Genomic DNA, 45,513 nt, shown 5'->3' on the forward strand with positions numbered 1-45,513 from the left:
TTCAGGTCTGGGTTCATCCTTCATGCCACAGTCAGATGATGTATTTGATGCAGGAGGAGGGTGGCTTCAGAAACCAAACTTCGCTAATTTGTCGATTATGGTAAAGGAAGGTACAAATGTCAATGCCTTAATTACAAGTTTGCAGGAGCAACTAAATTCATTGTCTAGCAAAGCTGTCTTTACGGTTTCGAATCAAAATATTGCAGGGGATGATTCCCAGTTAAAAATAAATCTTTCCGGAGCTGATAGCCAGACGCTGGAAACCATGGCGCAAACCATACGCAGCCAGCTAAAACTTGTTCCTGGATTATCCATACAGGGGGCTGCCGATGTTGATGATCATTCAACTCAATATGAGATTACGCTTAATCGAAAAGCCAACGAACATTATGGCATAAAACTTGATGATGTTTTAGAACGGATCCAGCAATATACTGCTGAAGGAACAAAAGGGTTTATCTCCATTAATCAAAATACCTACCCGGTTGTCATTCATACTGATAAACAGAATGGGAACTCACAGGATATTTTTTCATTGCTTGGAAGTGAGGTCTTCATAGGTAAGGATGAGCAGAAAGTGAGTTTGGATCAGCTTGCTCTATTAATGCCTGCAGGAACTTCCGTGATTCAAGAAAAGGACGGACATCCATTTGCAGTAATTACAGCCAATATCATTTCAAGTGATATTGGCCATGTGACGAAACTAGTTAAAGATCAACTTAAGAAAATTCCGTTGCCGGATGGTGTTGATTATTCCTTTGCAGGTGCCCCGGAGCAGGTATACCAAATGATATTTGAAATGGCGATTGCGTTATTCTTCTCCATTTTGCTTGTTCTTGTCATTATAAGCTCTGTTTTTCAGGGATGGAAAGCACCCTTGTCAGTTCTAATCTGTATTCCATTAGCCTTTATTGGATCTGTTATTGGAATGTTTATTTTTAGGCTTGAATGGAACCTTGCAGCATTAGTTGGATTATTGATGTTAACAGGTATTGTGGTTACAAACGGAATTGTATTAGTGGATAAAATTGAGAGAAATCTAAGAGAAGGATTTGAGCCAAGTAAGGCCATTATTTTGGGAACCGCTGCAAGAGTTAGACCAGTATTAATGACAGCTGGAACCACTATATTAACTCTATTGCCTTTAGCTATATCAGGTAACGGGGATGCGATCATTTCCCAAACACTGGGTGTAGTGGTGGTAGGTGGAATGATCAGTTCAACACTTATTTGCCTGTTAGTTATTCCGATTATGTATCAGTGGATTAGTGGGAATCAGAATCATTCAAAGTCAAAACACGACCAAGAACTTTCAGCATAAAATGAATTTATTTAAGTTGGTATAGTAGAGCGGAACTGAATCGTTCCGCTTTTTCCTATTCTATTTCCAACTTACAGAGATATCTTTTAATAATTAAACTATTAAAATAATAAAAATTAGACTTTTACAAAACCTTTACATTCACTTCAAACTCAATTAATAATCATGGTCTATATTTATAACTGTAAGGAAAACAAATAGATTCATATAATAATATGAATCAAAATAGGGGGAAATAAAGCAAATGAAACGTTTAAAAAATTTAAGCCTTCTTACATTATTAGCTGCAGTAATGGTTTTCATGGCAGCTTGTGGAGGCGGTACATCAACTGATAAAACAGAAGGCACTAGTAAAGAAACTCCTAAAACGGAGGAAAAGAAAGAACTTTCAGGTTCATTATCTATTTCTGGTTCATCTGCAATGCAGCCTTTAGTAGCAGCAGCTGCTGAGGAATTCATGGCTCAAAATCCAAACGTTGATGTTCAAGTACAAGCCGGTGGATCTGGTACAGGTTTATCACAAGTTGCAGAAGGTTCTGTACAAATTGGTAACTCAGACGTATTTGCCGAAGAAAAAGAAGGCATTCCAGCTGATCAGCTTGTTGATCATAAAGTAGCTGTTGTAGGTATGACTGCTGCTGTTAACCCTAAAGTAGGTATAAAAGATATTAAAAAAGAAGATTTAATTAAAGTATTCACTGGAAAAATCACTAACTGGAAAGAACTTGGCGGAAAAGACCAAAAAATCGTTCTTGTAAACCGTCCTGACTCTTCAGGTACACGTGCAGTATTCAATAAGTTTGCTCTTGATGGTGCAACTCCTGCTGAAGGAATCACAGAAGACTCTTCAAACACTGTTAAAAAGATTATTAACGAAACAGATGGCGCCATTGGTTACCTTGCATTCTCATACTTTACTGATAAATCTGTAACACCTCTTTCCATTGATGGTGTAGAACCAACTGCTGAAAATGTACAAACTGGTAAATTCCCAGTATGGGCGTATGAGCATTCATATACAAAAGGTGAAGCTACAGATCTTGCTAAAGCATTCCTTGATTTTATGATGTCAGAGGATATTCAAAACAATCTTTTAAAAGAACAAGGATATCTACCTGTAACAAAAATGGAAGTAGAACGTGATGCAAAAGGAAATCAATCAAATAAATAAGATTGATACCTCTAAGAAGGTAAATGCTGAATTCAGCATTTACCTTTTTTTGCGTCTTAAGTAGTTTGTTCATTTATCGGAAACTGAAGGACTATTTTTGTACTTTTTTTAGATAAAATATGAAAATGCACATAATCGAATTTGAATTCTATTTTTTACTGCCCAGCTTCACCGAAATACGTAAGCCATATTGTATTATTTTTTCGATGAGAAAACGCTGCCTTTCCACTGATAAATTGAAGTTAACATAACCGATGCTGAGCGCTCCTATTAGTTCGTTCGAGTGATTGAAGATAGGAGCTGCAACCGAGGAGGTGCCTTTTGTTTTTTCCCCGTGGCTTTCCCCATAACCTTGTTTACGAATAGTTTCTAACAGCTGTAAGAATGATTCCGAATCTTCTTCTGTAACTAATTCATTTACAATTTTTAGGGCTTCGTCCTTAGGCATATTTGCTAGCATAACCTTATTGGCAGCACCGATATTCATCGGGATTCTGATTCCCAGCTGATCATAAATCCGGATGGGGTTCTGAGGGCAGTCAATTCTCTCCATCAATAAAGACTCTAAGCCTATAGGTTTGCTAAAGTAAACACTCTCTTCCACTTCATGCATTAACTTCTCCATTTCGGGACGAATCAGCCCTACAAAATCAAAGGTATCATACATCTTTAAGCCATATTCTAACCATGTATTACCCATTGAATAAAGTTTTAAATCCGGATCCTGTTGGACTAGTCCGTGTTTGATCATTGATTGTAATAGACGATGCATGGTACTGACTGGCAGGTCACATACCTTAGATAAATCTGTTATAGAATACCACCTTTTTATATCGCTTTCATTAAGTACTTTAATTACCTGCATTGCTCGGTCAATTGTTTGCATGAATCCCACTCCTATCATGTCTCTTTAGATATCCTATATAAAATAATCTGTAAATTCGAAATATATTGACATGCAATTTTCTTTACTATAATATCATATTATAAATTTCCATTATAAGAAAGTGTTTTCCACTATACGGAAAAGAAAGGAGAGGTTGACTTGGTTTCGTCAATGTATAAGAAACTTTATAAAGTCATTATGAAACATCCCAAAGATGCTTTCATCAATCAAGAACATTTGAGTAATGAATGGAAAAAATTCAATTACATCCATGAACCAGATTACATAAAGGCACATCAAGAATTTGAACAGTTTCTTGCTATTATGAAAGAACATGTAGCTGAAATTGAGTTTTTACCTGCAACAGAAACAGTAGGATTAGATTCTCTTTATGCCCATGACCCTGTAAAATTCACCACAAAAGGGGCAATCATTTTAAAATCAGGGAAAAAGCTGCGTCAGCCGGAGGCAGAAGCATATAAAAGTTTTTTACGTGAAAAGAACATTCCAATTTTAGGAGAACTCAGCGGTGATGCAGCGGCTGACGGAGGAGACCTAGTTTGGCTAGACGATCGCACCTTGTTAATTGGCCGAGGGTATCGTACTAATGATGAAGCTATCCGCCAAATTCAAGAAATCACAAAAGATTTAGTGGATGAATGTATAATTGTTCACTTGCCGCATGCTCATGGAGAAGAGGAATGCCTTCATCTTATGTCTTTCATTAGTATCGTAGATGAAAATCTAGCGGTGGTTTATTCCAGATTAATGCCTGTCTTCCTAAGACAGCTACTTATCAAGCGCGGCTTTAAATTAATAGAAGTGCCGGATGAAGAATATGATCGGCTTGGCTGTAATGTACTTGCCTTGGCACCAAGAGTTTGCATAATCGTGAGTGGGAACCCAAAAACAAAGCAACAATTATTTGATGCAGGAGCTGTTGTTTATGAATATGACGGAAATGAAATCTCTTATTTAGGGACAGGAGGACCAACGTGTCTCACATGTCCAGTAGTTCGGGAGTAAAAATAGAGGGGGACGAATCATGTATAAAAATACGATTGTAAAAATACCAGGTGAAACTTATGTAAATGGGCTAACCACTTCCAATCTGGGAAAACCAGAATTAGCAATAGCATTAGAACAGCATAAAGCTTATATTAATGCACTAGAAAAATGTGGAACAAAGGTAACGGTTCTCCCATGTAATATTGAATTTCCAGATTCCACTTTTGTGGAGGATACAGCGGTACTGACCCCTAAATTTGCTGTTATTTCAAACCCAGGGGCTCTTTCACGGAACGGAGAAATCCATGATATGGAACCTGTTATCAAGTCTTTCTACGAAACTATTTATTATATTAAAGCTCCTGGAACTCTTGATGGGGGAGATATTTTACAGATTGAGGAACATTTTTACATTGGTGTTTCTGCGAGAACAAACTTAGAGGGTGCCGGACAATTAAAACAAATTTTTGAGTCCGAGGGATATAAAGCAACGATTATTCATTTAGAGAAATTTTTTCATCTAAAGACAGGAATCGCCTATTTAGGGGACCAAACCATTGTTGTTGCTGGAGAATTTATTGACCATCCCGATTTCAACTCCTATAAAAAAATTATTGTTTCTCCCGAAGAGGAATATGCGGCCAATTGTGTCCGAGTAAATGACTATGTCATAATTCCCGCAGGCAACCCTGTGACGAAACAAAAAATCAATGAAGCCGGCTATCAAACAATTGAACTTGAAATGTCTGAGTTTCGAAAGTTGGATGGCGGATTAAGCTGTTTGTCACTGCGCTTTTAGTAGACTGCAAATTAAGAGGGGTGGGAGAGAGGATGGGAAATCAAGGGATTCAACAAGAACAATTAAGTCGGTCTATGAAACGGCGCCATTTGTTCATGCTTTCTTTAGGGGGAGTCATTGGAACTGGTTTATTTTTAAATGCTGGTTATACGATTAATCAGGCAGGAGCAGGTGGTGCCTTAATAGGGTATATATTTGGCGGCATCATTTTGTACCTTGTAATGGTGTGCTTAGGGGAGCTTGCTGTCTATATGCCTGTTACTGGATCATTTCAAACGTATGCAAGTAAATTTATTAGTCCATCGGCCGGCTTTTCTCTGGGGTGGATGTATTTCATAGGTTCTGCGACTACTGCAGGAGTAGAATTCACGGCAGCAGGAATCCTTATGAAGCGATGGTTTCCAGATATATCTGTTTGGGTTTGGTGTGCGATATTTATTCTCCTGTTATTTTTATTAAATGCCTTAACGACAAGAGGATTCGCTGAAGCCGAATATTGGTTTTCTGGAATTAAAGTTATAGCCGTGATCTTTTTTATCATCATAGGTGTTGGGGCAATAGTTGGAATTATTCCATTGGAGGATAGGCCTGCTCCTTTAATGCACAACTTAGCACCCACTAGTTTATTCCCTGCTGGGATTGCCATTCTCTTTGTCACAATGATGAATGTTATCTTTTCGTATCAAGGTTCAGAGTTGATTGGCATTGCAGCGGGTGAGAGCGAAGAACCTCAAAAGAACATACCTCGTGCCATTCGCAACGTGTTAGTAAGAATTATTGTCTTTTATCTTGCCTCTATTATCATCTTATCAGCCATTTTTCCAACGAAAGAGCTTGGATTACTAGAAAGCCCATTCGTGACTTTAATGGACCTGGCTGGAATTCCATTTGCACCAGATATTATGAACTTTGTCATTCTGACAGCCATTTTATCAGTAGGGAACTCATGTATCTATGCATCAACCCGGCTATTGTGGGCAATGTCTCATGAAGGAATGGCACCGAAAGTGTTTGGGAAATTATCCAAACGGAAGGTCCCTTTTTCAGCCCTCGTCTTTACTATGATTTTTTCATTATTATCTTTGTTAACAAGTGTAATTGCTGCTGATACAGTTTTTGTATTATTGATGTCTATTGCCGGAATATCGGTAACCATCTCATGGATAGGAATTGCCCTTTCCCAATTTATGTTTCGCCGTAAATACCTGCGGCAGGGTGGGAAATTAGAGGATTTACAGTATAGAGTTCCCTTCTACCCACTAATTCCTCTCATTTGCATTGTATTTTGTGTTTCAATATTAATATTCTTAGCATTCGATCCAACCCAATTAATAGGACTCCTCATTGGACTAGGATTCCTGGTTATTTGCTACTTTTCCTTCTATTTCAAAAATAGGGTGTCAGGCACCACAAATGTACACGGTCCATCACAGGTGGACAGTGATCTTTCACAAAAAAATTAAGCACAATTTTTAATATATTAAAATACTACTTTATTAAGAATTGATTTCAAAGGAGTATAAGGATTATGGAGCAGCTTAGGTGGGGAACACCGGACAAATTAAGAGGATTGTTGTGTGAACTAGTCAGTTGGCATAGTATGACATTAACGGAAGGTGAGCGTGAATTTCCCGGCAAAGTTCAGGCGAAGCTAAAAGAACTCCAATACTTTCGTGACAATCCTAACAACTTGGGACTGAATAAAGCGGATTTGGGTCGTCGCTTTTTAACGGCGTTATATAAGCATAAGGAAGTTAAGGACACGATCGTATTAATCAGTCATTTTGATACTGTGAATACTGAAGAATATGGGGACCTTCAGCCATTTGCCTATCAACCTGAAGAGTTGACAAAATTACTTTTTGATAGAATTGATGAATTACACGGCGATGCACAAGTGGATCTTCTATCGGGTCAATATTTATTTGGACGCGGGACAATGGACATGAAAATGGGACTTGCGATGCACATGGGGTTACTGGAAAAAGCATCAGTTGAAAAATGGCCGATTAATCTCCTGTTGCTCACCGTCCCTGATGAGGAGGTTAACTCCTCAGGTATGCGAGCAGCCATACCAAAACTATTAGAACTAAAAGAAGAGTACTGTCTCCACTATAAACTTTTCTTAAATGGGGAGCCAGTCTTTACACAAGAGCCCGGTGACAGAAGTTATTATATTTATTCTGGATCAATCGGAAAAATTATGCCGTCCGCACTCTTTTATGGGAAAGAAACACATGTAGGTGAGCCGCTTAGCGGTATTACTGCACCATATATTGCTTCATTTTTGACTCAGCGCATGGAATGGAATTTGAGCCTGCAGGAAAATGTAATGGGAGAATCCACACCGCTTCCCGTGACACTTCAGCAAAAGGATTTACGATTGGAATACTCCGTTCAAACCCCATACCGCTCAGCAGCATTGTATAACGTTTTTTTAATGAAACAGAAGGCAGAAGAAATTATGGTGAAATTTGAAATAATCGCTCAAGAAGCTGCGATGGCATGCAATCAATCCTATCAAGGTGTTTGTCTTAAGCAATCCGTCAAGCCCGTCGGAGAAGTCCGAGTTTTGCGTTTTGAGGATCTACAGTCGCATGCAATTCGAAAATTCGGCCGTGAATTAGTTGAGAAAGTGAAAGCAGAGGTTCAAGCTAACTCCAACTGGGATGATCGTGAAAAATCCTTACGAATTACCGACAGCCTGATGATTGAGTGCCAAGAACTCGCACCGGCGATTGTGTTAATGTTTGCACCTCCCTATTATCCAGCAGTTAATTCATCTGACGATCATCTTGTTAACAAATGTGTTAAATATGTGAGAGAAAAAGGACTGGAGAAATTTGCTTTACCAGTCAAACAAGTTCATTATTTCAATGGAATCAGCGACTTAAGCTATGTAAACTATCAAGATGATGGAAAAGGCTGGACTGCCTTTAAAGCAAATACACCGGTATGGGGGAGCAGCTATACCATCCCTTTTGATGAAATGGCACAACTACAGGCTCCTGTCTTAAATGTCGGGCCGTTTGGCAAAGATGCCCATAAACGGACGGAGCGACTACACATGAAAAATGCCTTTGAAGAGGTTCCATTCCTTGTTGAAGGAATGATTAAAATGATTTCTTCAAGTATGTATAAGATACCGTAATGAAATAACTAAATTGAACTGCACCGATTTCTGGGAGCAGTGTTTAATCAATGAATAATTGAAATAAGGTCATTGAGATTCAATCTCAATGACCCTTACTAGTATGTTTGAATACATTATTTGTATGTACTCAAGCCATATTGAATGGCTCCCACAAACCCATGCTTTGCTGATTCGATAATTAATTCATAGGCTTCTTCAAACCTAAGTTGATTTTCTAGCAATAATGCAAGATTTAACATAGAAGGGGGATTGCCTAAATTAATTGCATTCTTATAGTAGCTTTCTGCTTTTTTATAATCAGGTAGAATGTCAGAGTAACCAAATTGATAAATTTTACCTAATGCGTCTAATGCTTCAATTTCACCTTGAGTTGCAGCCATATTTAGGTTATGCAATGCTTGATTAACATCCAAAACAACCCCTAAACCTTTAAGATACATAATCCCTTGGTAATAAAGAGCACCTGCATGTCCAAGAAAGGCAGCTTTCGAAAAATAATCAAATGCCCTTAGGTAGTCTTTTGCAATACCTAATTGTTCACTTCCAAAATAGTGATGTTTACCCATTTCGAACTCCGCAGCTGGAAATCCTTTATTAATTATTTGAGTTAGCATCTCTATTGCTTCCAGAAAGCTTTCAGTTTCGTAAAATCTTTTATATTCTTTAAAGAGCTTCTGTGGAGTTTCTTCTTCTTTCTGAATTTGATCGGTATTAAGCATTTTATTAAAGTCATTATTAATCTTAGATTCATTAGATTTCAAATTAATCCCTCCTAATACTTCTTTTTATAATTGAGTGAGATGGAAGATGTAAGTAAAGAAAATTAAACCACTAGTGCTGGTCTTATTATAGGGGAACCCATTTGTTTTCAAGAGATCGTATTTTTAATAAGTATAATTAGGATGGATAAATGAACATCCCTTGTATTCTCTAAAAGAGAATGATCAAGGGATGCCTAATTAACATGAATAAAATGCTGACTTTCCAATTACCCACTATTACAAGTAATAGTTAGATGGGACTTTTTCTTCCTTTTTTTTTGAGTCTGTCATTTTATTTCATTTGCCAGTTTAAATGTTTTCGATAATCGTTGCTACACCTTGTCCTCCGCCTACACATAATGTAGCTAAACCAAAACGATCCTCACGTTTTTTCATTTCATGAATTAATGACACCAAAATTCTTGCTCCGCTGGCACCAATTGGGTGACCTAATGCAATCGCACCGCCATTAACATTTAACTTTTCTTTATTAAAATGCAATTCGCGGTCTACAGCGATTGATTGGGCAGCAAACGCTTCATTTGCCTCAATTAAATCAATATCTTCTAATGATAATGATGCAGTATTTAAAGCCTTTTTAACAGCTGGTACAGGTCCAATACCCATAATACTTGGATCAACACCAGCTACAGCATTTGCTTTAATAACTACTAATGGTTTAAGCTGCAATTCCTCAGCCTTTTTACGGCTCATCACTACTAAAGCAGCAGCACCATCATTAATTCCTGAAGCATTACCAGCTGTTACACTTCCGTCCTTTTTAAAGGCTGGACGAAGTTTTTCTAGACTTGCTGCAGTTGTTCCAAACTTAGGGAACTCATCCTGACTGAACACACTTACTTGACCTTTACGACCAGGGACTTCAACAGGAACAATTTCATCTGCGAATCTATTAGACTCAATCGCAGCTTGTGCCTTTTGTTGGCTCCATGCAGAAAATTCATCTTGCTCAACACGGGAAATTTCATATTTTTCGGCAAGGTTTTCAGCTGTAACACCCATGTGATAGTCATTTTCAGCACACCATAACCCATCTTGGATCATGCTGTCTAGAATTTTCTGATCACCCATTTTAAATCCGTTACGGCCGCCTTTTAATATATATGGAGACTGACTCATATTTTCCATACCGCCTGCCACTACCACTTCAGCTTCGCCTGAAAGAATGGCTTGTGTGGCCAAGTGCACGGCTCTTAAGCCTGAACCACAAACCATATTAATAGACAATGCTGGTGCTTCTTGTGGAACTCCAGCTGCAAGGGAAGCTTGTCTAGCTGGATTTTGGCCTGCACCAGCTTGTAACACATTACCCATAATAACTTGATCAACACTAGCTGGAGTAATACCTGCTCTTTCAATTGCCGCTTTTATTACTGTGGCACCAAGCACTTTAGCTGAAACATTTTGTAAACTCCCTAGGAAACTTCCAATTGGTGTTCTAACAGCACTTACAATTACAACCTCATTTACTGTCATCTGAATCACTCCCATAATAAATTTATTATACTCCTATGTATAATTCCTCTCATATGATACTACATATGGTAGCTAGTTTTATCAGTAACTCTTCGACAAATTTAGAGGTTAATTTAATAAAGTAAATAAATGGATTCCGCTAAAATCACTCTATCGGGGGGAGGAACTTATGCGGGGAAAATCCAATTGAGAGTGGATAAAAGTATAATTTTAAATTTACAACCAAACCAAAAGAAGACGTAAGAAGTTTGTCCAAATAGATAGAGAGAATTTTGTAGAAATCTAGCAGAAATTGTAGAAATGTATTCCAAGTTAGATTAACTACTTTCAGTTTTTAGGAAAGCTTTTTGTAAATTAGTAAAACAATTTGTCAAATATAGTTAAAGTGTTTTGGCTTTCTTTGATGATAAATAAAGAGAGAAGGGAGTAACATCCATATGAAATTATTCCCTTCAGATTGTCGAAAAATCCGAAAAATTACGGGTTTGCCGGCAGTCTTTTTTGTATAATTGGAATATAGATATTTATTTGAGGTGGATGGAATGCTAAGTAAGAATACACAGATAAATCGTGACTAATTAGAAATTATAGCTTTAGAACAACTTGTGCCTGCAAACCATTTGGTGCGCAAGATAGAAGCGTCTATTGATTTTTCATTTATCTATCCTCTTGTCCAAGATATGTATTCTTCAGAAAGAAGACGCCCAAGCATAGACCCTGTGATATTAATAAAAAATGCCTTTCATCAATATACCTTCGGTATTCGCTCTATGCGTAAAACTATTGAAGAAATTGAAACAAATATGGCTTATCGTTGGTTCCTAGGATTTGGATTTTATGATAAAATACCTCACTTCTCAACCTTCGGTAAAAATTATGAACGACGTGTTAAAGATACAGATTTATTTGAACAGATCTTCTATCGTATTTTGAAGGAAGCCTCAGATAAAAAATTGATTAGTAATGAGCATGTATTTATTGATTCGACACATGTTAAAGCAAGTGCGAATAAACATAAATTCGAGAAGAAAATAGTTCGAAAAGAATCGAAAGCATACGAGGCAAGACTTCAAGAGATCAGCGGCCGCATGAAATGATTATGCGAACTGTTTTGTACGCTCGTCTTTTATGTAATAACCACTCTCAGGGGCAGTAGTACTTTCTTTTATTTCCTTAAATTCCTCTTTCTCAAATTTATCTGGTGGAAAGGGGCTTTATATTATGTTCTTCACGGTCTCTATTAATCTCCACCTGGGAATCTCCCTGATAGTGTCATTTTCGAACCATTATTGATAAAGGTTATCGAGAAACAAGGGAAACCTTTTGCTGTTGCTGCTGATGCTGGATATAAAACACCTGCTATTGCCCAATACATATTTGAAAACGATATGATGCCTGCTTTACCTTATACTCTCCCTCGTACGAAAGAGGGTTACATGAAAAAATATGAATATGTTTATGATGAATACTACGATTGTTATATTTGTCTGCAAGGACAAGTATTGAAATATGCAACTGCGACGAAGGAAGGCTATCGTCAATACTTCTCTAAACCAATTGAATGTGAAAAATGTCCATTGCTTTCAAAATGCAGCCAGAGTAAAGAACATAAAAAACTCATTCAGCGCCATGTCTGGGAACACTATATAGAAGAGGTCGAATACCTTCGTTCTACACAAGAGAATAAAAGCATTTACGCAAGACGAAAGAAACCATTGAACGTGTTTTTGCAGATGCTAAGGAAAAGCATGGTATGCGTTGGATAACCTTAAGAGGCCTAAAAAAATTGTCCATGCAAGCGATGCTTACTTTTGCTGCCATGAATTTAAAAAAGATGGCCACCTGGACATGGAAAAGTCCAAAAAAGGCGTAATAATAGGCATAGGATAGGCCTAACTATTGCTCATACGAGCAAAAATACAACAAAAAGGCACCCGAATTGGCTCATCCGGATGCCTTTTGTCTACAATCTGAAGGGAGTAACATCCAAATGATGTTATTCCCTTGTTTTGTGTTTACTCGAAATAAAATTTTACTTTTCTAATTGAATCTTCAAGAGCTATACCAGTCGGATTCTAAATCACCAAACCTCCATCAACACTCAAAACTGTTCCGTTAATATACTTTGCATCATCTGAGGCCAAGAAAAGGTAGGCAGCTGCAATATCTTCAGGTTTCCCAAGTTTTTTAAGTGGGGTTTTATCCTTCATATAATTGAGAACCTTATCTGGAACAGCCGCAGTCATGCCTGTTTCTATGAAGCCAGGGGCAACCGCATTGACTCGAATTCCTTTTGGCCCAAATTCCTTACCCCAGCTTTTAGTTAATCCAATTACCCCAGCCTTTGTCGCTGCATAATTGGTTTGCCCAATATTCCCATAAAGTCCGACAACGGACGAAGCATTCAGGATCACACCCGAACCTTGTTTTAACATAATAGGAGCGACCGCTTTTGTGCATTTAAAGACACCCGACAAGTTAACTGAAATAACTTTCTCCCAATCTGATTCCTCCATTTTTGTAAGAAATCCATCAAGGGTGATACCAGCATTGTTTATCAAGACATCGATTTTACCGTGTTTTTGGATAATAGATTGAACCATTTCTTCGATTTGGGAGCTATCGGTTACGTTTACTTGAAAGAATTCTGCTTTTTCAGTATTCATTTCTTCCAATGCTTTTCTTCCAGCTGTTTCGTCATAATCACATATAACCACATTCGCTCCTTCGTTTAGAAACTTTATTGCTGTTTCTTTTCCTATTCCTTGTGCTCCGCCGGTAATTAAAACAACGCTTTCATTAAACTTCAAACTTACCACCTCTTTTTTAAAATTCATTCAACCACCAGAATTCATGAAGAGAAACCATTCAGTCTGAAATTTTGTCTAAATTGTGAACAAAAAAGCAGCGAATAATAGAAATTTGTCGATACTTGTTGAAAAAACGACTAATCTTTAGCCGCTAAACAACCGACTATCGTTTAAAAAACAATAGCGATTTGCTAAAAATACTATTCAATTTATAACAAAAATAGAACAAAGGAAAAATTATCCACCGGTTTTGGAAGCGCTTAAACCACTGATACTATTGGGTTTAAGAGGTTTATAAAAAATTTCTCTATATGTAATTCACATTGAGGTTAGAAATTTGTCGTAATATGCAATAATATATTTAGATTATTTTTAATGTTTGTTCTTTAATTGTTTGAAGGATGTTAGTATGATTAAAATGTCGATAAAAAGTTCAAGGAGGAATAAAAATTGACAACAAATTTTAATGTTTTTGAAGCTTGGAAGGATCTTTATAACCAGACTAGTAATTTATACGATGAAAAAATCATGGAGACTTTTCCTTCCCAGGGGATCGGGCAACTTTTAGACATGAATCTACAATTTAAAAAATTTCTTGACGAAACAACAGAAAAATATTTAGAACTTGGCAATCTGCCATCACGCAAGGATCTTGCTAACTTATCTTCTCAAATTGTTAATGTCGATACAAAGGTCGATAGCTTAGAAGAACTGCTAGAGGATAAATTGGAGAGCACTGACAATCAGGTGTCTTTTAAAAGCGAATTATCGGAATTGAAATCCGAAATGAAGAATCTGGATAAAAAACTGAATCAAATTCTATCCATTTTAAAGACTAAAGAATAACCTACATACTAACACCAATGGGGGATGAAAAACATGACAAATTTAAATGGTAAAGTAGCAATTGTAACAGGCGGCAGCAGAGGTATTGGTGCAGCTATTTCGATGGAACTTGCAAGACAGGGTGTAAAAGTGGTTCTTAACTTTGTTTCCCGTGAAGAACTAGCTGAAAAGATGGTAGCAGATATAAATGAAATCGGTGGGGAAGCTTATGCAGTTCGTGCGGACGTTTCCAATATCGAGGATGCAGCACATCTTGTACAGGAAGCCATTGATCATTTCGGAAGAGTAGATATTTTGGTTAATAATGCCGGTATTACGAGAGATAGCACATTTAAAAAGCTAAGCTCAGAGGATTGGAGAAGAGTAATTGATGTTAATTTAAACAGTGTTTACAACACAACATCTGCTGCACTTCCTTACCTTCTCGAATCAGATGCAGGCCGCATTATCAACATTTCATCCATTATCGGACAAGCTGGCGGGTTTGGTCAAACCAACTATGCAGCAGCAAAAGCCGGTCTAATTGGATACACAAAATCTTTAGCGCTTGAGTTAGCTAAAACAAATGTAACCGTTAATGCAATTTGCCCTGGATTTATCGGAACTGAAATGGTTCAAGCAATCCCTGAAAAAGTTCTAGCTGGAATTGTAGAAAAAGTTCCGCAAAAACGTCTAGGAAAACCGGAAGAAGTAGCTCGCGGGGTTGCTTTCCTATGTAGTGATGGAGCCTATATTACTGGACAGCAGCTTAATATTAATGGCGGACTTTACATGTAATTGTCATGAAGGCAGAAATCTATGTATATAGTAAATAATAATTAAGCTAAGGAAGGAGTGAACAACATGAGCGTACTTGCGGAAAAAGATTGGGACATGTTTTTTGACGCACTCCCTGAAGAGTACGGAACGCAAATCAAACGTGTCATGAAGGCAACCCAAGTGTTAACTGTTGATCCTAAGCCAGAAGTAGGTCCTACTCCCAAAGAGGTGATTTGGACTAAGAATAAAACGAAACTCTATCGTTATGTTTCTGAACAGCCGAAGAAACATAAAATCCCATTACTATTGATTTATGCATTAATCAATAAGCCATACGTTTTGGATTTAACTAAGGGCGGAAGTTTGATAGAATATCTAGTTAATAATGGATTTGACGTCTATCTTCTTGATTGGGGTACACCTGGATATGAAGATCGTAATATGAAACTAGATGATTTTATTATCGACTATATCCCTCGGGCCGTTAAAAAAGTCTTAAAGACATCAAAAGTTGATGAATTGTCCATTCTTGGTTATTGCATGGGCGGTACGATGACGTCTATTTTTGCAGCTCTTTACCCTGAATTACCGATTCGTAATCTGATCTATATGACAAGTCCGTTTGATTTTGAAGATTCTGGTTCATATGGTGCTATGTTAAATGAAAAATACTTTAATATTGATAAAGTAGTAGATACCCTTGGGGTGATTCCACCTGAAATGATTGACTATGGAAACAAGCTGTCAAAGCCAATGGCTAACTTCTATGGGCCATTTGTAAGTCTAGTTGATCGTGTTGATAATGAAAAATTTGTAAAAAGCTTTAAACTGCTGCAAAAGTGGTTAAACGATGGTATTCCATTCCCAGGTGAATCTTATCGCCAGTGGATCAGAGATTTTTATCAAAAAAACAAGCTGATTAAAGGGGAATTGGTCGTTCGTGGCCGCAAAGTTGATTTGAAGAATATCACGGCTAATGTACTAAATTTAGCAGGCCAAAATGACTTAATTGCCCAGCCACATATGGTAGAAGCTTTGATGGATGTTATTTCTAGTAAAGACAAACAGTTTAAAAATTTACCAGTTGGTCATACGTCAATTACATTTGGAAGCCAAGCTTCCAAAATTACCTACCCAACCATTGGCGATTGGCTGGCTGAACGTTCTAATTAATCATCAGCCTAAAACATTTATACCAAAAAGTGAGTGTTTTTAAACACTCACTTTTTGTATAGGTGAAAATTATTAATTAAATTACTAAAAAATATCAAGACAAATAATTATTTAAATGAACGGTTTTCATTATTAAAATAATTATTATTCTTACTTTACTTATAGGATTAATTGGGTTAAAATTTAAATAATTCAAAAAAGAAGTTAGCTGATTGGTCGACCAAAGGCTCCTAAACGCATAATGCGGAAAGGGGCCTTTTTTATTTTTAGTAAACAAATAGCCAATGAAGTATTAATTAACGCTTCATAGTAGGTCAAAAAGGGGTGTTAGAATGAATATTGATCATCTTGATGCTTTTATGTATGTGGTTCATCTTGAAAGTATCCACAAAGCAGCAGAAGCACTTTATTTATCTCAGCCAACCGTAACAGCGAGAATTAAAACATTAGAGCAGGACCTTGGCATCGAACTTTTTTTACGAAAGGGGAGAGGTTTGACACTATCTGAGGAGGGAAAAGCATTTATTCCTTATGCAGAACAAATTATTCGTACTTATCAACAAGGGAAGAAACTATTAAAAAAAGAAGACCATCCAGAGGAAATCGTGATTGGAGCGAATTTAATTACATCACAATATTTTATACCATTTGCCCTTCCTTCCTTAAAAAAAGCGCATCCTGAGCTTCGATTTAAATTTATTTCAGCTTCAAACGAAGTATTGCTTGAGAAACTGCTGCAAAGGCAGGTTGATATCGCCTTCTTAAAGGATGTTAATCATCGAGGAGTGAAAAATCATGAGCTTCTAAATAATGCTGTAAAATTAGTAGTTTATCCTGGACACTTATTTCAATTTCAAAAGAAAATCACTGTTCAACAATTAGCAAATGAACCTTTGGTATTTTTTGAATGCGGGGCTTTTGATTGGAATCGTGTTTATCATTTATTTGAAGTAGCCAATATTGAGCCAAAAATAGATTTTCTTGTTGATCACCTCGAGGTAGCAAAATCTATTATTCTTAATAAACATGGCATAGGTTTCTTACCATCCTTAAGTATTAAAGATGAACTTCAACGGGGAGATCTTATTGAGATAGATGTGTCTCATCTCCTGCAAATTCAGCAGCATATTTATGCCACCCATCTAATCAATGGCTTTGCACATAGGCTGGTCTGGGATGATATCCTTTTGTCCGTTAAGGAATTTAACAATCAAAGCATACTGACCATTAATTAAAATTTCTAATGAAAAGAATAAATTATTCTATTACTAAACGTATTGTCATTTCTCACTTCTAGGTGATAGGATTAACCTCAGGTAAATACACTTTTTGACTAAACTTTGGATAATTATTGCTGTAAATCCGACTATTCAAGTGTGTATTCTTGGGTATAAAAGGAGGATGTTGATGATGAAAGCGCAAAATGTAAATGATGTAAGACCTTTTATTAAACCGAAAAAACTAAATTCCTTTGGATCGTTTAAATATCTAAATTTGCCAGATTTACAGTTTTTTATCTGGTGCAATAAACAATATAGAGTCAATAGAGGAATCTATAATACGATTGATCAATGGTTTTACGAATATGGGATTATTAATATTTATTATCGCAGAATTCAGCTTTTAGCCTTTTTAGATTCTGTTAAAGAGGACTTGAATGAACCTCATTTATCTAAATTTATTAGATTTGGTCATGGAGGTCTTACTAAAAGACTGAATGATTTTATCAATAATAAGGATTAAGTTTTTTATTATCGTAATAGAGCGATAGATTTTTTTAATCAAATACAACAAATTTCCTATCAGAGAAAGTATTGCGATGTCCTCATTGCCAGTGTAGGATAAAAAACAATAAATAAAAAACATACTTTTCTGATTGGTTAAGTTAGAAAAAACGGAGGGAAATATCAATGAGTTATAAGTTGGGGATTTTAGATCAGAGTCCAATCTTTCCAGGAACAACTGCTTCTCATGCCTTGCAACAAACGGTTTTACTGGCTAAAAAAGCAGAGGAATGGGGATACTCGCGTTTTTGGGTTTCTGAACATCATAATGCCGAGCAACTAGCTGGATCGTCACCGGAGGTATTGATTTCCTATTTATTGGCTCAAACCAAGAGCATTCAAATTGGGTCCGGGGGAGTCATGCTTCAGCACTACAGTCCATATAAGGTGGCTGAAAACTTCCATGTCTTATCAAATCTGGCACCTAGAAGAGTCGACCTCGGAATTGGGAAAGCACCGGGTGGTCTTCCTTTATCCACAAAAGCCCTGCAGTATGGAACGGTCAACGATGGTAAGGATTTTTCAGAACGGCTCTCTTTTTTATTAGATTTAATTGAAAACTCAGTCGATAGCAGTCATCCGCTGGCAGGTATTCAAGCGACCCCGATTCCCCAGGAAAAGCCAGAAATTTTTCTACTTGGTGCAAGTGCAAACAGTGCTCGGCTTGCAGCAGATTTAGGAATTTCATTTGTTTTTGCTAAATTTATCAATAGTGATGAAGCGGTACTAGAAGAAGCAGCAAATCTTTATCGGGAAGGTTTTCCAAATGGACGATTGATTGTTTCGTTGGCTGTTATTGCTGCACCTACTAAAACAGAGGCAGAACAATTGATTGGGAACAGAAAAATTGTCAAAGTCCATCTTCAGAGCGGCCGCTCCGTGACTGTACAATCAACTGAGCAAGCGGACTTCTTTGGAAAGCAATCCGGTGAACCATATGAAATTACTGAACAAGAAGCAGACATTATTGCCGGAACACCAGACTATATAATGGAAGTTTTAAATCAACTTCATAAAACGTACCAGGTGGATGAATTTATCATACATACACCAATTGAACAAGAAGCAGCAAGATATCAATCATTTCAATTGTTAGGCCCTTTAAAAACGGCCAATTTAACTATTCAACCTCTAAATAGATGAGATTCGGAATGAGAGTTTCATTATTTTTTAAACGCTAAAACCAACTATTCAGGTAGGAATATATACAATTAAATAGTGAAGGGAAGGATATTGTAATGTCAAATAAAAGACAATTAAAACTAGGAACGATTATTCATGGCGTAGGAGGAAATATTGCCGCTTGGAGGCATCCAGAGGTATTAACAGATGCCAGTGTTAATTTTGATTTTTATAAGGAGCAAGCACAAAAATCTGAAACGGCTAAATTTGACTTTGTTTTTATTGCAGATGGCCTGCATATTAATGAAAAATCTTTGCCTCACTTTTTAAATCGGTTTGAGCCGCTTACGATTTTATCGGCACTTGCGGCTGTCACTTCACGTATCGGTCTTGCGGGAACCGTATCCACTTCCTATAGTGAACCATTTAATGTCGCAAGGCAATTTTCCTCATTGGATCATATCAGTCATGGCCGGGCTGGATGGAATGTCGTTACCTCCCCTTTAGAGAAAACAGCATTAAACTTTAGTAAAACGATTGAGGAGCATCCTAACCATCCAAAAAGATACCGAATTGCCTCTGAATATTTAGATGTTGCCAAAGGATTATGGGATTCGTGGGAAGATGATGCATTTATCCGCAGTAAAGAATCAGGAGTATTCTTCGATCCTGAGAAATTACATCCATTAAATCACAAAGGAGAATTTTTCTCTGTGCAAGGTCCGTTAAATATTGGCAGGTCAAAGCAAGGGCGGCCGATTATCTTTCAAGCAGGATCATCCGAAGATGGGAAAAACCTTGCAGCTAAAGATGCTGATGCTATTTTCACTGGTCATGCGACATTGGAGGAAGCACAAAAATTTTATGAAGATGTTAAACGCAGGACTGCTGAATATGGCAGAAATCCTGATCACATTCTCGTTTTGCCAGGCATCGAGCCAATTGTTGGAACGACAGAGGAGGAAGCTGACCAGAAATATCAAGAGATTGCTAATTTAGTATCGATTGAGCAAGCATTAAACTATTTAGGTCGCTTTTTTGAACATCATGATTTTTCACAGTATCCACTTGATGAATCTTTTCCAGAAATCGGTGATTTGGGGTCAAATAGCTTCAAAAGTGGAACAGATCGAATAAAACAGGAAGCGAGAGAACAAAATTTAACTCTTCGCCAGGTTGCCTTAAGGGCTGCGACTCCAAGAACTCCGTTTATTGGTACGCCAGAAAAAGTAGCAGATCGCATACAGGAATGGTTTGAGGGATACGGAGCCGATGGATTCATTATTCAATTCAATGTTCCTAGTAATCTAACAAGTTTTATTGAGCTTGTAGTACCAATTCTGCAAGAACGTGGTCTTTTTCGAACGGAGTATGAAGCAGATACCTTACGAGGCAATCTAGGACTCCCGTACCCAGAAAACCGTTATTTAAAAAATATAGTGAAAAATGGTTAAGGGGTGGTTAATGTGAAACGAGTAGATTGGAAAAAATTATTACCTATTTCAATAGCAATTTTACTCTTATTATCAGGCTGTGCAAGTAGTACTGGTACAAAAAATAGTAGTTCACAAGCAACAAACGGTAAGGTTGAATCACAGCCTAACTCTGGGGGTGATTTAACTTATGCACTTGCAACCTCTCCTGATTCACTTGATCCGGCACGGAGTGGTTTAGCAGTTGCTGTTCGTGCATTCAGAACCATTTTTGACAGCTTAGTCGTTCAGGCGCCAGATAATTCAATCAAACCGTGGCTTGCTACAGAATGGACAATTTCAGATGATGGAAAAACTTATACTTTTAAGCTACGTAAGGACGTTAAGTTTCAGGATGGAACCCCTTTTAATGCGGAGGCTGTTAAATATAGTTTTGACCGGATTATAGATCCAAAAACCCAAGCCAAAAATGCGGTTGCCCTTCTGAAGCCCTATCAATCGTCAGAAGTTATTGATGATTACACAATCAAAATCAATCTTACAACCCCTTCAACGGCGTTTTTAAGTAACCTAAGCCAGGCAATGCTGGGAATTGTTTCCCCGACTGCGGCAGAAAAGTATGGTGATCAGTTTGGCAAAAATCCCGTAGGTACTGGGCCATATAAGTTTGTCAGTTGGGCAGATAATGCAGACATTGTGGTTGAAAAAAATAAAGATTATCACTGGGGCCCTTCCATTGTAGAAAACAAAGATGCACCTTATCTTGATAAAATAACCTTTAAAATCATTCCAGAAGAGGCAACTCGTATTGGCAGTGTCCAAAGCGGGCAAGTGCTTGCGGCAGAAACAGTACCGCCGCAAAATATTCAATCATTAAAAAATGATCAGAACACTCAATTACTTCAAGTGAACACAATTGGTTTACCATATACCCTCTTTTTTAATCAGAGAAGGGCTCCGTGGAATGATGTGAAAGCTCGTAAAGCAGTTCAGCTTGCGGTTGACGTGAATGCGATTGTAAAGACACTTTACTTAGATACCTATTCAAGAGCATGGTCTCCACTATCACCAGGTATTTTAGGTTATGATAAATCGCTTGAAAATGGAAGCAAGCTTGATGTAAAGAAGGCTAATCAGCTACTTGATGAACTAGGCTATGTAAAAGGGACGGACGGTATTCGTGAGAAGGATGGAAAGAAACTGACATTAACATATGTCGATGGAACTCCAAATCGTGAGAAGAGAAATGATATCGCCGTTATGGTCCAGCAGCAGTTAAAAAAGATTGGAGTTAAGGTAGAAATCAATATTACTAAGGACATTGCTTCAGTGGTTCAACAGAAAGCCGATTATGATGTGTATGGAAATAGCCAAGTTAATTCAGATCCCAACTCATTGCGAGCCTTTTATCACTCAACAACTCCCGATCAGGAGGCAACTGTAAAGAGGTTGGGTGGCGGTTCCGATCCAGAAATAGATCAATGGTTAGAAGCTGGCACAGTAGAAACTGACTTAGCAAAAAGAGAAGAGCTCTACAAAAAAGTCCAACAGAAAATTATTGATCAAGCGTGGATTCTTCCTATTTATGTATTCCCTTATACCGTGGCAGCATCTAAGACTGTTAACGGGATTAAGTTCGATTCATTAGGTTATCCGCTATTTAATGATGCAAATATTAAGAAATAATGGAATGGAGCTGGGAAATGTGGCACTTGCCAATAAGATTCTTTTAAAAATCTCTTCTGCATTAGTATCCATTTTTGGCTCCCTTATCCTTGTCTTTTTTATCATCTATTTGCTGCCAGGTGATCCAGTATTGTCCATGCTGGATCCTTCTACGGCAACAGCTGAAACGGTAGCCAATTTACGCAAGGAACTTGGGCTTGACCAACCAATTTATATTCAATTTGCCGATTATTTTTTGAACGTTCTACATGGGAATTTTGGTCAATCTATCATCAATAGCGAACCGGTCCTGCTTAAAGTCTTAGAACATTTTCCGGCCACCCTTACTCTTACACTTACGAGTGCCATATTTTCTATAGCAATTGGACTAATATTTGGAGTGCTCTCGGCAATATACAGGAATAAATGGATTGATTTTATTGCTAGGTTAATTGGTTTGTTTGGCATTTCAATGCCAACATTTTGGTCAGGCATTTTATTAATTCTCATTTTTTCCGTCTTTTTAAACTGGCTTCCCGCTATGGGATCAGATGGGTGGCAGACACTTGTCCTTCCATCACTGTCTCTTGGGTTTGTAGGTGCAGGATTAATCATTCGGATGGTAAGAACGAGCATGCTCGAAGTAGTAAATGAGCAATTTATTGTGACGCTTCGTGCGAAAGGACTTTCCGAACGGGTAATTATGTATCAACATGCCCTTAGAAACGCATTAATTCCTGCGATTACAATTATCGGTATTAATATTGGTGAATTAATGGCAGGTACTGTCGTCATCGAAACCGTTTTTTCCAGGCAGGGGATTGGCAGGATTGTTGCGGATGCCATCATGGCTAAAGATTTACCTGTTATTCAGGGGGTTGTGTTTTTTAGTGCGATTGTTTATGTGATAGTCAATTTACTAGTTGACTTATCCTATTCAATAATTGATCCCAGGGTTCGGAGGTCTGATCAAAGGTAAAGGAGGCAGTATAAATGAAAGAAATTGTTAATGTTGAAACAACACTGCGAGTTCCGAAATGGACTTTAAAGAGAAGGAAAACGAACTTTTCCATATCCAACCTTTTTTTATACACATCAACAGTTATTGTACTATTTATTATTGCCTGTGCCATATTTCCAAAGTGGATTGCGCCTTTTTCCCCAACCTATATGAATACAGAATTTATCCTAAGTAAGCCAAGTGCAGATCATTGGTTTGGAACGGATTATTTTGGCAGGGACGTATTTAGTCTCGTCATTTATGGAAGTCAAGATTCGCTTATTATTGGTGTAACATCAGTACTTATAGGTGGAATTATCGGTGGAAGTATTGGGGCATTTGCTGGATATATCGGCGGATTTGTTGATGTAATCTTAATGAGGGTCATCGATATTTTAATGACTATTCCAGGAATACTTCTTGCCTTAGCCATAGCTGCTGCTCTTGGCCCTAGTTTATTTAATATTGTATTGGCTGTAGCGGCTTCGGCAATTCCAGGCTATGCACGTGTGATGAGAGGACAAATGATGAGTATAAAAAAAAGAAAGTTCGTCGATGCATCGCGTTCAATTGGGACACCTAGTTGGAGGATATTCCTATGGCATATCTTACCTAATTCCTGGTCACCGCTTCTTGTTTTGGGGACGATAGGTCTTGGTACTTCGATTTTAATTGGTTCAGGGTTAAGTTTCCTGGGTCTTGGGACCATAAAGGAAATTCCTGATTGGGGAGCCTTACTATCACAAGGAAGAGGATATTTAACAGTGGCATGGTGGATTTCCACCTTTCCGGGTTTAGCCATTACTCTTTTCGTGCTCTCAATCAATATTATTGGCGATAAACTTCGCGATTCCTTTGACCCAAAAACGAGGTAGGGGGAGAGAAAAAATGGAGAAATTACTTGAAATAAAGAACTTACAGGTTGATTTTACTAGTAGCAATCATCAGTTAACTGCGATTAAAGATGTCACATTAGATATTAAAACAGGAGAAACGGTCTGTATCGTTGGGGAGTCAGGAAGCGGCAAAACGGTAACTTCTAAAACGATTATGAGGCTTATAGATTACGAGAGTGGAAAAATAGCGGAGGGAAGTATCGTAATCGATGGAATCGATCTTACAAAACTTTCACCAAAAAAACTCCGTTCCATTCGCGGGAAAAAAATAGCGATGATTTTTCAAGAACCGATGGCCGCGTTTGACCCTGTCTTTACCATTGGGAAACAAATCATGGAGACCATCCTTGAACATAAGCATTCAAATAAGTTAGAAGCTAAAGCGAGGGCCATTTATTTACTAAAGCGAGTGGGTATCTCGGATGCTGAAATTCGTTTGAACCAGTATCCAAATGAGTTGTCCGGAGGTATGCTGCAAAGAGCGATGATTGCGATGGCACTTGCTTGTGATCCAGATTTACTTATTGCAGACGAACCGACTACCGCACTGGATGTGACCATTCAAGCGCAAATATTGCAGCTTCTTCAAGAATTGAAAGAAGAACTGGGCATGTCTATCCTATTAATTACCCATGATATGGGCGTTGCAGCAGAAATGGCAGACCGAATTATTGTGATGTATGCCGGTAGTATCGTTGAGCAAGCCGACGTGAAACATTTGTTTGAACGGCCCTATCATCCATATACATATGGATTATTACAATCGATCACGACAGTGGATAGTGATAGGAGCAAAAAACTATACTCTATTAAAGGTTCGATTCCAAGCTTAGCTGACTTACCTTCTGGATGTCATTTTCATCCCCGCTGCCCATTTGCGACGGATCTTTGCAAAAGTGAATCACCTCCATTATTGGAAGTTAATAATCGTCAGACAGCTTGTTGGTATGCGGAAGAGGTAACAGAAAAACTCTTCAATAAAGATTTGGAAACGAAAGTTGACGTACAGCCTCAAAAAGAAATGGCTCAAGCGATTCCCTTGGTTATTGGTGGTGAACCATTGTTTGAGGTTCAAGATTTAAGTAAATATTATTCAATTGGGAAGAAACTATTTTCTCGACAGCCAACCTATATTAGAGCTGTTGATAGCGTGTCCTTCCATATCAATGAAGGGGAAACCTTTGGGCTGGTTGGAGAATCGGGCAGTGGAAAATCGACATTGGGCCGAGTTCTCTTGCAACTAGAAAAACCTACCAGTGGAGAGGTATTCTTTCAGGGCCAGGATTTGTCAATATTGTCAGCAAGAGAATTACGTGAAAAGAGAAGGGATATGCAAGTTATCTACCAAGACCCATATGGATCTGTTAATCCCCGCTGGAAAATTGGGGATATTATCGGAGAACCTCTTCAAGTTCATGAAACAATTAGTGTGAAAGACAAGAATGATAGAGTTCAAGAATTATTAGAGATTGTCGGGCTAAATAAAAACAGTTTTGATCGTTATCCACATGAATTTTCTGGCGGCCAGCGTCAGCGTATTGCGATTGCTAGAGCGATTGCGCTAAATCCCAAGTTTATTTTAGCCGATGAAGCGGTATCAGCTTTAGATGTTTCCGTTCAGGCTCAAATCATTAACTTATTACAGGATATCCAAAGGGAACGAAATCTAACTTATTTATTTATCGGCCACGGATTAAATATTGTTCGGCATATTTCCGATCGGATCGGTGTGATGTATTTAGGTCAATTGGTGGAATTGGCTAATAGTGAAGAATTGTTTTTACATCCTGCCCATCATTATACAAAAGGTCTCATTGAATCAATCCCAGTAGCAGATCCCACGCGCTTTAGGGAACGGATAACTCTAAGTGGCGAAATTCCATCACCAGCAAACCCGCCATCTGGATGCAGATTTCATACCCGCTGTCCCGCAGCGACTGCCCGTTGCCGTGAAGAACAGCCGATATTTAGAGAAGTGTCTAAAGGTCATTCGGCTGCATGCCATCATCCAGTGTAAATGGGCTGGTTGAAGGATGAAATAGTAGAAATCAGGATGAAGTGTCCTTCATAAGTGATATGAAAGACAAAAATAAAACATTCCAAGGACGAAGTGTCCTTCATATAAGGCTAGGGATTTAAATAGGAGGAATAAAGGATGAAATTTGTTGTGTTTGATTTAATGAGTAATCATCCAAATGGTGTAACAGGAGAGGTATTAACGGAACAAGAAAGAATTCAATAAGTCATTGATCAAGCTGTTTTCGCAGAAACGCTTAGATTTGATGGATATGGAGTAGGTGAGAGGCATGGTGCTCCATTTCTATCTTCTTCACCAGCCCTAATGTTAACGGCCATTGCAGCGCGAACCTCAAAAATACGCTTGATGCCTACCATATCCGTTTTGAGCGTCCTTGACCCAGTGCGAGTAGCAGAGGATTATGCCACACTTGATCATCTATCGAGTGGAAGATTGGAGATGATGATTGGAAAAGGTAATGATCCGCGCCACTACCCCTTATTCGGAATCAAAGAGGAAGAGCAATGGATATCACTAGCTGAGCGGTATGATCTTCTTAAACGCTTATGGTCTGAAGAAAATGTCTCATGGGAAGGGACATATCGTTCTCCATTAAATAATGTGACAACTGAACCTAGACCCTATCAGAAGAAGATACGAATTTGGCATGGCAGTGCATCTAGTCCACTTTCTACTGAGCTTGCAGCAAAGAATGGGGAACCGATTTTTTCATCAAATGCTTTTCATCCCATGGCAAAATACAAAGAATTAATTGATCATTATCGTGAACGTCTTGAATTCTATGGGTTCGATTCAAAAAACGCTGTCGTCGGTGCTGGAGCAGGAAGCTTATATTTGGCTAACACAACAGAAGAGGCCATTAACAGGTTCCGGCCATATTATGACACTTATATGAATACAGATGCATCAAAACATAACCAATCTCCATTTAAGAGCCTTGAGGATCACGTACAAAACGGTTCACTTTTAATAGGAAGTCCAGATTATGTAATAGAAAAGATACTTAAATACCATCAAGCATTCGGACACCAAGTACAAAGTATAAGTGTGGGGGGGTTAAGTCAGGAAGAACAATATGAGCAACTAGAAAGATTCGCTACGGAGATTATGCCAGTGCTTAGAAGTGAGATCCCTAGTACTATTTGGGAAATTGAAAAAGCAGCAGTCGATTAATGATACCTATTTGCTCCAAATTGATTTGAGCGGGAAGGGGGAATTCAATGAGCAATCAAATCCGTACCATGCATCTAAATTTATTTCTATATAATCTGGGACATCATGAGGCCTCCTGGCGTCACCCGGAATCACTGACTGATCAATTGATGGATTTTACTTATTATAAACAATTGGCACAAAAAGCAGAAAAGGCAAAAATGGATGCCATTTTTCTCGCCGATCGTATTTCAACATCACCTGCTGCGGTTGAAAAAGGTTCCCTTGTTTCTTTTGAACCAACCACGTTACTTTCGGCAATAGCCGCAGTTACGGAACGGATTGGATTAATTGGTACTGTTTCAACTAGTTTTAATGAGCCCTATAATGTGGCACGGAGATTTTCTTCTCTGGATTTTTTGAGCAAAGGACGTGCTGGCTGGAATATCATTACTTCTGGAACCGATAGTGAGGCTCAGAATTTTAATCTTGACCGAATTCCAAATCATACTGACCGCTATAAAAAAGCAAAAGAGTTTTTTGAAGTAACCATGAAGCTTTGGGATAGCTGGGAAGATGATGCGATTTTAGCAGATAAAGAGAATGGGATTTTTGCAGATAATCAAAAAGTACATGAAATACATCATAACGGAGAATATTTTAAAGTTCGAGGCCCATTAAACATGCCAAGGTCTCCACAGAAAAGACCCGTTCTCTTCCAAGCAGGAACTTCAGAGGATGGAAAGGAATTTTCTTCTCAATACGCTGATGCTATTTTTACGGCCCATCAAACCTTTGAAGATGCAGGGGAGTTTTATAAAGATGCAAAAGAAAGAATTGCAAGGATCGGCAGGAATCCAGATCAAGTAAAAATATTGCCGGGAATTAGTTTTGTTATAGGTAATACAGAAGAAGAGGCAAAAGAAAGGGAAGAAGAATTAGCTGAATTCATGAATTTCAGCCATAGTTTGATTCAGCTTTCTAACAGAATTGGAGTGGATTTAACATCTGTTCCTTTGGATGAACCGCTGCCCAATCTACCTGATAGTAAAGAAATACAAGGTCACCAAAGTAGGACTAAATTAATCATTGAGTTGGCCCAAAGAGAGAATCTTTCTATTAAACAATTACTTGTTCGCTTAGGAGGAGGTAGAGGGCATTATACAATAAGTGGGACACCAAAGAGTATTGCAGACGAGCTTGAATTTTGGTTTCTTAACGGAGCAGCTGATGGATTTAACATCATGCCACAAATAATGAAACGTGATTTTGATCTTTTTGTCCATTTAGTCATTCCTGAATTGCAACGCAGACAATTATTTAGAACGGATTACGCAGGTAATACCTTGAGAGAACATTATAATTTGCCATTTCCCTTAAATTAATTTACTTCTATTAAAAGGGTGCTATGAGAACTTCAGAAATGAAGTTTTTTAAAACCTTTAATTCCTATTTGTTGGATGTGGTTAGTTGGGTATAAAAAGGAGGAGAGCTAGATGAAAGAAAAATTTCCTATTTTAAAAGGGGCAGAACCATTTTATTTTCAAGGAAACAAAATCGGTATACTTATTTCACATGGATTTGTTGGTACTCCTCAAAGCGTACGTTACCTAGGTGAGAGACTCTCGCAGTATGGGTATTCTATTCTAGCTCCAAGACTAAAGGGCCATGGAACTAATTATTCAGATTTAGAAAGTTGCATACATGAAGATTGGTTTGAATCATTGGAAAGGGGCTATTATGAATTAAAGAAGGAATGTACAAGTATATTTGTCTTGGGGCAGTCCATGGGAGGCACATTGGCACTATGGCTTGCTCATAAATATCAAGATATAAAAGGAATTGTCTTAGTTAATCCAGCCTTAACGATTCCGTCTTATGAGTATGTACGTGGTAGGCGCCTGCCGAGATATATTGATGAAGGGGACCCTGATATTAAAGCAAAAGATGTGATTGAGATCACCTATCCAAAAGTACCGATAACGGCTATTCATCAACTGCAAACACTAATGGAAATAACCCCAGCGATATTACCAGAAATTCATTGTTCTGTTTTAGGGGTAAAGTCACAAGTGGATCATGTCGTACCACCGGAAAATACGGATTATATTATTAATAATATTAGGTCTAAAGTAAAAGAAACCATTGTCCTGCCCGATTCCTATCATGTGGCATCTTTGGATAATGACAAAGACCAAATTGTTGAGGGGAGCCATTATTTCGTTCAACAACAAGTAAGCCATGGTGTGATCTAGGTATAAACTTTGTTTTTATGCTCGGATTAATTGATAGTTTTTATGTATTTAAACATTATATTTTTCTATCAGATAAAGTATAGAAATCCAATTCTTTACGTGATAGGATAAAGCACAAGAAATAAAAAGTATTCCTATCATATAACTTGGATTAAAAATCAAAAGGAGGATCGCATAATGTCTCATCACAAAAAATTAAAATTTGGCGCAATCATTCATGGGGTGGGAGGAAATATTGCTGGGTGGAGGCATCCTGATATTCAAGCAGATGCAAGTGTCAGTTTGGATTTTTACACCAATCAAGCCCAGAAGGCAGAAGCAGGAAAATTCGACTTAGTCTTTATCGCAGATGGCTTGCATATAAACGAGAAGTCGATTCCCCACTTTTTAAATCGTTTTGAACCACTAACGATTTTGTCAGCCCTTGCTGCTGTTACCTCAAAAATAGGTCTTGTGGGAACACTCTCAACTTCCTATAGTGAACCTTTCAACGTAGCAAGACAGTTTGCTTCACTTGACCATATCAGTCATGGTCGGGCAGGATGGAATGTGGTTACTTCACCATTAGAAAAAACGGCTCTAAACTTTAGCAAAACGATTGAAGAACATCCTGATCATGCAAAAAGATATCGAATTGCAGCTGAATACCTCGAAGTAGCGAAAGGACTTTGGGATTCATGGGAAGATGATGCTTTTGTTCGAGACAAAGAAACAGGGGTATTTTTTGATACAGATAAATTGCATCATTTGAATCATAGAGGGGAATTTTTCTCTGTGCAAGGTCCGCTAAATATCGGTAGATCAAAGCAAGGTAGACCGGTCATATTTCAAGCTGGATCTTCCGAGGCAGGAAAAAACCTTGCAGCCAAAGAAGCAGATGCCATCTTTACAGGACATCCAACATTAAAAGCCGCACAAACATTTTATCAGGATGTCAAAGAGAGAGCAAAAGCCTACGGACGGAATCCAGATGAGCTCGTGATCCTTCCAGGGATTTCGCCCATTATTGCTGCAACAGAGGAAGCGGCAGAAAGAAAATATCAAGAAATCGCTAGTCTCGTATCCATCGATAAAGCACTTGACTATCTGGGACGATATTTCGAGCATCATGATTTTTCACAATATCCTCTCGATGAACCGTTCCCTGAACTCGGTGATTTAGGTAAAAATAGTTTCCGAAGTCATACTGATCGAATTAAACGGCAAGCAAAAGAAGAAAAATTAACGCTTCGCCAAGTCGCCTTACGAGAGACAACACCAAAACCTGCTTTTTTTGGAACACCGGAAAAAGTAGCGGACCTCATTCAGGAATGGTTTGAAGCGGGTGGCGCTGATGGGTTTATAATTGGTTCTGCTGTACCCAAGGGGTTAAATGATTTTGTAGACTATGTTGTGCCGATTCTTCAAAAACGAGGAATTTTTAGAACAGATTACGAGGCTGACACATTACGTGATAATCTAGGAATTCCTTATCCAGAAAACCGTTATACAAATAAGGTGGTAACCCATTGAATAGTAAATACAATCAGTCTATATGCCGGCTAGTCAACTAGAGGCTCTCTATATTAAGATGATAAATCTTAAATGGGGAGCCTATTTTGTTAAAAATAAAAAATTAATGGAGGAATTTAAGATGAGTAAAGAATTATCAGTTGTGGTTTGGGCTAAAGAAGGATGTCATTATTGCGGGGAAGTAAAACAATATTTAGAAGATAAAGGAATTAAATATAAAACTGTTGATGTTACTCATCATGATGAGCGCAGAGATATTTTGGAGATCAAGTATGGTGTTCGTCATGTACCTGTCGTTGAAATTGGTCAAGGGGATTTATATGAGGGTGTGACAAAAGTAGGGATCGAACATATTGAAGCAGTACTGGAGAAAATTAATAAGAGTAGTATTTTAAAATAATTCCGACTAAATTCATATGTTACTAGTTTAAAGAAGGTATTTAGTATGCACTACATAATACAGCAGCGCTAGTAACTTTGTATAAAGAGTTGGGGAAAAATGTGAATAAAGGGTGGATCATTATGAAATTTAAAAAATCATTTCTATTAACATTGACGCTATTGACTGCAATAGTGGCGGGGGCATGCTCATCACAAGAAACTAGCAAAACTTCCAAAGCAAGCTCGAATACAGCTAAAGGAGAAGCAAAAGTACAAAAAATAATAGTGGGGACAGGGACACAATTTCCGAATGTTTGCTTTATCGATAAAAATGGAAAGTTAACCGGTTATGATGTGGAATTAGTTAGAAAAATAGATGAAAAACTGCCAGAGTACAAATTTGAGTTTAAAACAATGGAGTTTTCCAACCTGTTAATTAGCTTAGAAACAAATAAGATTGATTTTATTGCCCACCAGATGGAAGTCAATGAAGAACGACAAAAGAAGTTTCTTTTTAATAGTGAACCGTATAATATTTTTCCTCTTCATGTAACAGTGAAACAAGATAACGATAAAATTAATTCCATTAAAGATTTAAAAGGGAAAAAGGTTATCGTAAGTGCGACCAGTAACTCAGCTGTATTTATCGAAAAGTATAACAAGGAACATAATGCAGGTATACAAATTGTTTATGCAGGTAATGGACCAGATTCTACCATTAATCAAATTAAAACAGGCAGAGCAGATGCCACCATTACGACACCATTTTCAGTGGATTTCCTTAATAAGCAAGTGGATGCTCAAGAAAAAGTAGTCGGTGAACCACTCTTAAATTCAAAAGTTTATTTCCTTCTAAGAAAAGATGAAACACCACTACAAAAGAGAATTGACGAAGCGCTTGTAGAGTTGAAAAAAGAAGGAGTCGTTGGCGAATTAAGTAAAAAATGGTTAGGAGCTGACTATACCGTCAACTTTTAAATCGTAGCTCGTTAGTGTTTGGAGGTTGTTTAAAAATGGGCAAAGCGTTTGATCCTTTATTAATTATTGAGTTTTTACCAACACTACTGCATTATCTAGGGGTAACTCTTGAGATTTTAGCAGCATCTATTTTTCTAGGACTAATCCTCGGTGTAGCAGCCGCTATACCGAGGTTGTTTAAAATTCCTTTCTTAAATCAACTGGTCATTCTATATGTTTCGTTTATTCGCGGTACACCGATTTTAATCCAGTTATTCCTAGTATTTTATGGCCTGCCCGCAATTCTAATGATTTTCAATATTGATATTTCTAAGCTAGAGGCTATTTATTTTGTGATTATTACTTATGCAATTAGTAATGGAGCAAGCTTTTCAGAAATTTTTCGCGGAGCCATACGTGCTGTTGATAAAGGGCAGACGGAAGCAGCATATTCAGTTGGAATGACAAGCACGCAAAACTTCTTTCGGATTGTTTTACCACAGGCCTTACGGATTGCTTTTCCAAATATGGCAAACTCCTTTATTGGATCTTTAAAGGATACGTCCCTTGCTTTCAGCATTGGCGTGATGGATATGGTAGGCAGAGGAGATACGCTTATTTCAGCAACCGCTCATGCATTGGAAGTGTATACATCCCTTTCTATCATCTATTATGCTGTTGTTCTATTGTTTGAAAAGATTTTTAATAAATTAGAAAAACATTTCAATCGTTATCAGAGTGCTGATATATCAGTTGCTGCTTAAAAAGGAGGGGTATACATGACAATCGATCTTCCTTTTATATGGATCGCTTTTAAAGAAATTATTAAAGCTCTTCCCATTACTCTCATTTTAACCATTGTTCCCTTATTGGTGGGATTCTTAATTGGATTAATTGTTGCACTTGTAAGGATCTATAAAACAAGATTTGTATACCAGGCAGCTAATGGGTATGTTTCCTTTTTTAGAGGAACTCCCATTATCATGCATATTATGGTCATTTATTATGGAATCCCCTTATTAGTAGACCAAGTATCGTCAAAGTTTAATTTGAATATCCAATCTAGCAAAATTCCCATTATTATGTTTGTTTTAACCGCTTTGTCACTAGCAGCAGGTGCCTATTTATCAGAAATTATCCGCTCAGGGATTATCAGTGTGTCAACGGGTCAATTGGAAGCTGCTTATTCAGTGGGGATGACGAAGCTTCAAGCGATGTTCCGAATTGTTCTTCCACAGGCATTAGCACAGTCTGTTCCAAATTTTACAAATATTTTCGTTGGTTTTTTACACACATCATCTATAGCATTTCTTGTATCTGAAAAAGAATTGACGGGTGCTGCTAATATTGTCGCTTCAACTAACTTGAAATTTTTAGAGGCTTTTATTGCTGCTGGAATAATTTATTGGGGACTTACGATTATTGTTGAGGGAATTTCTTTTTTATTAGAAAAACGAGTAACGTCGTATAGTCGAGGAGGCGTGTCATGATTATTTTAAAAGACATAAAAAAATCATTTAACAAATCGCAGGTGTTACGAGGTATTAATTTAAAAATAAACCGTGGTGAAGTGGTTACCATACTTGGACCAAGTGGTTCAGGGAAAACCACTTTACTACGATGCTTAAATTTTTTAGAAAGACCTGAGGCTGGTATTGTACAAATCGGCAATATCCAGGTTAATGCAAAGAACGCTACGAAAAAGGATATTTTGTCGGTAAGAAAACAATCGGCAATGGTTTTTCAGCACTATAATTTATTTGCTCATAAGACAGTGGTGGAAAACGTAATGGAGGGTTTGGTGGTTGCAAAAAAAGTAAAGAAAAAGAATGCCAGAATGATTAGTGAGAGAGTGCTTGAAAAAGTGGGTCTTAGTGATAAATTACATTTTTATCCTTCTCAATTATCGGGCGGGCAGCAGCAGAGAGTAGGAATTGCAAGGGCATTAGCAATAAACCCTGAGGTTATTCTTTTTGATGAGCCAACGTCGGCATTAGATCCTGAATTAGTTGGAGAAGTTCTATCCGTTATAAAAGAAATTGCACAAGAAGGAATTACGATGGTGGTTGTTACCCATGAAATGAGTTTTGCTAAAGAAGTGTCTGATCGTGTTCTGTTTATGGATGGGGGAGTCATCGTGGAGGAAGGAACTCCATTGGAGATATTCCATGCACCTAAGGAGGAAAGAACTCGTCGATTTTTACAACGAATTTCGGGTGAATCGTTTTTTGCACCGTTAAAAGAGCAGGTAAATTAAAAGAGAATAAATATTAATCTGAATAAACGTGAGGTAATGGGAATGAAAAAGATGCGTGTGTTTTTCGTACTCTTAGGACTTGTAATATCTATCGTGTTAACTGGATGTTCATTTAATAAAGAAAGTGAACAAACAGGTGCTAAGGAAGTAACGAAAAAAGAATCTGTAGATTTAAGTAAAGTTACTTTACGCGTTGGCCAAACGGGTTGGGGAACAATCCAGGAAGCCCTTAAGGCAGCCGGTCTTGAGGACACTCCTTATAAAGTAGAGTACAGTGTGTTTCAAGGCGGTAATTTAATTTTAGAGGCAATGACGGCTGGTCATGTTGATTTTGGGATCACTAGTGAAATTCCTCCTCTTTTTTCATCTTTGGCACAAAATGGGGAGCATTCGAAAGTTATTGCAATTCAACAATCTAATACGCTACAACAGGAACTAGTAGTTGCAAAAGGATCTCATATTAAAAATGTCGCAGATTTAAAAGGAAAAAAAGTGGCATATGTACAAAATACAACAGCTAATTATTTTTTAATCAAAATGTTGGAGGATGCGGGTTTAACTTGGAATGATATCAAGGCTGTTCAATTGACTACTTCTGATGGATTAGCTGCGCTTCTTGGCGGGAATGTAGATGCTTTAGCAAGTTATGGGAATGCCATTATCTCTGCTCATCAAAAGGGAGCATCTACGCTGGCTACTGCAAAAGATATTTTATCAGGAGATTTCCAAGTCAATGCCTTAACAGAGGCTATAAGTGATCCAGGAAAACACGCCGCCATAGTCGATATGTTAGAACGAGTAAATCAAGCATATAAATGGCAAAGAGAGAATCCGGAAAAATGGGCCAAAATAGTAGGAGCAGAAACAAAACAACCGTATGATCAAGCTTTCCAAACATTTAAAGATGGAGAAGCACAACGACCAACACGGATAATCCCTCTTTCTGATTCGAAAACAGACTCTCAGCAGGATATAGCCAATGTCTTTCATAATGCGGGAATTATTAATAACAAAATTAATGTCACCACTTTCTGGAACCATGAATTTGATCAGGAATTATCAAAAATCGTTAATCAATAGTGATGATGTTGTCAAAAAAGAAATTTCTATTTAAAAAAGCAGTTCTTCTTTTTTGAAATCCTTCAAAGTACTAGTGCTAGTTTAATTCCGACTATTCGTGTAGATTAAATCAGTATTTTAAATGACATTGGAGATGATCGAATAACTAAATGGCGAAAGGATGACTAATATGGCGATCAACCAAATTACCATAGATGAATTAAAGGAAGAAGAGAAAGAGGCAGTACGACAATTATTAGTGGAGAGCTATCAACAGTATGAGCATGCTTATAAAAGTGCTCAAGTTTGGGAGGAGTACTTAACCAACATTATAGCATCCGTCGATAATCCAAACGTGGAAAAAATTTTGATTGCCAAAAGTGATGACAAAATTCTTGGGACCTTACAGTTATTCCTGTCTTCCGAAAAGGCCTATCAAAGACCAGAATTACGGATATTTTCACCAATTATTCGTCTATTGGCGGTTCATCCGAAAGCCCGTGGACGCGGCATTGCACAAGAATTATTAAAAGAAGGACTTCAATTTGCAAAGTCTCAAGGATCAAAAGAGTTGTATTTGCATTCAGGTGATAAAATGCAAAAAGCGATTCGGCTGTATGAATGGTTTGGTTTTAAACGAGATCAAACAAAAGAATTTTATAACAATGATAATTTAGTAAAATGCTATCGATATGATTTATAAGAGAGGACATTACTATGAATCAGCAGGAATTAGAATCATATTTAATTTCGGTCCGTCGTCATTTACATCAATACCCAGAATTATCAAACCAAGAGTTTGAAACCACAAAATCTATTGAAAAATGGCTAAAGGAATTAGCTATCCCGATTCGGAACACAAACTTGAAGACAGGTGTTTTTGCGGATATAAAAGGTGGTAAACCGGGACCCATTGTGGCGATACGTGCAGACATTGATGCACTGCCAATTGAGGAGAAAACGGGACTATCTTATGCTTCCAAAATAAAAGGAGTTATGCATGCCTGCGGCCATGATTTCCATACCGCTGCCCTCATTGGTGCGGCCTATTTATTAAAAGAAAATCAGTATAAGGTAAATGGCACTGTCCGCCTGATTTTTCAACCGGCAGAAGAGTTAGGAGGAGGGGCAAAACATGTGATAGAAGATGGTCAGTTGAATGGAGTGGAAGCAATTATTGGGCTTCATAATAAACCTGAGTTACCAGTTGGTACAATAGGAATAAAAGAAGGACCATTAATGGCAGCAGTGGATCGCTTTCAAATTGTATTATATGGGAAGGGGAGTCATGCGGCACTCCCGCAAAATGGAAATGATCCGATTGTAGCAGCCGGGCAGTTGATCACAGCCCTTCAGACCATTGTTAGCAGGAACGTGTCACCGCTTCAAAATGCAGTAGTGAGTGTGACAAAAATAATAGGCGGCAGCACGTGGAATGTTATTCCGGGTGAAGTCAGCTTGGAAGGGACCGTTCGTACCTTTAACCCAATTATTCGGGAAGAGATAAAAACAAAGTTTTACACGATCGTAAACGCAATAGCTGCCGCTTTCTCACAAGAAGTAGAAATCAATTGGTTTCCAGGTCCACCGGCACTAGTAAATCATAAATCGGTAACCGAGATTGTGGAAACCGCTGCCAAACAACAATCTTTGGAAGTAATCCAACCAGAACCTTCGACGGCAGGTGAAGATTTCTCTTATTATCTTCTGCATACCCCAGGAACCTTTGCCTTTTTTGGTACTAATGGGAACGAAGATTGGCACCATCCTGAATTTACAGTTGATGAATCAGCCCTTTTAAAAGCAGCTTATTTTCTATATGAAAGTGCAAGAGAATTATTGAATCAACATTCTATTAGTTAACAAATTTAAAGTTTATGATCCAATCGAAAAACGTTTCATTTATAAAAATAAAATCTATAAATAGGAGTGATTCGGGTGGGGAATATTCTTCGTGATGCTGTGGAAAATAAGCGCAAAAAAATAATCGAAAAATTAATTGCTTTTAATGTATATAAAAAAGAAGATAAACATCTTTTTGAGTTATCACTAACGGAACTAGAAAATGAGTACAAAGCATTCAAATCCATGCAACATCCACATTGCAATTTTGGTTCTCTTAAATTAACTAGTAAGAAATCGAAATAGAAAATCATAATAGTAGAAAGGGAGAATGAATGATGAGCAAAGTAACGATAATTTCTGGAAGTCCTTCAGAGGAAACTAGGCTAAATGGAGTTTTACACGATATTTTTAACCATTTCAATGGGATTGGGATTGCACCTGAAATTATAGATGTCCGTCTGCTTCCATCAGAGGATTTAATTCAAGCCAGGTTTGATAGTGCAGAAATAATAGAGGCAAATAAGAAAGTAGAGGACTCAAGTATCATTGTCATTTTGACTCCAGTATTTAAAGCATCGTATTCCGGAGTTTTAAAAACTTACTTAGATCTTCTTCCTCAAAATGGTCTAGAGGGTAAAACCATCTTACCGATTGCTGTCGGTGGAACCTTTGGGCACTTATTAATGATTGATTATGCTCTTAAACCTGTACTTACTGCCTTAGGAGCCACCCATATTTTAAAAGGAGCATATATTTTGGACAGTCAAATAAAAAAATTAGGAAATAATCGTTATGAATTGGATGCTGAGGCCAAAAAACGGTTAGTTTCTTCATTAAATAGTATTAAACCTTCCTTATTAACTGTATGAAGTGTTTCTATTTATATTTAGAAGGTTATGAAATTACTAAAAGAGGCAAGTGAGAATTGCCTCTTTTAAAATTTGAAAAAGAATTATTTCATACAAAATCAGTTATAATTTCGTTTCTTTGTTGGTCTTTGTAATTAGACATATTAAAAAGCGGAGGGGAGTAGACATGAAGGGAGATCATCCGCTCCTTATGAGGATTACCCATTTTATGAATTAGCCCCTGAGGTGAGATAAGAAAATCCCCTTTTTGAACCATATAGGCCTTAGCTCGTTCAATTTGGTTTTCGTTGAACCGATAAATCGAATTGAGTAGTTTGCCTTCCACAACGAGTGCACACCCTAAAGATTGACCGTGATCATGAATTGCTGTCTCAACATGTGGGGGAAGGTTAATAACAAGTACCTCTACATGTTCATTTAAGTAAATGACATTTCTACCATACGGAAACTGGTCTGGGTCAGTAATAAAAGGTTGAATTAAATCAGAAAGATCAGGAAATCGTTTTAGTGCAATTCCCAGTTCCTTAAGTGTTGGATTCTTTAATTTCCCTAATTGTTGGTGAATACAATCAAGCAGCTTCATTTTGAAATCCTCCTAAAACCTCTAAATGTTGATTAACTTAGTCAAGATTAAGTGATCTTTCTGACATGATATTTAACTACAAATCGCTAAGAGACGGCTAATGCCTATGTCTAGAAGAAAAATAAAACCACACAGTGAATTTTATCACTAGTGTGGTTTATATAATTTAGCTATAGTCTTTCTCAACATTAGAGTTAAGGTTAATGTAATGCAGTTAAAATGACCCCAATTGCAATTAATGCAACACCGATTCCGTTAACAAGGCTAAGCTTTTCACCGAAAAAGATAATCGCTAGAACCGTCGCAATAACTACGCTGAGTTTATCAATGGGCCCAACCTGCGACACTTTGCCTGTTTTTAGGGCTAAAAAGTAAAACAACCAAGAAGTGGCACCTGCTAGACCACTTAGAACGATAAATAGCAACGCTTTCCTTTGTGCGAAAATCTCAGGAATTTTCCCTAAATTCCCCTGAAAACTAACCACCCCAATTAAAAAAAGTGCCATAATTACAGATCGAATGGCAGTAGCAGTATTGGCATCAATATTTTGTAATCCGATTTTACCAAAAATAGAAACAAGCGCTGCTGAAACAGCAGATAAAATCGCAAATACCAACCAAGACATAATTGACGACCTTCTTCCCATTTTTATTTCATTATAAATTTATCCAAGGAATCATAGTTAGTTTAGACCAATTTCGATGTGGTATTTAAAAAATTAAGATAAAGTAATAAAGCCAAAAATGATACCAAAAAACGCAAAGTAGTTATTTTCACTTTGCGTTTTAAAAGCTACTTATGCGGTAAACATTTCTAAAAATTGCTCGATGGCAATCGAACATGCCCCTAATGCAGGAGCATTTTTTCCTAATGATGAAGTTAATAGTTCATAACTATTTTCAAGTTGTTGATAGGTTCTTGATGTCACCGAATTTTTGATTGAGTTTAAGACCATTGGCAGGGCTTCAACGATATTGTTTCGGATAATAACGGCTTGGGGATTAAAGGTATTAAGGATACTTGTCAACCCAATACCAAGGTAAAACCCAAACTTTTGAAGTGCCATTAAAATGTCCGGGTTATTTTGATTTGCAAGCTGGATAATATCTTGATTAGATAGTTTCTCTTGCTGCTGCTTCGACAATGATTTTATTAATGCCTTTTCGGAAGCATATAATTCCCAGCAGCCCCGATTTCCACAACTGCATTTGTGTCCATTTAAGTCAATGGTTAAATGACCCATTTCCCCAGCAAATCCACGGACTCCTCTATAAAGATCATTATTAATAATAATACCGACACCTATACCTGTATGAACGCTTACGTAAACAAGGTTTTCGTAATTTTTCGCAGCTCCAAACTCTTTTTCTCCATAAGCCCCGGCATTAGCTTCATTTTCTAAAAAGACAGGTACCTTAAATTCCTGTTCGATTAGGGGTTTTAAGTCTAGTTCGTAATTCCAGTCCAAATTAGGCGTGAAAATGACTTTTTGCTCTGAATTTACTAGTCCTGGAACACATAACCCGATCCCAATTAGCCCGTAAGGAGATTCAGGCATTTGAGCTTTTAAGTTGTTAATTTTTAAGATTAGAACATCCTTTATCTCTTCAGAGGACTGACTTTCTACTTGTTGATAATCCTCGTGAACAATATTCCCTTTTAAATCCGTTAAAATGCAATTCATATAATCGACACCAATATCGATTCCAATGGAATAACCTGCATTTTTATTGAAAACCAGCATCACAGGTTTCCTTCCGCCGCTTGATTGTCCTTGCCCAATTTCGAAAATAAGATTTTTTTCAATTAAGGTATTTATTTGGGATGAAACAGTGGATTTATTTAAACCTGTCTTTTCAGATAACTTTGCCCTTGAGATAGGGGAATTAGCAACAATTTCATTTAATAATAGCTTTTGATTAATCTTTTTGACTAACATTTGATCAGCAGTAATCACTTCTCTACACCTCTTTTAGTATGGCGTCCAAATTAAGTTAAGTTCACTTTTTACTAACATTATACCATTATAATACAATTGAAAATGCGGGGAATTCAAAATAAAAAGGCCTTCTGTAAAAAAAATCACAGAAGGTCTTTTAGACACAAATAATATAGCTGCTAATTCAACACTGAATGTTTTCTACCATAACTGAAATAAATCACTAAACCAATTATCAGCCAAATGAAAAAACTGATCCAGGTTAATGCAGGCAGCTGAAGCACTAGGTAGCCACAAGATAAAAAGGCAATGAGTGGTATCCACGGTACAAACGGAACGCGAAAACCACGTTTCGGTGCTCCTTGTGTTTTACGTAGATATAAAATTCCAATGGAAACGGACATAAACGCGAACAAAGTACCTATATTCGTTAGTTCAGCAAGCTTACCAAGTGGAATTAAACCTGAAAAAATAGACACAAGCAAGCAGGTAATCCATGAGTTCACTACTGGTGTTTGTTTTTTCTTATCCACTTTTGAAAATACTTTAGGAAGCAAACCATCACGGCTGATCGCATAAAATAAACGAGTTTGTCCATATACCATTACGGTTAAAACGGTTGTAATTCCAGCAATGGCTCCAAGGGAAATGAATCCTGCCGCCCAGTCTTGGTGAATATAACTTAATGCAAAAGAAACCGGATTTTTTACATCTAGCAATTGATATGGAACAATCCCGGTTAATACGGCGGAAACGGCAACGTATAAAATGGTACAAACAACGAGGGAGGCTATAATTCCAATAGGCATATTCCGCTGCGGGTTTTTAACTTCCTCAGCCGCAGTTGAAACGGCATCAAAGCCGATATATGCATAGAATGCTGTCGCGGCACCAGAAGCTACACCGGAAAATCCAAACGGCATGAAAGGTGTCCAGTTATCCGGCTTTACATACCATGCTCCAACAGCTAGAAAAATGATAACTACCGTTAATTTAATAATAACCATTGTCGCATTAAAACGTGCTGAATGTTTAACCCCTCTAGTTAATAGGAATGTGATAACAAAGGTAATAAATATGGCAGGCACATCAACATATGTCCCATTTGCTGGATTGAATGCACTTGAGATCGCTTTTGGAACGTGAATACCGAAACCTGCTAATAGACCCTGGAAATAACCAGACCAACCGCTGGCCACTGAGGCGGAGGCAAACCCGTATTCCAGAATCAAATCCCAACCTAAAATCCAGGCAATGAATTCTCCAAATGTTGCGTAACTGTAGGTATAGGCACTCCCAGAAACAGGAACGGTTGAGGCAAATTCTGCATAACATAGTGCGGCAAATATACAAACCAGTCCTGATAATATAAAAGAAAGAATTAAAGCAGGACCTGCATGTTCGGCAGCTGCCACTCCTGTGAGAACAAAAATCCCTGTTCCAACAATTGCTCCAATGCCAAGCATGGATAAATCAAAAGCGCCAAGCTCTTTTTTTAAGGTCACATCTTTTTTTTCTGCTTGGTTTATTAAATCCTGTATAGACTTTTTCCTAAAAATCTCCATAAAAACTTCCCTTCTTTTAAACTCCCTGTTAAAATATTGCGAAAATATGAACAATAAAAGTAGTGCAAAAATTGTCGAAAGAAAATCAACGAGACTTATAATATAATTTATTTTTAAAAAAATCAATATTCTCGCAAAAGAAATTATAAAAATAATTTGATTATAAACAAAAAAGTAACTTTCATTTTAAAAGTTCACATTACTGACATATTTATTCAAAATTTTTAATTCATATTTCGACAATAATGGAGAAGGTTTTCCTGAGAAAGTCTCCAATTTTAATTCCACATCTTTAAATTAGCGTGAATTTTGTAAATTTGGGGTAAATATAGTCGTTTTTTTGGAATTTCTTTTCATTAATATGTTTGCTACAATAGAAAAAAAGATTCCTTAAATGCTAGTGAATGGTATAAAATGACACTAAAATACATGATCTCTGAGAGGAGAGGTATATTATGGTATTTAAAGCAAGATTATGGAGAATCTTAACCAAGAACCAGAAATTAAGACTACTAAAACAAAAAGCTCACTTATAATTATTTAATAAGGTCCCTTGGCTTTGAATGGGGCTTTTTTTATGTATAGCTATTCAACATGGGATTTAAATACAAAATTACAAAGACCCTCTTAGAAATACTAAGAAGGTCCGTTTTAGAATACTGAAATTCTTTTTTTATGCTATGCAAAGAGTAGTTGCTAAGCAATCTCCGAGACATGCGGTAACGTCTGGGCGAGCGCCAAGCAAAATAGCTACCACTAATGCTAAGAACAAAAGTAATGCAACAACAATTTCCACAAGGCTTACAGTACAAGTAGGTGCTCCCATATATCTCCCCCCAATCTATTTTGGAATTAAAGGGGCTTTTTTTATTTCCCTTATATTAGACAAGCTATGTTGAAAATATCATTTTGTTCAATTTAAATACCTAATATTATAAAATTATGCTACTATCCCAAACGTTTAACTCATCTTTATTGGAGCCGCTTCTCCGGGGGAGTAATCATCTAAAATGCGCTTACTAGCAATAAAAAATATATTTTGATTTGACATAATCTTTGGATTTGTAGCAAACACCTTTACGCATGGATAATTATAATTATTTAATAAGATACCTTGGCTTGAAAGGGGCTTTTTTTATGATAGCTATTCAACATGGGATTTAAATACAAAATTACAAAGACCCTCTTAGAGATACTAAGAAGGTCCGTTTTAGAATACTGAAATTCTTTTTTTATCCTATGCAAAGAGTAGTTGCGAAGCAATCTTGGAGACATGCGATAACGTCTGGGCGAGCGCCAAGCAAAATAGCTACCACTAATGCTAAGAACAAAAGTAATGCAACAACAATTTCCACAAGGCTTACAGTACAAGTAGGTGTTGACATATATTCTCCCCCCCATCTATTTTGGAATTAAAGGGGCTTTTTTTATATCCCTTATATTAGACAAGCTATGTTGAAAATGTCATTTTGTTCTAGTTTTAATAACTAATATTAAAAATTACGCTACTATCCCAAACGTTTAACTTATCTCTATGGGAGCCGCTTCTCCGGGGGAGTAATCATCTAAAATGCGCTTACTAGCAATAAAAAATATATTTTGATTTGATATAATCTTTGGATTTGTAGCAAACACCTTTACGCAGGGATAAATTTCTGAGATAGATGCGTATAGCTTATGCAGTTGAGTATCATCCTTTATTCTGCCAATATAATTTAAGATCAAAATTCCTGTGTCGGACAGCTTTTCGTTTGTCAGTGTGAAAAACTCTTTTGTTGTTAAATGATTCGGGATTTCACTGCTGCTGTATGCATCCAAAAAAATCATATCCTGAGATCTTTCCTTCAGAGTTTTCAAGATTGCTTGTCCATCGCCGACCTCCACATTTCTTCCAGTACACCCGAAATACTTCCTAGATACCTCAACGACCAACGGGTCAATTTCCGCCGTTAACACATTTTTATTGGAATAATAAGTGCTTACAGTACCAATTCCATGGCCTATAATGAATCCATTATTAAAATCAGATGCATAATGGTTAATAAGATCTACAGTGATTCGACTATAAGAAGCGACCAAGCATTTCGGCTGCTCCAAATTTATTACTCCTTGGATAGCATCAGATGAAAATTGAAGTAATCGGAATCTTCCTTTCCTTCCTTCGTATCTATTTCGTTCCATAACGTATATATTTTGATAGGAGCTTGATGTCTTAAATACTAACCTTGAGCGGCTCCCAGTAAAATGTCTTTCAAAACCCTCATTTTTATTAAACGTATCCATTGATAAACCTCCATAGCATTTTATTACAGCGTATTCATTTAAAGAGCTATGCGAGTGAATAAATAGCATAGGAAAGGCAAGAAAAGAAAGCGGGATAGATTGATTATCCGTGCTTTCTTTTTCTTCCTTTTTAAAATTAGTTTTAATAATTGGAACAGATCTTTTACTGAGAATACTTATTCTTTGATTTTTTTATTCGAATTTTTAAAAAATTATCCTTCCTGTGACATTAACAAACTACAAACATAAGATATTAAGAAATTATGATCTGATATTTGTAAACTAAAAGGTGGTTTAATTATGAGTGAAAAAATTAATGAAAATGAAAATAACGAACAAAATACGGGTCTTACTATAGATAAGGAGCGCCTAAGGAATTTGACCAATCTGACCAATAATTTAACAAAAAATGACAATGCGCTTGATTTAGGCCCTTTAGTAAGAATGGCATCAACTCTCCTTACAAACCAATCTGTACTGAATACCGTTTCGGAACTTACTAAAACAAACCAAAACGATATACAAGATCCCCCAAATTCTTCTGAGTTGAAAGAACAAACTGAACATGATTCATTTTCGGAAAAACTGGAGGAAATTGTTAATAATTTCTCGGTAAGAACCTTAGAAATTTCAAATGAAATTTCCGCTCTAAAAGAGATAATAACTAATGAACTAACAGATTTAAAAAATGAATTATATCAAGTAAAAAAACAAAATAAGTATCTTAAAGAA

The 45,513-nt window shown here is 37.2% G+C and carries 41 protein-coding genes and 2 pseudogenes (1 of these 43 running past the window's edge); 33 read left to right on the forward strand and 10 right to left on the reverse strand.

All coding sequences use genetic code 11. The annotated features are described in order from the left end of the window. A protein-coding gene (locus COD92_RS11130; RefSeq protein ID WP_098530607.1) for an efflux RND transporter permease subunit crosses the window boundary here: on the forward strand, positions 1 to 1,321 show its end. It extends 1,766 nt beyond the left edge of the window; the window shows 1,321 of its 3,087 coding nt (coding positions 1,767-3,087); the start codon falls outside the window, past its left edge; its stop codon occupies positions 1,319 to 1,321. Between the two features lie 244 nt (positions 1,322 to 1,565). Further along, entirely contained in the window at positions 1,566 to 2,492 is a 927-nt protein-coding gene (locus tag COD92_RS11135; RefSeq protein WP_098530608.1) for a phosphate ABC transporter substrate-binding protein, read from the forward strand. 148 nt (positions 2,493 to 2,640) lie between these two features. Here the strand turns inward: COD92_RS11135 and COD92_RS11140 are convergent, their stop codons facing one another. Continuing rightward, positions 2,641 to 3,378: an IclR family transcriptional regulator gene (locus tag COD92_RS11140; protein ID WP_098530609.1), complete on the reverse strand. Its 738-nt coding sequence runs from the start codon at positions 3,376 to 3,378 to the stop codon at positions 2,641 to 2,643. A gap of 171 nt (positions 3,379 to 3,549) precedes the next feature. Between COD92_RS11140 and COD92_RS11145 the strand changes: the two genes are divergently transcribed. From COD92_RS11145 to COD92_RS11160, 4 genes are all read left to right on the forward strand, one after another. Next, a complete protein-coding gene (locus COD92_RS11145) occupies positions 3,550 to 4,404 on the forward strand; it encodes a dimethylarginine dimethylaminohydrolase family protein (RefSeq protein WP_176541217.1) in 855 nt (284 codons plus the stop codon). Between the two features lie 19 nt (positions 4,405 to 4,423). After that, the gene (locus COD92_RS11150) at positions 4,424 to 5,185 is read left to right on the forward strand and encodes a dimethylarginine dimethylaminohydrolase family protein (protein ID WP_098530611.1); all 762 of its coding nucleotides are present in this window, start codon (positions 4,424 to 4,426) and stop codon (positions 5,183 to 5,185) included. Positions 5,186 to 5,217: 32 nt separating this feature from the next. Next, entirely contained in the window at positions 5,218 to 6,648 is a 1,431-nt protein-coding gene (locus COD92_RS11155) for an amino acid permease (protein WP_098530612.1), read from the forward strand. A 65-nt stretch (positions 6,649 to 6,713) separates the two neighbouring features. Continuing rightward, a complete protein-coding gene (locus COD92_RS11160; protein ID WP_098530613.1) occupies positions 6,714 to 8,336 on the forward strand; it encodes a M20/M25/M40 family metallo-hydrolase in 1,623 nt (540 codons plus the stop codon). A gap of 116 nt (positions 8,337 to 8,452) precedes the next feature. Here the strand turns inward: COD92_RS11160 and COD92_RS11165 are convergent, their stop codons facing one another. Both COD92_RS11165 and COD92_RS11170 read right to left on the reverse strand, forming a co-directional pair. Then, positions 8,453 to 9,100 (reverse strand): tetratricopeptide repeat protein, encoded by a 648-nt coding sequence (locus COD92_RS11165; protein WP_098530614.1) that lies wholly within the window; start codon positions 9,098 to 9,100, stop codon positions 8,453 to 8,455. 309 nt (positions 9,101 to 9,409) lie between these two features. Then, positions 9,410 to 10,597: an acetyl-CoA C-acetyltransferase gene (locus tag COD92_RS11170; protein WP_098530615.1), complete on the reverse strand. Its 1,188-nt coding sequence runs from the start codon at positions 10,595 to 10,597 to the stop codon at positions 9,410 to 9,412. 584 nt (positions 10,598 to 11,181) lie between these two features. Between COD92_RS11170 and COD92_RS11175 the strand changes: the two are divergent. Then, a pseudogene (locus COD92_RS11175) lies at positions 11,182 to 12,470 on the forward strand (transposase). Between the two features lie 202 nt (positions 12,471 to 12,672). Here COD92_RS11175 and fabG read toward each other — a convergent pair. Continuing rightward, the gene (fabG, locus tag COD92_RS11180) at positions 12,673 to 13,407 is read right to left on the reverse strand and encodes a 3-oxoacyl-[acyl-carrier-protein] reductase (protein ID WP_144562225.1); all 735 of its coding nucleotides are present in this window, start codon (positions 13,405 to 13,407) and stop codon (positions 12,673 to 12,675) included. A gap of 450 nt (positions 13,408 to 13,857) precedes the next feature. Here fabG and COD92_RS11185 point away from each other — a divergent pair, with 450 nt between their 5' ends. From COD92_RS11185 to ssuE, 25 genes and pseudogenes are all read left to right on the forward strand, one after another. Further along, positions 13,858 to 14,253: a polyhydroxyalkanoic acid synthase subunit PhaR gene (locus COD92_RS11185; RefSeq protein ID WP_098530617.1), complete on the forward strand. Its 396-nt coding sequence runs from the start codon at positions 13,858 to 13,860 to the stop codon at positions 14,251 to 14,253. Positions 14,254 to 14,286: 33 nt separating this feature from the next. Next, the gene (gene phbB, locus COD92_RS11190) at positions 14,287 to 15,030 is read left to right on the forward strand and encodes an acetoacetyl-CoA reductase (RefSeq protein WP_098530618.1); all 744 of its coding nucleotides are present in this window, start codon (positions 14,287 to 14,289) and stop codon (positions 15,028 to 15,030) included. 66 nt (positions 15,031 to 15,096) lie between these two features. Continuing rightward, positions 15,097 to 16,185: a class III poly(R)-hydroxyalkanoic acid synthase subunit PhaC gene (gene phaC / locus COD92_RS11195; protein WP_098996328.1), complete on the forward strand. Its 1,089-nt coding sequence runs from the start codon at positions 15,097 to 15,099 to the stop codon at positions 16,183 to 16,185. Positions 16,186 to 16,517: 332 nt separating this feature from the next. Continuing rightward, positions 16,518 to 17,420 carry a LysR family transcriptional regulator gene (locus COD92_RS11200; protein WP_098530620.1) on the forward strand — a complete coding sequence of 301 codons (903 nt, stop codon included), beginning with the start codon at positions 16,518 to 16,520 and terminating at the stop codon, positions 17,418 to 17,420. A gap of 175 nt (positions 17,421 to 17,595) precedes the next feature. After that, positions 17,596 to 17,928, forward strand: a complete 333-nt coding sequence (locus tag COD92_RS11205) for a hypothetical protein (protein WP_255295274.1) — start codon at positions 17,596 to 17,598, stop codon at positions 17,926 to 17,928. A gap of 167 nt (positions 17,929 to 18,095) precedes the next feature. Continuing rightward, on the forward strand, positions 18,096 to 19,112 hold the full coding sequence (locus COD92_RS11210) for an LLM class flavin-dependent oxidoreductase (RefSeq protein ID WP_098530621.1): 1,017 nt from the start codon (positions 18,096 to 18,098) through the stop codon (positions 19,110 to 19,112). Positions 19,113 to 19,207: 95 nt separating this feature from the next. Further along, a complete protein-coding gene (locus tag COD92_RS11215; RefSeq protein WP_098530622.1) occupies positions 19,208 to 20,545 on the forward strand; it encodes an LLM class flavin-dependent oxidoreductase in 1,338 nt (445 codons plus the stop codon). Between the two features lie 12 nt (positions 20,546 to 20,557). Then, a complete protein-coding gene (locus COD92_RS11220; RefSeq protein ID WP_480254100.1) occupies positions 20,558 to 22,210 on the forward strand; it encodes an ABC transporter substrate-binding protein in 1,653 nt (550 codons plus the stop codon). A 4-nt stretch (positions 22,211 to 22,214) separates the two neighbouring features. Continuing rightward, positions 22,215 to 23,168, forward strand: a complete 954-nt coding sequence (locus COD92_RS11225) for an ABC transporter permease (protein WP_098530705.1) — start codon at positions 22,215 to 22,217, stop codon at positions 23,166 to 23,168. A gap of 14 nt (positions 23,169 to 23,182) precedes the next feature. After that, entirely contained in the window at positions 23,183 to 24,064 is an 882-nt protein-coding gene (locus COD92_RS11230; RefSeq protein ID WP_098530624.1) for an ABC transporter permease, read from the forward strand. Positions 24,065 to 24,077: 13 nt separating this feature from the next. After that, entirely contained in the window at positions 24,078 to 26,102 is a 2,025-nt protein-coding gene (locus tag COD92_RS11235; protein WP_098530625.1) for an ABC transporter ATP-binding protein, read from the forward strand. Positions 26,103 to 26,240: 138 nt separating this feature from the next. Beyond that, a pseudogene (locus COD92_RS11240) lies at positions 26,241 to 27,296 on the forward strand (LLM class flavin-dependent oxidoreductase). 47 nt (positions 27,297 to 27,343) lie between these two features. Then, positions 27,344 to 28,660: an LLM class flavin-dependent oxidoreductase gene (locus COD92_RS11245; RefSeq protein WP_098530626.1), complete on the forward strand. Its 1,317-nt coding sequence runs from the start codon at positions 27,344 to 27,346 to the stop codon at positions 28,658 to 28,660. 111 nt (positions 28,661 to 28,771) lie between these two features. Then, a complete protein-coding gene (locus COD92_RS11250; protein ID WP_098530627.1) occupies positions 28,772 to 29,530 on the forward strand; it encodes an alpha/beta hydrolase in 759 nt (252 codons plus the stop codon). A gap of 177 nt (positions 29,531 to 29,707) precedes the next feature. After that, complete coding sequence (locus tag COD92_RS11255) at positions 29,708 to 31,042, forward strand: LLM class flavin-dependent oxidoreductase (protein WP_098530628.1); 1,335 nt, start codon at positions 29,708 to 29,710, stop codon at positions 31,040 to 31,042. A 121-nt stretch (positions 31,043 to 31,163) separates the two neighbouring features. After that, entirely contained in the window at positions 31,164 to 31,442 is a 279-nt protein-coding gene (locus COD92_RS11260) for a glutaredoxin family protein (protein ID WP_098530706.1), read from the forward strand. 122 nt (positions 31,443 to 31,564) lie between these two features. Then, the gene (locus COD92_RS11265; RefSeq protein ID WP_098530629.1) at positions 31,565 to 32,401 is read left to right on the forward strand and encodes a transporter substrate-binding domain-containing protein; all 837 of its coding nucleotides are present in this window, start codon (positions 31,565 to 31,567) and stop codon (positions 32,399 to 32,401) included. Between the two features lie 35 nt (positions 32,402 to 32,436). Beyond that, positions 32,437 to 33,144: an amino acid ABC transporter permease gene (locus tag COD92_RS11270; protein WP_098530630.1), complete on the forward strand. Its 708-nt coding sequence runs from the start codon at positions 32,437 to 32,439 to the stop codon at positions 33,142 to 33,144. Positions 33,145 to 33,159: 15 nt separating this feature from the next. Continuing rightward, on the forward strand, positions 33,160 to 33,870 hold the full coding sequence (locus COD92_RS11275) for an amino acid ABC transporter permease (protein ID WP_098530631.1): 711 nt from the start codon (positions 33,160 to 33,162) through the stop codon (positions 33,868 to 33,870). After that, positions 33,867 to 34,637, forward strand: a complete 771-nt coding sequence (locus COD92_RS11280; RefSeq protein WP_098530632.1) for an amino acid ABC transporter ATP-binding protein — start codon at positions 33,867 to 33,869, stop codon at positions 34,635 to 34,637. Before COD92_RS11275 ends, COD92_RS11280 begins: the two co-directional genes overlap by 4 nt. 42 nt (positions 34,638 to 34,679) lie before the next feature. Continuing rightward, entirely contained in the window at positions 34,680 to 35,717 is a 1,038-nt protein-coding gene (locus COD92_RS11285; protein ID WP_098530633.1) for an ABC transporter substrate-binding protein, read from the forward strand. Between the two features lie 169 nt (positions 35,718 to 35,886). Next, entirely contained in the window at positions 35,887 to 36,399 is a 513-nt protein-coding gene (locus tag COD92_RS11290) for a GNAT family N-acetyltransferase (protein ID WP_098530634.1), read from the forward strand. Positions 36,400 to 36,413: 14 nt separating this feature from the next. Further along, positions 36,414 to 37,559, forward strand: a complete 1,146-nt coding sequence (locus tag COD92_RS11295) for an amidohydrolase (RefSeq protein ID WP_098530635.1) — start codon at positions 36,414 to 36,416, stop codon at positions 37,557 to 37,559. Positions 37,560 to 37,634: 75 nt separating this feature from the next. Beyond that, positions 37,635 to 37,844 (forward strand): Fur-regulated basic protein FbpA, encoded by a 210-nt coding sequence (locus COD92_RS11300; protein WP_098530636.1) that lies wholly within the window; start codon positions 37,635 to 37,637, stop codon positions 37,842 to 37,844. A 32-nt stretch (positions 37,845 to 37,876) separates the two neighbouring features. After that, complete coding sequence (gene ssuE / locus COD92_RS11305; RefSeq protein WP_098530637.1) at positions 37,877 to 38,410, forward strand: NADPH-dependent FMN reductase; 534 nt, start codon at positions 37,877 to 37,879, stop codon at positions 38,408 to 38,410. Between the two features lie 88 nt (positions 38,411 to 38,498). On the opposite strand, the gene COD92_RS11310 is transcribed toward ssuE, so the two are convergent. From COD92_RS11310 to COD92_RS11330, 6 genes are all read right to left on the reverse strand, one after another. Then, positions 38,499 to 38,993, reverse strand: a complete 495-nt coding sequence (locus COD92_RS11310; RefSeq protein WP_098530638.1) for a cysteine dioxygenase — start codon at positions 38,991 to 38,993, stop codon at positions 38,499 to 38,501. A 200-nt stretch (positions 38,994 to 39,193) separates the two neighbouring features. Continuing rightward, a complete protein-coding gene (locus tag COD92_RS11315; protein ID WP_098530707.1) occupies positions 39,194 to 39,622 on the reverse strand; it encodes an EamA family transporter in 429 nt (142 codons plus the stop codon). 168 nt (positions 39,623 to 39,790) lie between these two features. Beyond that, positions 39,791 to 40,933 carry an ROK family protein gene (locus COD92_RS11320; RefSeq protein WP_480254344.1) on the reverse strand — a complete coding sequence of 381 codons (1,143 nt, stop codon included), beginning with the start codon at positions 40,931 to 40,933 and terminating at the stop codon, positions 39,791 to 39,793. A 179-nt stretch (positions 40,934 to 41,112) separates the two neighbouring features. Beyond that, positions 41,113 to 42,498: a branched-chain amino acid transporter BcaP gene (gene bcaP / locus COD92_RS11325; RefSeq protein ID WP_098530640.1), complete on the reverse strand. Its 1,386-nt coding sequence runs from the start codon at positions 42,496 to 42,498 to the stop codon at positions 41,113 to 41,115. Between the two features lie 673 nt (positions 42,499 to 43,171). Continuing rightward, positions 43,172 to 43,324 carry a hypothetical protein gene (locus COD92_RS31920; protein WP_176541212.1) on the reverse strand — a complete coding sequence of 51 codons (153 nt, stop codon included), beginning with the start codon at positions 43,322 to 43,324 and terminating at the stop codon, positions 43,172 to 43,174. Between the two features lie 695 nt (positions 43,325 to 44,019). Continuing rightward, positions 44,020 to 44,781, reverse strand: a complete 762-nt coding sequence (locus COD92_RS11330; RefSeq protein ID WP_176541213.1) for a spermidine synthase — start codon at positions 44,779 to 44,781, stop codon at positions 44,020 to 44,022. A gap of 300 nt (positions 44,782 to 45,081) precedes the next feature. Between COD92_RS11330 and COD92_RS11335 the strand changes: the two genes are divergently transcribed. Beyond that, a partial coding sequence (locus COD92_RS11335; protein WP_141561096.1) for a hypothetical protein occupies positions 45,082 to 45,513 on the forward strand: 432 nt, incomplete at its 3' end.

The organism is Bacillus sp. AFS037270 (assembly GCF_002585305.1).

Coding starts and splice junctions, on each gene's coding strand:
- COD92_RS11135 (WP_098530608.1), top strand. CDS start 1,566: ATGAAACGTTTAAAAAATTTAAGCCTTCTTACATTATTAGCTGCAGTA.
- COD92_RS11140 (WP_098530609.1), bottom strand. CDS start 3,378: ATGCAAACAATTGACCGAGCAATGCAGGTAATTAAAGTACTTAATGAA.
- COD92_RS11145 (WP_176541217.1), top strand. CDS start 3,550: ATGTATAAGAAACTTTATAAAGTCATTATGAAACATCCCAAAGATGCT.
- COD92_RS11150 (WP_098530611.1), top strand. CDS start 4,424: ATGTATAAAAATACGATTGTAAAAATACCAGGTGAAACTTATGTAAAT.
- COD92_RS11155 (WP_098530612.1), top strand. CDS start 5,218: ATGGGAAATCAAGGGATTCAACAAGAACAATTAAGTCGGTCTATGAAA.
- COD92_RS11160 (WP_098530613.1), top strand. CDS start 6,714: ATGGAGCAGCTTAGGTGGGGAACACCGGACAAATTAAGAGGATTGTTG.
- COD92_RS11170 (WP_098530615.1), bottom strand. CDS start 10,597: ATGACAGTAAATGAGGTTGTAATTGTAAGTGCTGTTAGAACACCAATT.
- phbB (WP_098530618.1), top strand. CDS start 14,287: ATGACAAATTTAAATGGTAAAGTAGCAATTGTAACAGGCGGCAGCAGA.
- phaC (WP_098996328.1), top strand. CDS start 15,097: ATGAGCGTACTTGCGGAAAAAGATTGGGACATGTTTTTTGACGCACTC.
- COD92_RS11200 (WP_098530620.1), top strand. CDS start 16,518: ATGAATATTGATCATCTTGATGCTTTTATGTATGTGGTTCATCTTGAA.
- COD92_RS11205 (WP_255295274.1), top strand. CDS start 17,596: ATGAAAGCGCAAAATGTAAATGATGTAAGACCTTTTATTAAACCGAAA.
- COD92_RS11210 (WP_098530621.1), top strand. CDS start 18,096: ATGAGTTATAAGTTGGGGATTTTAGATCAGAGTCCAATCTTTCCAGGA.
- COD92_RS11215 (WP_098530622.1), top strand. CDS start 19,208: ATGTCAAATAAAAGACAATTAAAACTAGGAACGATTATTCATGGCGTA.
- COD92_RS11225 (WP_098530705.1), top strand. CDS start 22,215: ATGGAGCTGGGAAATGTGGCACTTGCCAATAAGATTCTTTTAAAAATC.
- COD92_RS11230 (WP_098530624.1), top strand. CDS start 23,183: ATGAAAGAAATTGTTAATGTTGAAACAACACTGCGAGTTCCGAAATGG.
- COD92_RS11235 (WP_098530625.1), top strand. CDS start 24,078: ATGGAGAAATTACTTGAAATAAAGAACTTACAGGTTGATTTTACTAGT.
- COD92_RS11245 (WP_098530626.1), top strand. CDS start 27,344: ATGAGCAATCAAATCCGTACCATGCATCTAAATTTATTTCTATATAAT.
- COD92_RS11250 (WP_098530627.1), top strand. CDS start 28,772: ATGAAAGAAAAATTTCCTATTTTAAAAGGGGCAGAACCATTTTATTTT.
- COD92_RS11255 (WP_098530628.1), top strand. CDS start 29,708: ATGTCTCATCACAAAAAATTAAAATTTGGCGCAATCATTCATGGGGTG.
- COD92_RS11260 (WP_098530706.1), top strand. CDS start 31,164: ATGAGTAAAGAATTATCAGTTGTGGTTTGGGCTAAAGAAGGATGTCAT.
- COD92_RS11265 (WP_098530629.1), top strand. CDS start 31,565: ATGAAATTTAAAAAATCATTTCTATTAACATTGACGCTATTGACTGCA.
- COD92_RS11270 (WP_098530630.1), top strand. CDS start 32,437: ATGGGCAAAGCGTTTGATCCTTTATTAATTATTGAGTTTTTACCAACA.
- COD92_RS11275 (WP_098530631.1), top strand. CDS start 33,160: ATGACAATCGATCTTCCTTTTATATGGATCGCTTTTAAAGAAATTATT.
- COD92_RS11280 (WP_098530632.1), top strand. CDS start 33,867: ATGATTATTTTAAAAGACATAAAAAAATCATTTAACAAATCGCAGGTG.
- COD92_RS11285 (WP_098530633.1), top strand. CDS start 34,680: ATGAAAAAGATGCGTGTGTTTTTCGTACTCTTAGGACTTGTAATATCT.
- COD92_RS11290 (WP_098530634.1), top strand. CDS start 35,887: ATGGCGATCAACCAAATTACCATAGATGAATTAAAGGAAGAAGAGAAA.
- COD92_RS11295 (WP_098530635.1), top strand. CDS start 36,414: ATGAATCAGCAGGAATTAGAATCATATTTAATTTCGGTCCGTCGTCAT.
- ssuE (WP_098530637.1), top strand. CDS start 37,877: ATGAGCAAAGTAACGATAATTTCTGGAAGTCCTTCAGAGGAAACTAGG.
- COD92_RS11310 (WP_098530638.1), bottom strand. CDS start 38,993: ATGAAGCTGCTTGATTGTATTCACCAACAATTAGGGAAATTAAAGAAT.
- COD92_RS11320 (WP_480254344.1), bottom strand. CDS start 40,933: ATGTTAGTCAAAAAGATTAATCAAAAGCTATTATTAAATGAAATTGTT.
- bcaP (WP_098530640.1), bottom strand. CDS start 42,498: ATGGAGATTTTTAGGAAAAAGTCTATACAGGATTTAATAAACCAAGCA.
- COD92_RS31920 (WP_176541212.1), bottom strand. CDS start 43,324: ATGGGAGCACCTACTTGTACTGTAAGCCTTGTGGAAATTGTTGTTGCA.
- COD92_RS11330 (WP_176541213.1), bottom strand. CDS start 44,781: ATGGATACGTTTAATAAAAATGAGGGTTTTGAAAGACATTTTACTGGG.